General features: G+C 65.4%; 37 protein-coding genes (2 of these 37 cut by a window edge). 17 read left to right on the top strand and 20 right to left on the bottom strand.

The features are described 5' to 3' along the window. The 9 genes from G6N57_RS02205 to echA20 all read right to left on the bottom strand — a co-directional run. Positions 1 to 1,926, bottom strand: partial view of a nitrate reductase subunit alpha gene (locus tag G6N57_RS02205; protein WP_077738806.1) — the 5' portion only. It extends 1,749 nt beyond the left edge of the window; the window shows 1,926 of its 3,675 coding nt (coding positions 1-1,926); the start codon lies at positions 1,924 to 1,926; its stop codon lies beyond the left edge, outside the window. 297 nt (positions 1,927 to 2,223) lie between these two features. Continuing rightward, positions 2,224 to 2,349, bottom strand: coding sequence for a hypothetical protein (locus tag G6N57_RS32195; RefSeq protein ID WP_268950679.1), 126 nt, complete (start codon positions 2,347 to 2,349; stop codon positions 2,224 to 2,226). A 156-nt stretch (positions 2,350 to 2,505) separates the two neighbouring features. Then, positions 2,506 to 3,177 carry a class I SAM-dependent methyltransferase gene (locus G6N57_RS02200; RefSeq protein WP_077738807.1) on the bottom strand — a complete coding sequence of 224 codons (672 nt, stop codon included), beginning with the start codon at positions 3,175 to 3,177 and terminating at the stop codon, positions 2,506 to 2,508. Positions 3,178 to 3,275: 98 nt separating this feature from the next. Further along, positions 3,276 to 4,130, bottom strand: a complete 855-nt coding sequence (locus G6N57_RS31925) for an IS3 family transposase (RefSeq protein ID WP_077738808.1) — start codon at positions 4,128 to 4,130, stop codon at positions 3,276 to 3,278. Then, positions 4,127 to 4,456 carry a helix-turn-helix domain-containing protein gene (locus tag G6N57_RS31920; RefSeq protein ID WP_235652663.1) on the bottom strand — a complete coding sequence of 110 codons (330 nt, stop codon included), beginning with the start codon at positions 4,454 to 4,456 and terminating at the stop codon, positions 4,127 to 4,129. The genes G6N57_RS31925 and G6N57_RS31920 overlap by 4 nt, the downstream gene beginning before the upstream one ends. A 266-nt stretch (positions 4,457 to 4,722) precedes the next feature. Further along, positions 4,723 to 5,793 carry a (3aS,4S,5R,7aS)-5-hydroxy-7a-methyl-1-oxo-octahydro-1H-indene-4-carboxyl-CoA dehydrogenase gene (gene ipdC, locus G6N57_RS02190; protein ID WP_065460361.1) on the bottom strand — a complete coding sequence of 357 codons (1,071 nt, stop codon included), beginning with the start codon at positions 5,791 to 5,793 and terminating at the stop codon, positions 4,723 to 4,725. A gap of 3 nt (positions 5,794 to 5,796) precedes the next feature. Next, a complete protein-coding gene (ipdB, locus tag G6N57_RS02185) occupies positions 5,797 to 6,546 on the bottom strand; it encodes a cholesterol ring-cleaving hydrolase subunit IpdB (protein ID WP_077738810.1) in 750 nt (249 codons plus the stop codon). Further along, positions 6,543 to 7,457, bottom strand: a complete 915-nt coding sequence (gene ipdA, locus G6N57_RS02180; protein ID WP_077738811.1) for a cholesterol ring-cleaving hydrolase subunit IpdA — start codon at positions 7,455 to 7,457, stop codon at positions 6,543 to 6,545. Before ipdA ends, ipdB begins: the two co-directional genes overlap by 4 nt. 1 nt (position 7,458) lies before the next feature. Further along, entirely contained in the window at positions 7,459 to 8,214 is a 756-nt protein-coding gene (gene echA20 / locus G6N57_RS02175) for a (7aS)-7a-methyl-1,5-dioxo-2,3,5,6,7,7a-hexahydro-1H-indene-carboxyl-CoA hydrolase (protein WP_055117843.1), read from the bottom strand. Between the two features lie 59 nt (positions 8,215 to 8,273). On the opposite strand from echA20, the gene G6N57_RS02170 reads away from it, so the two are divergent. Together G6N57_RS02170 and G6N57_RS02165 are read left to right on the top strand one after the other, a co-directional pair. Beyond that, on the top strand, positions 8,274 to 9,056 hold the full coding sequence (locus G6N57_RS02170) for an SDR family oxidoreductase (RefSeq protein ID WP_077738812.1): 783 nt from the start codon (positions 8,274 to 8,276) through the stop codon (positions 9,054 to 9,056). Positions 9,057 to 9,077: 21 nt separating this feature from the next. After that, the gene (locus G6N57_RS02165) at positions 9,078 to 9,983 is read left to right on the top strand and encodes an SDR family oxidoreductase (protein ID WP_077738813.1); all 906 of its coding nucleotides are present in this window, start codon (positions 9,078 to 9,080) and stop codon (positions 9,981 to 9,983) included. Positions 9,984 to 10,055: 72 nt separating this feature from the next. Here the strand turns inward: G6N57_RS02165 and G6N57_RS02160 are convergent, their stop codons facing one another. From G6N57_RS02160 to G6N57_RS02130, 7 genes are all read right to left on the bottom strand, one after another. Continuing rightward, positions 10,056 to 11,207: a histidine phosphatase family protein gene (locus tag G6N57_RS02160; protein ID WP_077738814.1), complete on the bottom strand. Its 1,152-nt coding sequence runs from the start codon at positions 11,205 to 11,207 to the stop codon at positions 10,056 to 10,058. A gap of 180 nt (positions 11,208 to 11,387) precedes the next feature. Further along, positions 11,388 to 12,872: a histidine phosphatase family protein gene (locus G6N57_RS02155; RefSeq protein WP_234815874.1), complete on the bottom strand. Its 1,485-nt coding sequence runs from the start codon at positions 12,870 to 12,872 to the stop codon at positions 11,388 to 11,390. Positions 12,873 to 12,893: 21 nt separating this feature from the next. Continuing rightward, positions 12,894 to 14,219, bottom strand: coding sequence for a histidine phosphatase family protein (locus G6N57_RS02150; protein WP_234815873.1), 1,326 nt, complete (start codon positions 14,217 to 14,219; stop codon positions 12,894 to 12,896). A gap of 295 nt (positions 14,220 to 14,514) precedes the next feature. Beyond that, the gene (locus tag G6N57_RS02145; protein ID WP_077738817.1) at positions 14,515 to 15,963 is read right to left on the bottom strand and encodes a histidine phosphatase family protein; all 1,449 of its coding nucleotides are present in this window, start codon (positions 15,961 to 15,963) and stop codon (positions 14,515 to 14,517) included. 201 nt (positions 15,964 to 16,164) lie between these two features. Next, positions 16,165 to 16,644, bottom strand: coding sequence for a nitroreductase family deazaflavin-dependent oxidoreductase (locus G6N57_RS02140; RefSeq protein ID WP_077738818.1), 480 nt, complete (start codon positions 16,642 to 16,644; stop codon positions 16,165 to 16,167). Positions 16,645 to 16,653: 9 nt separating this feature from the next. Next, positions 16,654 to 17,028: a DUF8021 domain-containing protein gene (locus tag G6N57_RS02135; protein ID WP_077738819.1), complete on the bottom strand. Its 375-nt coding sequence runs from the start codon at positions 17,026 to 17,028 to the stop codon at positions 16,654 to 16,656. After that, positions 17,028 to 18,179: a steroid 3-ketoacyl-CoA thiolase gene (locus G6N57_RS02130; protein ID WP_077738820.1), complete on the bottom strand. Its 1,152-nt coding sequence runs from the start codon at positions 18,177 to 18,179 to the stop codon at positions 17,028 to 17,030. The genes G6N57_RS02135 and G6N57_RS02130 overlap by 1 nt, the downstream gene beginning before the upstream one ends. A gap of 167 nt (positions 18,180 to 18,346) precedes the next feature. Here G6N57_RS02130 and G6N57_RS02125 point away from each other — a divergent pair, with 167 nt between their 5' ends. The 8 genes from G6N57_RS02125 (at position 18,347) to G6N57_RS02090 (ending at position 26,326) form a co-directional block, all read left to right on the top strand. Further along, on the top strand, positions 18,347 to 19,615 hold the full coding sequence (locus tag G6N57_RS02125; RefSeq protein WP_077738821.1) for a cytochrome P450: 1,269 nt from the start codon (positions 18,347 to 18,349) through the stop codon (positions 19,613 to 19,615). A 46-nt stretch (positions 19,616 to 19,661) separates the two neighbouring features. Then, positions 19,662 to 20,666, top strand: coding sequence for an acyl-CoA dehydrogenase family protein (locus tag G6N57_RS02120; protein WP_077738822.1), 1,005 nt, complete (start codon positions 19,662 to 19,664; stop codon positions 20,664 to 20,666). Beyond that, the gene (gene fadE29, locus G6N57_RS02115; protein WP_069426128.1) at positions 20,666 to 21,829 is read left to right on the top strand and encodes an acyl-CoA dehydrogenase FadE29; all 1,164 of its coding nucleotides are present in this window, start codon (positions 20,666 to 20,668) and stop codon (positions 21,827 to 21,829) included. Before G6N57_RS02120 ends, fadE29 begins: the two co-directional genes overlap by 1 nt. Continuing rightward, on the top strand, positions 21,826 to 22,776 hold the full coding sequence (locus G6N57_RS02110) for a bifunctional MaoC family dehydratase N-terminal/OB-fold nucleic acid binding domain-containing protein (protein WP_077738823.1): 951 nt from the start codon (positions 21,826 to 21,828) through the stop codon (positions 22,774 to 22,776). The genes fadE29 and G6N57_RS02110 overlap by 4 nt, the downstream gene beginning before the upstream one ends. Further along, positions 22,773 to 23,174 (top strand): MaoC family dehydratase, encoded by a 402-nt coding sequence (locus G6N57_RS02105; RefSeq protein WP_077738824.1) that lies wholly within the window; start codon positions 22,773 to 22,775, stop codon positions 23,172 to 23,174. Before G6N57_RS02110 ends, G6N57_RS02105 begins: the two co-directional genes overlap by 4 nt. After that, positions 23,174 to 24,331: a 17-hydroxy-3-oxo-4-pregnene-20-carboxyl-CoA lyase gene (locus G6N57_RS02100; RefSeq protein WP_077738825.1), complete on the top strand. Its 1,158-nt coding sequence runs from the start codon at positions 23,174 to 23,176 to the stop codon at positions 24,329 to 24,331. The genes G6N57_RS02105 and G6N57_RS02100 overlap by 1 nt, the downstream gene beginning before the upstream one ends. Positions 24,332 to 24,406: 75 nt before the next feature. Next, positions 24,407 to 25,504, top strand: coding sequence for a hypothetical protein (locus tag G6N57_RS02095; protein WP_077738826.1), 1,098 nt, complete (start codon positions 24,407 to 24,409; stop codon positions 25,502 to 25,504). Positions 25,505 to 25,525: 21 nt separating this feature from the next. Then, positions 25,526 to 26,326, top strand: a complete 801-nt coding sequence (locus G6N57_RS02090) for a hypothetical protein (protein ID WP_077738827.1) — start codon at positions 25,526 to 25,528, stop codon at positions 26,324 to 26,326. A gap of 231 nt (positions 26,327 to 26,557) precedes the next feature. Here G6N57_RS02090 and G6N57_RS02085 read toward each other — a convergent pair whose 3' ends face one another. The 3 genes from G6N57_RS02085 to kstD form a co-directional block, all read right to left on the bottom strand. After that, positions 26,558 to 27,403: a type IV toxin-antitoxin system AbiEi family antitoxin gene (locus G6N57_RS02085; RefSeq protein WP_077738828.1), complete on the bottom strand. Its 846-nt coding sequence runs from the start codon at positions 27,401 to 27,403 to the stop codon at positions 26,558 to 26,560. A 322-nt stretch (positions 27,404 to 27,725) separates the two neighbouring features. After that, complete coding sequence (locus tag G6N57_RS02080; protein ID WP_077738829.1) at positions 27,726 to 28,586, bottom strand: enoyl-CoA hydratase ChsH3; 861 nt, start codon at positions 28,584 to 28,586, stop codon at positions 27,726 to 27,728. Between the two features lies 1 nt (position 28,587). Beyond that, positions 28,588 to 30,270, bottom strand: a complete 1,683-nt coding sequence (kstD, locus tag G6N57_RS02075; RefSeq protein WP_077741655.1) for a 3-oxosteroid 1-dehydrogenase — start codon at positions 30,268 to 30,270, stop codon at positions 28,588 to 28,590. A 73-nt stretch (positions 30,271 to 30,343) separates the two neighbouring features. Between kstD and G6N57_RS02070 the strand changes: the two genes are divergently transcribed. Genes G6N57_RS02070 through dmpG form a run of 3 tightly spaced genes read left to right on the top strand, consistent with a single transcriptional unit; the run spans position 30,344 to position 33,109 of the window. After that, positions 30,344 to 31,129, top strand: a complete 786-nt coding sequence (locus tag G6N57_RS02070; RefSeq protein WP_077738830.1) for a 2-keto-4-pentenoate hydratase — start codon at positions 30,344 to 30,346, stop codon at positions 31,127 to 31,129. A gap of 10 nt (positions 31,130 to 31,139) precedes the next feature. Further along, positions 31,140 to 32,060 carry an acetaldehyde dehydrogenase (acetylating) gene (locus G6N57_RS02065; protein WP_077738831.1) on the top strand — a complete coding sequence of 307 codons (921 nt, stop codon included), beginning with the start codon at positions 31,140 to 31,142 and terminating at the stop codon, positions 32,058 to 32,060. Further along, positions 32,057 to 33,109: a 4-hydroxy-2-oxovalerate aldolase gene (dmpG, locus tag G6N57_RS02060; RefSeq protein WP_077738832.1), complete on the top strand. Its 1,053-nt coding sequence runs from the start codon at positions 32,057 to 32,059 to the stop codon at positions 33,107 to 33,109. The genes G6N57_RS02065 and dmpG overlap by 4 nt, the downstream gene beginning before the upstream one ends. A 53-nt stretch (positions 33,110 to 33,162) precedes the next feature. On the opposite strand, the gene G6N57_RS02055 is transcribed toward dmpG, so the two are convergent. Next, a complete protein-coding gene (locus G6N57_RS02055; RefSeq protein ID WP_077738833.1) occupies positions 33,163 to 33,744 on the bottom strand; it encodes a TetR/AcrR family transcriptional regulator in 582 nt (193 codons plus the stop codon). A gap of 95 nt (positions 33,745 to 33,839) precedes the next feature. On the opposite strand from G6N57_RS02055, the gene G6N57_RS02050 reads away from it, so the two are divergent. The 4 genes from G6N57_RS02050 to G6N57_RS32280 all read left to right on the top strand — a co-directional run. Next, entirely contained in the window at positions 33,840 to 35,162 is a 1,323-nt protein-coding gene (locus tag G6N57_RS02050) for an oxygenase MpaB family protein (RefSeq protein ID WP_097926471.1), read from the top strand. Positions 35,163 to 35,210: 48 nt separating this feature from the next. Beyond that, positions 35,211 to 37,286, top strand: a complete 2,076-nt coding sequence (locus G6N57_RS02045; protein ID WP_077738835.1) for a RecQ family ATP-dependent DNA helicase — start codon at positions 35,211 to 35,213, stop codon at positions 37,284 to 37,286. 1,193 nt (positions 37,287 to 38,479) lie between these two features. Continuing rightward, the gene (locus tag G6N57_RS02040; RefSeq protein WP_077741656.1) at positions 38,480 to 38,710 is read left to right on the top strand and encodes an MbtH family protein; all 231 of its coding nucleotides are present in this window, start codon (positions 38,480 to 38,482) and stop codon (positions 38,708 to 38,710) included. A 43-nt stretch (positions 38,711 to 38,753) separates the two neighbouring features. Continuing rightward, positions 38,754 to 57,671: the 5' portion of a non-ribosomal peptide synthetase gene (locus tag G6N57_RS32280; protein WP_407665959.1), read on the top strand. The gene runs 660 nt beyond the window's last position; the window shows 18,918 of its 19,578 coding nt (coding positions 1-18,918); its start codon is at positions 38,754 to 38,756; its stop codon lies off the right edge, out of view.

The raw sequence follows: 57,671 nt of genomic DNA, 5'->3' as shown, positions 1-57,671 counted from the left end.
CAGGGCGATGTTGTCGGCGGCCGTGCGGCCCTCGAACTTTCCCTCGGCCAGCGGTGACGCCATCACCTCCGAGGTGAACGGGTCATAGCGCCATTGATCGGTCGCCAGGTACCAGAAGACCGTGCCCTGCATCTGCCGTGGCGGCCGCTGCCAGTCCAGGCCGAAGGCCAGAGTCGCCCAACCGGTGACCGGACGGCACTTCTCCTGGCCGACGTAGTGTGCCCAGCCGCCGCCGTTGACGCCCTGGCAGCCGGTGAGCATGACCAGGGTGAGGAACGACCGGTAGATCTGGTCGGAATGGAACCAGTGGTTGGTGCCCGCGCCCATGAGGATCATCGAGCGGCCCTTGGAACGTTCGGCGTTGTCGGCGAATTCGCGGGCGATGCGTTCGGCAGCCTGGGCGGGCACGCCGGTGATCTCTTCCTGCCACGCGGGGGTGTAGGGCTCGGAGGCATCGTCGTAGCCGGACGGCCACTGCCCGTCGAGGCCGTCGCGGGCCACCCCGTACTGCGCCAGCATCAGGTCGAAGACCGTCGTCACGCGTTGTCCGGCAACGATTCTGGTGGGTACGCCGCGTTCCAGGACTCCGGGTTTGTCGCTGTCGAACCGGGGCAGGGCCACGGTCACTGTGTCGTCATGGTTGCCGAGCAGCGTCAGCATCGGGTGGACACCCTGCAGGTCGAGGTTCCAGTGGCCCTCGCCGGACGCGGTGAACCGGTGCCCGAGTGAGCCGTTGGGCACCACGGGCCGACCGGCCTGGTCCAGGAGGACGGTCTTGGATTCGGCTGCTTCGGTTTCGGCATACTCGACGCCCAGATCGGCTGCGGTGAGGAACTTTCCGGGCAGCACGCGTCCGTCGCGCTCGGTGAGGGTGACCAGGAACGGCAGGTCGGTGTACTTCTTGACGTAGTCGGTGAAGTACGGCGTCTGCTTCTCGACGAAGAACTCCTTGAGGATGACGTGACCCATCGCCATGGCGAGTGCGGCGTCGGTACCGGGGCGGGCCGGTAGCCATTCGTCGGCGAACTTGGTGTTGTCGGCATAGTCCGGCGACACGACGACCACCTTCTGGCCGCGGTAGCGGGCCTCGGTCATGTAGTGCGCGTCAGGAGTTCGGGTCACGGGGACGTTGGACCCCCACATGATCAGGTAGCCCGCGTCGAACCAGTCCGCGGATTCGGGCACATCGGTCTGGTCCCCGAACACCTGCGGCGAGGCCACCGGCAGGTCGGCGTACCAGTCGTAGAACGACAGCATCGACCCGCCCAGCAGTGAGATGAACCGGGCGCCCACGGCATGGCTGACCATCGACATCGCCGGGATCGGGGAGAAACCGGCAACCCGGTCCGGCCCGTACTTCTTGACGGTGTGGACGTGGGCGGCGGCGGCGATCTCGGCGGCCTCCCACCACTCTGCGCGAACGAAACCGCCCTTGCCCCGGGCGGTCTTGTACCGCTGCGACTTCTCCGGATCCTCGACGATGTCGGCCCAGGCCAGGACGGGGTCCTTCAGTCGCTCCTTGGCCTCACGGTAGTACTCCAGCAGCACGCCGCGGACGTACGGATAGCGCACGCGCGCAGGCGAATACGTGTACCACGAGAACGACGCACCGCGGGGGCAGCCGCGCGGCTCGTATTCTGGCTTGTCGGCACCGACCGACGGGTAGTCGGTCTGCTGCGACTCCCAGGTGATCACGCCGTCCTTGACGTAGATCTTCCACGAGCACGATCCGGTGCAGTTCACGCCATGGGTCGAGCGCACGACCTTGTCGTGTGCCCAGCGGTCGCGGTAGAAGTCGTCGGCCGAGCGGCCGCCGACCTTGTGCAGGGTTCGCTGATCCGCGGAGATCTCACCGCGGTGGAAGTACTTACCCAGGCGCAGTAACGCATCGGCAGGTGTTGCGCTGCCGGCATGTGAATCGACCACGTTCCCGTCCCTCCAGGCTGTTGCTTGACGAGCGTAAGAGGGTTGCGGAAGCCGTCAAAAGAACGCACTGGAGGGTGCTGAGCGCTGTGAAATCGCGTTAACGCGCAAGTTATTTCGCGGGAACGCGGCAGTCATGTGGCTATTCGGCGATGACGCTGTGATTGTGGTCTTCACCTGCGGCTACTGGCGGATCGCCCGGGGAGTACGGCCTGTAGGCACACCGGCCACCCGTGGTTCACGCCGGCGGCGGAGCCCGATGATTTAGCACCGCGGTAACAATGCCTCGGGCCGGTTCGGTTACTGCGCAGTGGCGCGACGACGACCTCGCCAGCCGTTGATGGCGCGGGCGGTCGACAGCGTCGCGGGCACCAGGACCGGGAACAGGCCGATGAAGAACAGGGAGAAGAAACCGAGGGCGGACATGCGGAACTCACTTTCGTCAGGGGTTTGATGTCATCGCAGCTGGTAGAAGGCTTGATGCTGCGTTGTGATGAACGTTACAAACGCCCTGTGGCTATGCCGATGTGCCAAGCGACCCAAATCGCGTCGCCCTGTTGTATCCGGAGCACAATTTGTCGCTCAGCCGGGTTTCGTCCAGCAGATGGTGTGCCGGAACGCCAGCCGGCGGCGCATCTCGGCGCCCGGCATGACGTGTCGGACGATGACTTGCAGCTCATCGAAGCTGAGCTGGGGATCGCGTACCGGGAACGGAGGAGGTTTCGGACCGCCGGGCACCGGGCGCGGATGTTTGATCAGGCCGATGAGCGGGTTGGTGACCGCAGACGCCAAATCCCATGCGGTGTCACTGATCGAGGCGGGGGCGGCGAGTCCGATGCACAGGAACCGTCCGCCCGGGGCCAGCAGCCGCTTGATGTCGGTCAGCGCCTGCTCGACGTCGAGGTGGTGGAGTACCGCGATCATGGTGACCAGGTCGGCGGGTCCGTCGAGTTGGGCGAGTTGACTGTCGTCGATCGTGACGTTGTCCAGGTTGGCGCAGCGCCGGTCCGCTTCGGTGCGCATGTCCGCATCGAGATCCGTACCGCGGACCTGTGCGAACCGCGTGGCCAGCTGGGCCACCAAAGCGCCCTGACCGCATCCGATGTCGATCGCGGTTCCGCGGTGTTCGGGCAGGTTCGCCAGGATCCAACCGTGGAAATGGTCGTTGTGACTCCAGGGGTGCCTGCTGTTGAACTTGTGCAGACCTTCGACGGCCCGCCGGATCAGTGGATGCTCGACGCCACGGATGTCCATACATCCACTGTGCCCGGCGTCGCCGAACAGCGCGAACAGACGTAAAACTGCCCCTTTTCTGAAGTGGTCCCCAGAAGTTGGACACTGACGTTTGGAGCCTAGGCGGCAAGGGCCTGGGCCCGGTATTGGACCGGGCTCAGGCCCTTGAGCGTTGTTGAGATTCGTTCGGTGTTGTACCAGTGGATGTAGGTGTCAAGGGCAGCGGTGAAGTCCTCGACAGTGTCGAACCGGTTGTGGTGGAACATTTCTGCCTTGAGGTGTCCGAAAAAGTTCTCCATGACCGCGTTGTCATAGCAGTTGCCTTTGCGCGACATCGACTGCAGCGCCTCAGCGTCGTCGAGCAACTTGCGCCAGGACCAATGCCGGTATTGGAAGCCCTGATCGGAATGCACCAGCGGACATTCACCCGGTTGCAAGGTCGCGATCGCCGCGGCCAGTGACGTGTTGGTCAACTCCACATTCGGGCTCATCGACCACGCGTAAGCCAGCACCGACCGATCGAACAAATCGAGCACCGGCGACAGATAGACCTTGCGCTCACCGATGCGGAACTCGGTCACATCGGTGACCCACTTCTGATTCGGCGCGCTCGCGCTGAAGTCGCGGTTGAGAAGATTTTCGGCGATCTGACCGGCTTCGCCGGTGTAGGAGTTGTACCGGCGGCGCCGCCGCACCCGGCAGATCAGCGCCAGTTCACGCATCACCGCCAGCACGGTCTTTTTGGCCACCACAAAACCCCGCTTGATCAGCACGGTGTGGATCCGGCGGTGCCCGTAACGGCCGTGGGTATCCGTGAATGCCTCGGTGATCGCGGACTTGAGGTCCGCCCGCGGGTCGGGGACCTGCGGTTTGGCGTGGTGGTAGTAAAACGTTGAACGGGCCAGCCCCGCCACCTGCAGCAGCACCGGTAACCGATGATCAGCCTTGAGGGCAGCGACAGCAGCGACTTTCACCGCTGTTCGTGCACCATCAAGGCTCGCAATTTTTTTAGGTAGGCGTTCTCCGCCCGCAACCGCTCATTCTCCTGCTCCAACCGCGCCAGGTCTGTCAACTCCTGCGACGAGGAACCAGCGTCTTGAGGTTGGCGCCCTTTAGGTTTGGGTTTCAACCCTTCCTCACCGAGCCGGCGGTAGGCCCGCACCCAGGTCTGCACCAGCGAGGCCGACGACAGCCCGTACTCCTGAGCTACCTGCTGCGCAGTCGCACCCTCGTCGATCACCTTGCGCACCACCTCGAGCTTGAACTCGAACGAGTACTGCGTTTTGGTCGGTTTAGCCACCAGCACCTTCCTGCCATGCAGGACCCAACGGCGATGTATCTCGCGAACCGGCCCCCGGCTCACTCCCAAATACCTCGCCGTGGCGCTAAAGCCCCGACCCTGCTCGAACAACGCTACCGCCGCACCACGTTGGGCCTCACTCAACGAACTAGAAGGATGCAAAAAAGTACTCCCCAGAAGAAGAAACTGAATTTCTCAGTCCAACTTCCGGGGAGCACTTCATTCACGGGAAAAGGGGCAGTTTTACGTCTGTTCGCGGAGGAAAGCTACTGGATGTAGCCCGACGCCGACTGCAGGTGCGCGACGGCGTCGTCGACGATCTTCTCGACCAGCTCAGCGCACGACGGCAGGTCGCTGATGATGCCGGCGACTTGACCCGAGGCCAGCACGCCTGCGTCGGTGTTGCCCTCCACCAGACCGGCTTTGAGCAGCATCGGGGTGTTGGCGGCCATCACGACCTGCGACCAGGTGAGCTCTTTGCCGTGTCGCATCGCAAGGCCGTCCTTGACCATCGACAGCCACGTCATACCCGAGAGCTTCTTGAACTTCTGAGCGTTGCCGACGGCGGCGGCGAAACCACGTGCCCGCGAACCGCTCTCCAGCTTCTCGACCAGCCCGGTGCGCAGCACCCGGTGCGGCATGCCGTCGACGCGTGTCGACACCACGGTGCCGTCCAGCGCGGCCTGCAGGTACCGCTCCTTGACCGCGTCGGGCACGGTGGAATCGGAGGTCAGCAGGAACCGGGTTCCCATGGCAACCCCAGCGGCGCCGTACGACAAGGCGGCGGCCAGGCCGCGGCCGTCGAAGAAGCCGCCCGCGGCGATCACGGGCATTCCGGTGTCCTTGACGGCATCCAGCACCGAGGGCAGCAGCAGCGTCGTGGCGACGGGGCCCGTGTGGCCACCGCCCTCACCACCCTGCACGATCACCGCGTCGGCACCCCAGCCGGCCACCTTCTTGGCGTGCTTGGCCGCACCGACCGACGGGATCACCACGACGCCGGCATCTTTCAGCTTGGCGATCAGCTCGGGCTTGGGAGCTAGAGCGAAGGAGGCGACTTTGACTCCTTCGCGGATCAGGAGGTCGACGCGCGCACCGGCATCACCCGCGTCGGCACGCATGTTGATGCCGAAGGGTTTGTCGGTGGCGGCCTTGACCTTGGTGACGGCGGTCTGCAGCTCCTCGAGCGTCATGGTCGCTGACGCCAGGATGCCGAGCCCGCCGGCATTGGAGGTTGCGGCGACCAGTCGTGCACCGGCCACCCAGCCCATTCCCGTCTGTACGACGGGATGCTCGATGCCGACCAGCTCGGTCAGCGGAGTCTTGAGCTTGCCCATTCTTTAGACCTTGACCTCTTTGTCGCGCAACGACTTCGGATCGATGACCTCGCGCAGGAGTCGGAGTTCTTCATCGGTGGCCAGCCGGGTGGTCTCGGCTTCCTGGAGGCCGTGCACCTCGAAGGAGGTGTTGTCGGCGACCTGCTGTGCCTCGACGCCGGGGTGCAGCGAAACCGCACGCATCTGGTGGTCGGGGCCGTTGAAGTCGAACACGCCAAGGTTGGACACGACGCGGTAGATGTTGGCGAAGCGGTAGGCCGGGTTCTCCGGATCGATCTTGTCCCAACCGATTCCGGAGACGATGTCCACCGACTCGCAGAACACCCGCTTGGAGTGGTTGCCGACGAAGTAGCTCGTGGCGTGATTGATGCTGTTGCCGGGCGCACCGCGGACGCCGAACATCTGCCGGGTCGGGTGCTGGATCGGGCCGAACGCCGACAGGTTCTGGTTGCCGTAGCGGTCGATCTGGTTGGCGCCCATCACCACATGGCGCTTGCCCCAGGCCAGGGTCTCGAAGACCCGGTTGAACGGCATCCAGCCCTCGACAGTGAAGGGGGCGCCGATGGCCGGGGTGTCGGCCAGGATCCGGGCCTCACCGTCGGTCAGCACGATGTCGGGGGAGAAGGTCAGCCGGGCCAGCCGGGCGCCTATCTGGACGACGGTGGTCATCGGGCTGGCCATGATCTCGCCGGCGTCGCGGAACAGTTCGGCGCAGGCGACGGCGCATACCTCGGCACGGGTCACGGCAATCACTTGGCGGCCTCCTTGTTTTCGGTGCTCCTCGCGTCCGCGGCGTCTTCCTTGAACTTGCGGACCGCAGCCTGGTAATCGGCCTCGCTACCCGACAGATACGTCTTGACGAACTCGGCCCAGGTCTCGTCGGAGCCCGCGGCCTCTGCGTAGTGGCGCTGGAACTTCTCGTCGCGCCGGTAATCGGGCTCGTTGGTGGTGAAGTGGGCGCCGTTGGGGGCCTCGACCACCGAGTCGACCATCATGCGGTTGATCAGAAGGGCCTGCGTCGGAACGGCTTTGACCAGCTCCTCGGTGGAGACCACGCGCTCCACCGACAGGAAGCGGCGCTGCGCCGACATCAGGAAGAGGTCGTCGAAGTACGGGTCGATGCCGGTGTAGGCGGCATTGCCCTGGGCGTCACCGAGATTCATGTGCACGAAGGCCGCGTCGAGGTTCAGCGCGGGCATCGCGATCAGTTCCTCGTAAGCGCCGTCGGTCTGATACGGCGACTTCACGGTCTTGAGCTCGTCGCCCCAGAACGCGCGGACGTCGCTGCCGAGGCCGGCCCGGATCGGCAGGAACGGCAGCCGCTGGGCGGCAGCCTGCAGGCCGCAGCGCAGCATGCCCTCGTCCATCTCGCGGGCCTCGATCGCACCGGTGGTGCGGGCCTTGGCGAACCACGGGTCGTAGAACGGCGGTGAGTCCAGCGAGACGAAGCCGTAGTAGACGCGCTTGACCTTGCCGGCCGAGCACAGCAGGCCCAGGTCCGGGCCGCCGTAGGTGACCACGGTCAGGTCCTTGACGTCGGTGCGCAGCAGGGCGCGCACGAAGGCCATCGGCTTGCGCCGTGAACCCCAGCCACCGATGCCGATGGTCATTCCGCTTTCGATCGAGGCGACCGCCTCGTCGAGAGTTGTTCGCTTGTCTGCCATGTTATTTGGATCCCTTGTCAGTGCCGGCGAAGGCGTCGCGGTGCTCGTCGGACACACCGGACAGGTTGAGTTCGAAGGTGAAGCCCTGCTCCATGCGGTACCGCGCGTTGACGGGCTGAACGTCGATGAAGTTCAGCGCCTCCTTGGCCGCTCGGATCACCCGGGTGTCCTTGCTGGCGATATCGCGGGCGACGCGCAGCGCGGCCTCGTCGAGTTCCTCGCGGGGAACGACCTCGTGCACCGAACCGAAGTGGTGCAGCGTCTCTGCGGGAACCGTTGCGGCGGTGAAGAACAGCCGGCGCATCAGGTGCTGGGGGACCAGTCGGGACAGGTGGGTGGCGGCACCGAGCGCGCCGCGTTCCACCTCGGGCAGGCCGAACTTGGCGTCGTCGGAGGCCACGATCACGTCGGCGTTGCCGACGAGGCCGATGCCGCCGCCCACGCAGAAGCCGTTGACGGCGGCGACGACGGGAACCTCGCACTCGTAGACCGATTTGAACGCGTGGTAGCAGCCGCGGTTGGCGTCGATGAGGGCCGTGAAGCCCTCGGTGTTCTGCATTTCCTTGATGTCCACGCCGGCGTTGAACCCGCGGCCCTCGGCTCGCAGGATCACCACGTGGGTGCTGCGGTCGCGGCCTGCCGCGGTGATCGCATCGCCGAGTTCGAACCAGCCGGCCGACGGGATGGCGTTGACGGGCGGGTAGTTGACGGTGACCGAGACGATGCCCGGTTCGACTGTCTTGGTGGTGATCGTCATCAATCCACTTCCTGAAGGGGTCGCTACCTAAGCAAGCACTTGCTTGGTACGCTAGCACAGTGACAGATACGCCAGAAGTCGGCGCCATCAATTTGGGTTTGACCGGCAAGGTGGTCCTGGTGACCGGTGGAGTGCGAGGGGTCGGCGCTGGGATCAGCGCGGTTTTTGCCGGTCAGGGCGCCACCGTGGTGACCTGCGCGCGCCGCCCGGTTGAGGGACTGCCCTACGAATTCCACAGCTGCGACATCCGGGATGACGAATCGGTGGCCGGGCTCATCGAGGCCGTCGTGGCCAAACACGGTCGGCTGGACGTCGTCGTCAACAACGCCGGCGGCTCGCCCTATGTGCTCGCTGCCGATGCGTCGGCGAAGTTCAGTACCAAGATCATCGAACTCAACCTGATCGGCGCACTCTCGGTGTCCACCCACGCCAACGCGGTGATGCAGAAGCAGGAGGCCGGCGGGACGATCGTCAACATCTCCAGCGTCAGCGGCCACCGGCCCACTCCGGGGACCGCCGCGTACGGCGCGGCCAAGGCCGGTATCGACAACCTCACCTCGACGCTGGCCGTGGAATGGGCACCCAAGGTGCGGGTGAACTCGGTGGTGGTCGGCATGGTCGAGACCGAACAGTCCGAGCTGTTCTACGGTGACGCCGAGTCCATCGCCGCCATCTCGAGGAATGTGCCGTTGGGGCGCCTCGCCAAGCCTGCCGATATCGGCTGGGCCACAGCGTTCTTGTCGTCTGCGGCCGCCTCTTATATCAGTGGGGCCACGCTGGAGGTGCACGGTGGCGGCGAGCCACCGCACTACCTGTCCACCACGACCGCTGACATCAAGTAACTCGAAAAAGGAGACATCACAATGGGATTGCTCGACGGCCGCGTGGTCATCGTGACGGGTGCCGGTGGCGGTATCGGACGTGAGCACGCGCTCGCGTTCGCTGCCGAAGGTGCCCGCGTCGTGGTCAACGACATCGGGGTCGGCCTGGACGGGTCGCCGGCCGGTGGTGGCAGCGCCGCGCAGAACGTGGTCGACGAGATCGTCGCCGCCGGTGGCGAGGCCGTTGCCAACGGTTCCAACGTCGCCGACTGGGGCCAGGCCGAAGCCTTGATCCAGCAGGCCGTGGATAGTTTTGGCGACCTTCACGTTCTCGTCAACAATGCCGGAATCGTCCGCGACCGGATGTTCGCCAACGCCACGGAAGAGGAATTCGACGCCGTCACGGCCGTGCACCTCAAGGGGCACTTCGCGACCATGAAGCACGCCGCCGCGTACTGGCGGGCCAAGTCGAAGGCCGGCGAGACGGTCGACGCCCGGATCATCAACACCAGCTCGGGCGCGGGGCTGCAGGGCAGCGTCGGCCAGGCCACCTACAGTGCCTCCAAGGCCGGCATCGCCGCGCTGACGCTGGTGGCCGCGGCCGAGATGGGGCGCTACGGCGTCACCGTCAACGGCATCGCACCCTCGGCCCGCACCCGCATGACCGAGACCGTCTTCGCCGACATGATGGCCACCCAGGACCAGGCCTTCGACGCCATGGCCGCGGAAAACATCTCCCCGCTGGTGGTGTGGCTGGGCAGCGTGGAGTCGAAGGACGTCACGGGCAAGATGTTCGAGCTCGAGGGCGGCAAGATCCGCATCGCCGAGGGCTGGGCCCACGGCCCGCAGATCGACAAGGGCGCGAAGTGGGATCCCGCCGAGCTGGGCCCGGTTGTCAATGACCTGCTGGCCAAGGCCCGCCCCGCGGTTCCGGTCTACGGCGCCTGAGTTTCCTCGCCGAACAGACACAAAACTGCTCCAAATCGCTTGATTTGGAGCAGTTTTGCGTCTACTCGTTGGTTAGGCGGCGTCCTTCTCACTCGGCTTGGTCGTGGCCTTCTTGACCGCGTCCTTGATGCTGCGCACCGAGGACGAGACCTGCTCGCGGGTAGCGCCGACGGCTGCGCGCACCTTGCCGCTCGAGCGGTTCAGTGCCTTGACGACACCCGGGGCCGCCTTGTTGCCGTCGCGGAGATCCGTTGCGCCGCCGGATTTCGGCATTTCGGCGATGCCGGCCACCTCGGTCTTGGCGAACTCGTCACTCATGTCTTCGGCCACGTCCTTGACCAGCTGTACGGGCGCGTTGATGACGTCTTCAACCCCGTCTTGTGCGGCCTTGGCGATGGTCGGGAGGTCCCCGGTCTGTAGCGCCTGGCCCACCCGGTAACCGGCGGTCTGCGGTACGACGACGGCGTCCCGCACGTCGACCAGAAGCTTCGTCGGCAAGGCCGGATCCTTGGCCACCTCGACCCCGTTCCAGTTCACCAGGGTCCAGCCGTCTTCCGGATTACCCTCCACCACAACGGTGTCGGTGTTGCTCAGCGGGTGCTCCAACAACAGCATCGGGTCCGGGTTGTCGACATTCATCAACACCCAGAACATGATCGCGCCACCGTGGGAATACACGACAGCGTTGCGAGCACCACTGTCGTAGACGACCTTGAGGGCACCGTCCATGCGGGCATCGAACTCGTTGCCGTCGATCGACCCCGGGATCTGTGCGGACCGGTTGCCCACCATCCAATTCGCTGCGACGACGAGCATCCCGATCCCGGCCACCCGCTCCGGCAGCCCGGCGAGAACGCCGGCCTCCAACTCACGGAAGCCGTGCTCTACGTGGATCGGAAGGCCCAGCTCGTCAGCCATGGGCCCTGCCGTCTGCTGCGTGCGGATGAGGTCCGACGCGTAGATCGCGTCGTAGTCGTTGCCCGCGAGTCGATCCGCTGAATCTCGGGCCTGCTGTTCGCCCAGTTCGGTGAGCGGTGGATTGTCGTCGGTGGTGTTACCCGTCGCGTTTCCTTCGGATTCGGCATGCCTGACGAAGGTCACGGTCATGTTCTCGGCCGCCCAAGCGGGTATCGCCGCACCCAGCAACAACACTGCTGTGGTCGACGCCGAAACGAGTATCCGTCGTACGCGACGTTGCGGTCGCGGGGACAAAGGCTCTGTCATTGATTCTCCGTTTCGAGAGTTGTTGTGCCAGTGCATGTTTACGCCTGTAACAGCCCAAGCGCAGGCGTTTGCATGAGCGGAGAAACAATCTTGAGTGGAGAGCGAGATCGGCCCCTTCGCACGGCGAAGGGGCCGATCCGGTTGTCCTGATCGGTGTTGAGAATGACGCAGGTTGGGGCGCTAGGCGGCATCCTTCGCGGAGGTGTCATCGCCGCGGGTCTGGTCTCCGGCCCGGTCGGTGGCCTTCTTGACCACTTCCTTGAGGTGGCGCACCGAGGACGAGACCTGATCGCGAGTGTTCTCGACCGTGGCCCGCACGCGTTCGGCCGAGCCGGTCACGGCCTTCTTCAGGCCGGGAACCGACTTGTTCCCGTCGCGGAGATCCGTTGCGCCGGTTCGGGCCTTGACCATCGACTGCACCTCGGTCACGGCCGGCTCGGCGGACGATTCGGCCTGTTCGGCCGCTGTGTCACCCGCGGTCCGGACCTCGGCGGTCACCGTTTCGACGGTGTTGTCCGCTGCGGTCTTTACGTCCTCGATGGTCGACGACACCTTCTCGAGCAGTTCGGTCTCGCTCTTGGGGATTGCCTTGTTCACGCGGTCGATGATCTCGGCGTTGATGGCGCGGTTGAACTTGGTCACCGAGAAGCTGGCGTCGGCGATGCTGCGATTGATCGCGGTGGCGATGGTCGCCGGATCGCGCGTGGCGAAGGCATCTGTCACTTGCGTGACTGCGGCATTGAGCTGCCTCGACAGCGTCCGCACCTGGCGCAGCACGTCGACATGGAACGGGGTCTCGGGCCCGATCTCGGTGCCGTTCCAATTGACGACGCGCCAGCCGTCCTCAGGATTGCCCTCCACCACGACGTATCCGGTATTTCGCAGCGGATTGGTCATCAGCCACATCGGGTCCGCATTTTCTGCATTCAAGAAAACCCAGAACATGATGGCGCCGCCGTGGGAGAATGCCGCCACATTTCGGTCCCCGTTGTCGTACATCGTTTGAATTGCGCCGTCCATGCGGGCATCGAATTCGCGCCCGTTGATCGAACCCGGGATGCGCGCGTCGAGGTCACCTTGAAGCCATTTCAACGGAGCCTGTAGATAGCCCTTGACGGCATCGGACTCCGGAGTTCCCTCGTAGATTCCCGCCTCGATTTCCTGGAGGCCGGGGACGACCTGGATCGGCAGACCGAGGTACTCCGCCATCGGTGCGGCGGTCAGCTGGGTGCGGACCATGGTGGAGGCGTAGATCGCATCGTAGTTGTTGTCGCCCAGCACTTTAACGATGTCACGGGCCTGCTGCTGGCCCTTTTCGGTGAGCACGGGGCCCGGCACCGAGGAGTCGGCAACGTTCGCCGCGTTCGCGGTCGACTCGCCGTGGCGGATGAACGTGATCCGCATGACTTCCGCTGCGTGGGCGACCGGAATGGCCAGAAGGAATGCCAGGAACATCATTCCTATGCCCGCGATCGTCGCCCGTATACCCGAGCGTCTGAAATAACTCATTTCGCTGCGTTCTCCAATCGTTGTGTACAGGTGCGGCGAAATGAACGTATGGCGGAAATTTTTGTCAATGTGCAGATGTCTCGTTGTTTGAGACTGATTGTTGCCATTGCGGATTCGAGTGCAAAAAGGTGCCCCAGACCAATCAGTCTGGGGCACCTTTTTGAAAATGCCGACCGGTTAGGCGGCGTCCTTGCTTCCGGCGGTGTCGTTGTCACCCGCCGACGCGTCGGCTTGACCGGTCACCTTCTTGACAGCGTCGCCGAGCTTCTTGATCGACGACGAGACCTGGTCCTGGGCATCCTTGACGGCGGTCCGGACCTGCTCTCCGGTGTTGCCGAGCGCCGTCTTCACACCCGGTACCGCCTTGTTGCCGTCGGACAGATCGGTGGCACGACGGGGCTTGACGATGCTGCCGAGCGTATCGGCGACCTTCGACTTCACCGCGGCGCCGGTCGACGTCTCGTCGGCCGCCGCGTCCGGTGCCGCAGAAAGGTTGCGCGCGACGACGTTGGTATCCACTTCGGCCTTCACGTTGTCCACCTCGGTGGACACCTTCTGCTGCAGATCCTCGGTGCTGGTCGGGATCGCGTTGGTCGTCCGCTTGATGATCTCGGCGTTGATCGCGCGATTGAACTTGAGTACCGAGAAACCGGCGTCGGCGATGCCACGGTTGATCGCGGTGGCGATGGTGGCGGGGTTACCCGAGGCGAAGGACTGCGCCACACTGTTCGCGGCCTGCTGCAACTGTCGGCTCAGGGTCCGGAACTGCAGGCCGAGCTCGTGCTCGAAGGACGGTTCCGGTGCGAACTTCTGCCCGTTCCAGTCCACGAGGGTCCAGCCGTCTTCCGGATTGCCCTCGATGACCACGTAATCGGTGTTGCCCAGCGTGTGCTGGCTCAGCAGCATGCCCTTCTCGGCCAGGCTGAGATTCTTGGCGTTCATGATCGTCCAGAACATGATCGTGCCGCCGTGTGAGAACACGATCGCGTTCCGATCGCCCTTGTCGTACATGGTCTTCAGGGCATTGTTCACGCCATCGTTGAAATCGTGGCCGTCGAAGTCGGTACCCGGCTGTGTGGCGCCGAGGGGATCTTCACCTGGAGGAGTCGGGACCAGGCCTGCCCACTTCAGTGCCGCGAGGATGTAGGCCGTGCCGTAGGTGTCCTGATCCTTGCCTTCCAGGGAGCCTGCGGGGATCTCCGAGATACCGTCGATCACCTGGATCGGTAGACCGAGGTACTGCGACATGGGCGTCGCGGTCTGCTGGGTCCGCAGCATGGTCGACGCGTAGATGGCGTCGTAGTTGTTGTCACCGAGCTTGTCCACCAACGCTTCTGACTGCTGCCGACCCTTCTCGGTGAGGCCGGGACCGGGAATGGTGGTATCGATGATGTGGTTGGCGTTGGCCTCGGATTCGGCGTGGCGCACGAACGTCACCCGCATGACCTCGGCGGCATGGGCGACGGGCATCGCCAGGAAGAAGGCGAGGAAGGCCAGGGCCACACCCCCTAGTAGACTTCGATATCGTGACGCCGGCGCGTCACCTCTGCGGCGGTTCATGTGTTTCCTCCATTGTGGCTGTACGGATTTCACGTGACCTGCCGGTGACATCGCGCTGGCCGGCCATCTGAATTGTCTGGCAACCTGCTGTCAAAGCGACCAGTTATCCCACTGTACGGGAAGGTATTTGACAAAATTTGGGTGCTGTTCTAACCGGTCCGAATACAGCTCAGTCCCCCCTCCTCGTTCGAGGAAGGGGGACTGACCCGGTTGGTATTACCTTGCGCTACCGCCTATTTCACGCCGCGTCTTTGGCCTTCGTCTTGGCCTTGCTGTCGTCGGACTTGTCCGTCTTGGCGGTGCCGGTCAGCTTCTTGACGGTGTCCCTGGCCTCCTTGGCCGAGGACTCGACCCCGCTGCGTACGTCGTCTGCGGCCTGCCTGACTCGGTCACGCACCGCGGAAACTGCCTTGCCCGGCTCCGCCTTGTTGCCATCGGTCAGCTTCGTGGCGCCGGTGGCCACGCGGGTGGTGCTGACCGTGGCCCGCACCGGCTTGGTCGCCTCATCGACCGTCGCCTTGGCGTCATCGGTGACGTTCTCGACGGTCGCCTTGGCGTCCTCGACGGCGGACTGGGCGCCCGCGGCGAGATCGGTGACAGGCGCAACGTCGCTGCCTGCGGTCTTCTCCGTGCTGAGCTTGGAGACCTGAGTGGTCGACTGGCCGATCGATCCGGGGATGCCGGTGATCGCGTTGACCGTGTCGGTCACCGAATCCTTGACGAACTTGACGCCGGCCTCGGCGACGTCCTGCACGCCTTGCGCGCCGGTGGTGACGATGCCCTCGGCATCGAGCGACAGGACCGGAATCCGCATGTTGTAGACGGCCTTCTGCGGTGCCACGATCAGGTCGCGGAAGTTGACGAACATCTGGGTCGGGTAGTTGGCCGCAGCGACCTCTTCACCGGCCCAGCTCTTGAGGGTCCAGCTACCGTCGGCGTTCTTTTCCACGACGACTTCGTCGGTGTTGTTCAACGGATGCTGCACGATCAACAACAGGTTGGGGTTGTCGACGTTCATCATCGTCCACATCATGATGGTGGCGCCGTGGGAGAACACCGCGGCGTCGATGTTGCCGTCACCGTTGGTGTCTTCGGTGTCCTCTTCGACCTGGGTCAGCGCGTTGGTCACGCGCTCGTTGAACTCCAGGCCGGTCTCGCCGCCGGGGACCGGGACGAACTGCAGGCCCATGGTCCACGCCAGCGGGGCGAGGATGTAGCCGATGCGGCCGATGCCTTCGCTTTCGGGCAGGCCCTCGAAGATGCCCGCGCTGATCTCCTGCACGCCGGAGTTCTGCTGAGGGTGGTCCGGATCGAACGTGCCCAGGACCGTGACCGGCAACCCGCGCTTGGCGGCGAAAGGCGCTGCCGTCTCCTGGGTGCGGATCATGGTCGAGGCGTAGAGCGCGTCGAATTTGGTGCACTCGGCGGTGGGGCACTGGGCATTGGCCCAGTCGATCGCCTGCTGCTCACCGTTCGGGCCGCCGTTCTGATTGATCTCGTCATTGGTCAGGTGCGGCCCCGGGGTGCTGGTGTCGATGTACCCGGAGGCATTGCCCTGTGACTCGGCGTGCCGGATGAACGTCACGGTCATGGCCGCCGCGGGCAGGGTCGCTGCCGCGAACAGAGAACACGCCGTCAGGGTGGTGGCGGCGGCACCGGCAGCCCGGCGTCGGGTGGGTCGTTGCATATGGTCTCCAGGTGGTTCACGAAAACGTGGGCTGCCGCTCACTTGGCGTTAACTGTGTGCGCGCTCACAGAACATAATCAAAGAACTGTTCACTCGTCAATTCAGCTACGAAGAGTTGCGTAATTGGCCAGCTCCGCGACACCTGACAAACAGAAAGTGCCCCCGACCTTGCGGTCGGGGGCACTGCTGGTTATCCGGAGATCAGGCCGGGTCGCAGATCACGATCGGGATCTTGCGGTCGGTGTAGGACCGGTAGTTCACGAAGTCGGCATACATGGCGTCCAGCTTGGGCCAGTACTCGTCGCGCTCGGCGTCGGTGGCGTCGCGCGCGATGAGCTCCAGAGTCTCGCGCTTGGTCTGGAACGTCACCCGGGGGTTGGCCACCAGATTCAGGTACCACATCGGGTTCGTGGCCCGTCCGCCCTGCGAGGCGACCAGCACGATGCGCTTGCCCTCCTGCAGGAACAGCAGCGGGCTGTCTCGCTTCTCGCCCGACTTGCGCCCGATCGTGGTCAGGATGCCCACCTCGGCGCCGCGCAGGAACTTGTCGCCGATGCGCCCGCCGGACTTCTTGAAGATCCACGTCTGGGCGCGCGACATCCACTTGATGGCGGTGCCGGTCGATTTCGCGTTGAGCCGTTCGACCTGTTTGGGGCTGAGCGGGCGAGGGGTGTTGGCCATGCGGGGACCTTAGCGGCTGATGAACGGGGTCAGGGACGCGCGGATGTGGTGAATCTTCCCGTCGGACGCGGGGATCAGAAAGGTCTCGTCGACGTGCGAGCACACCCGCCGCCCGAACAGGCGCGGCTTGGTGAGCACGTCGAAACGAGCGCGAATCTGATCTCCGTCGACGCTGAACTCCGGCGTCGTCGTCTTCTCGATCAACTTGAACTGCGGGCCGTTGTTCAGGCTGCGGCGCAGATGATCTCCGTTGCGACCGGTCTTCAGGCCCATCTCGATGCGGATGCAGTCCGGCGTGAACGGGACCGCATCCGCCTGATGGCTCACCAGCGCATCGATGTAGGCCTGGGCGGCCGCGATGCGCTCGGCTTCGCTGAAAGACACTAGATGCGCTCGATGATCGTGCCGGTCGAGAGCGCGCCGCCGGCACACATGGTGATCAGCGCCGTGCTCTTGTCGGTGCGCTCCAACTCGTGCAGAGCCGTGGTGATCAGGCGGGCGCCCGTCGAACCGACCGGGTGGCCGAGAGCGATGGCACCGCCGTTGACGTTGACCTTGTCCATGTCGGCGCCGTGCACCTGCGCCCAGGACAGCACCACCGAGGCGAAGGCCTCGTTGATCTCGACGAGGTCGATGTCGCCCATCTTCATGCCGGCCTTCTCGAGGACCCTCGCGGTTGACTGCACCGGGCCGTCGAGGTGGTAGTAGGTCTCGGCGCCGACGTTGGCCTGGCTGATGATGCGGGCACGCGGCTTGAGGCCCAGCGCCTTCGCCTTGTCCTCGTCCATCCACAGCACCGCCGCGGCGCCGTCGGAGATCTGCGACGACGTGCCCGCGGTGTGGATGCCGCCCTCCATCACCGGCTTCAGCCCGGCCAGGCCCTCGGCGGTGGTGTCGCGCAGGCCCTGGTCGCGGCTGACCGTGTTCCATTCGGCGGTCGGCTGCTTGTTCTCGTCGATGACGGGAGCCTCGATCGGGGAGATCTCCCGGTCGAACCGGCCCTCGGCCCAGGCCTGCTTGGCCTTGAGCTGTGAGGCCAGGCCCAGTGCGTCCACATCGGCGCGGGTGATGCCGCGGCGCTTGGCGATCCGCTCGGCGGCCTCGAACTGGTTGGGCAGATCGATGTCCCAGGAGGCGGCGCGGGCGCCGCCGCCGTTGGCGCCCAGGCCGACGCGGCTCATCGCCTCGATACCGCAGGCGATGCCGATGTCGATGGCGCCGGTGGCGATCAGCCCGGCGACCAGATGGTTGGCCTGCTGGGCGCTGCCGCACTGGCAGTCGACGCTGGTGGCGCCGACGTGCTCGGGCAGGCCGGCGACGAGCCAGGACTGACGGGTGACGTTGTTGGCCTGCTCGCCGAACTGCGTGACGCAGCCGCCGATGACCTGCTCGACGCTGCCGGGGTCGATTCCGGCCTTCTCGATGAGGGCCTTCTGAACGGCTCCGAGGAGCTCGGTGGCGTGGAGGCCGGACAGCCAGCCGTTGCGCTTGCCGATAGGGCTGCGGGTGGCTTCGACGATGACAGGGTTACCCATGAAGTCAGGCTAGAACACGTTTCATTACTCTGACAAGCGCGGATGCATCACTACCTTTGATCTGCGGTCAAGCCGTGTTTCAATGGTCTCAATTGGTACTAGACCACGTTGTTTCAAGCATTGCTGGCTACGCGCACGGCTTGCTGCAGACACTAGGAGTTAGACACATGGGCTGCCCCAACATCCCCAAGGATTTCGACTTCCTCGATTCCGAGCTGAACCTCAAGGGTCTGCCGGTCGAAGAGCTTGCCGAGCTTCGTAAGGCCGAGCCGGTTCGCTGGGTCGACGTCCCCGGTGGCACCGGAGGTTTCGGCGACAAGGGCTACTGGTTGGTCACCCGGCACGAGGACGTCAAGGACGTCTCGCTGCGTAGCGACGTGTTCTCCAGCTCGATGAACGGCGCCATCCCGGTCTGGCCGCAGGAGATGACCCGCGAGGCCGTCGACCTCCAGCGCGCGGTCCTGCTCAACATGGACGCACCGCACCACACCCGCCTGCGCAAGATCATTTCCCGTGGCTTCACCCCGCGTGCCCTCTCGCGGCTCGAGGACGAGCTGAACTCGCGCGCGCAGCAGATCGCCAAGAACGCCGCTGCGTCGAACACCGGCGACTTCGTCGAGCAGGTGTCCTGCGAGCTGCCGCTGCAGGCCATCGCCGAACTGCTCGGTGTGCCGCAGGACGACCGCGACAAGCTGTTCCGCTGGTCCAACGAGATGACCGCCGGCGACGATCCCGAGTACGCCGACGTCGACCCGGCCATGTCCTCCTTCGAGCTGATCTCCTACGCGATGAAGATGGCCGAGGAGCGGGGCAAGAACCCGACCGACGACATCGTCACCAAGCTGATCCAGGCCGACATCGACGGCGAGAAGCTCAGCGATGACGAGTTCGGCTTCTTCGTCATCATGCTGGCCGTCGCGGGCAACGAGACCAGCCGCAACTCCATCACACACGGCATGATCGCGTTCTCGCAGAATCCCGATCAGTGGGAGCTTTTCAAGAAGGAGCGCCCGAAGACCGCGGTCGATGAGATCATCCGTTGGGCTACACCGGTTTCGGCGTTCCAGCGCACCGCCAGCGAGGACACCGAGATCGCCGGCGTCAAGATCAAGGCCGGCGAGCGTGTGGTGATGTCCTACCGTTCGGCCAACTTCGACGACGCGGTGTTCGAGGATCCGTTCACCTTCAACATCCTTCGCGATCCCAACCCGCACGTCGGCTTCGGCGGCACCGGGGCGCACTACTGCATCGGCGCCAACCTGGCCCGCCTGACGATCAACCTGATCTTCAACGCGGTCGCCGACCACATGCCCGACCTCAAGCCGGTGGGCGATCCGGAGCGGCTAAAGTCCGGATGGCTCAACGGCATCAAGCACTGGCCGGTTGATTACACGGGTGCGTGCCCGGTCGCCGGCGGGCCGGCGCATCAGGCCTGAGCACACTGACCTACTGAGGCCTTCGACGGATTCAAGGAGGATTCGGGTGGATTTCACACCGAACCCGGAACAGCAGGCTGTCGCCGACGTGGTGACCTCTGTTCTGGAACGCGACAACACCTGGGATGCACTGGTTTCCGGTGGAGTCGCGGCGCTGGGAGTGCCGGAACGACTCGGCGGTGACGGACTGGGTCTGCCCGAGCTGTCGACCGCGCTGACCGAGATCGGTCGGCACGGCACCACCGGCCCGGCGCTGGCCACCGTCGGCCTCGGTCTGGTGTCGCTGCTCGACCTGGCCTCCGATGCTCAGCAGGACCGGTACCTCTCCGGTGTGGCGACGGGCGCGGTGCTCTCGGCGGCGCTCAACGAGCCCGGTCAGTCGCTGCCGGAGCAGCCCGCCGTGAACTTCGCGGACGGCAAGCTCAACGGCACCAAAGTCGGTGTGCCCTACGCCGAGTCGGCGAAGTGGCTGGTGGTCACCGCGGACAACGCCGTGGTTGTGGTCTCACCGGCGGCCGACGGCGTGACCGTCACCAAGACCCCGACGTCCAACGGATCCGACGAATACGTGGTCACCTTCGCCGACGTCGCGGTCGACGCCGCGGACGTGCTCGACGGTGCGAGTGCGCACCGGGTCAACCAGCTGGCGCTGGCCGTTACCGGTGCGTTCGCGGCCGGGCTGGTGGCCGGGGCACTGCGGTTGACCGCCGACTACGTCGCCACTCGTGAGCAGTTCGGTCGCCCGCTGTCGACGTTCCAGACCGTGGCCGCACAGCTGTCCGAGGTCTACATCGCCTCGCGGACGATCTCGCTGGTGTCCACGTCGGCACTGTGGCGGCTGTCCGAGGGCCTTGACGCCGACGAGGATCTCAACATCCTGGGCTACTGGCTCACCTCTCAGGCGGCGCCGGCCATGCGGCTGTGCCATCACCTGCACGGCGGTATGGGTATGGACATCACCTACCCGATGGACCGCTACTACTCCTCGATCAAGGATCTGACCCGACTGCTGGGCGGGCAAGCGCATCGCCTCGATTTGGTGGGAGCGTAATGTTCATCGACCTGACCCCGGAGCAGCGCGCGCTGCAAGCCGAACTGCGCGAATACTTCTCGACTCTCATCACGCCCGAAGAGGCTGCGGCGATGGAGTCCGACCGGCACAACGAGGCCTACCGTGCGGTGATCAAGCGCATGGGCAGTGACGGCAAGCTCGGTGTCGGCTGGCCCAAGGAGTACGGCGGCCTGGGCTTCGGTCCGGTCGAGCAGCAGATCTTCATCAACGAGGCGAACCGGGCCGACATCCCGCTGCCGATGGTCACGCTGCAGACGGTCGGCCCGACCCTGCAGGCGCTGGGTACCGAGGAACAGAAGAAGAAGTTCCTGCCCGGAATTCTAGCCGGTGAAGTGCATTTCGCCATCGGCTACTCCGAGCCCGACGCAGGCACCGACCTGGCGTCGCTGCGGACCACCGCGGTGCGGCACGGCGACGAATACATCGTCAACGGCCAGAAGATGTGGACCACCGGTGCACACGACGCCGACTACATCTGGCTGGCCTGCCGTACCGATCCGACCGCGGCCAAGCACAAGGGCATCTCGATCCTGATCGTCGACACGAAGGATCCCGGCTACTCCTGGACCCCGATCATCCTGTCGGACGGGGCGCACCACACCAACGCGACGTACTACAACGATGTGCGGGTGCCCGCCGACATGCTCGTCGGTGAGGAGAACGGCGGCTGGAAGCTCATCACCACCCAGCTCAACCACGAGCGGGTCGGCCTCGGGCCGGCCGGCCGGATCGCCGGCATCTACGACCAGGTGCACACCTGGGCGTCGAAGCCCGGTTCGGACGGTGTCACCCCGATCGAGCTTGATGCCGTGAAACGCCTTCTGGGGCAGATCAAGTCGATCTGGCGGATCAACGAGCTGCTGAACTGGCAGGTCGCGGCCTCCGGCGAGACCATCGCCGTGGCCGACGCCGCTGCCACCAAGGTGTTCTCCACCGAACGGTTGCAGGAAGTCGGCCGGTTGGCCGAAGAGATCGTCGGCGGTTACGGCAATCCGGCCGATCCGGAAACAGCCGAACTGCTGGTGTGGCTCGACAAGATGACCAAGCGCAACCTGGTGATCACCTTCGGCGGTGGCGTCAACGAGGTCATGCGCGAGATGATCGCGGCGTCGGGCCTGCGGGTGCCGAGGGTGACCCGATGAGCGATCTGCAGGCCGGCATCGACCAGATCAAGGCGGCGGGCAAGAGCGAGCCGCGGACCGGTCGGGATCCGGTGAATCAGCCGATGATTCACCACTGGGTCGACGCCATCGGCGACAAGAACCCCATCTACGTTGACCACGAGGCCGCAAAGGCCGCTGGGCATCCGGGCATTGTCGCGCCGCCGGCGATGATCCAGGTGTGGACGATGGGTGGACTCGGGCAAGGCCGCTCGGATGACGATCCACTGTCGAAGATGATGAAGCTCTTCGACGATGCCGGTTTTGTCGGTGTGGTCGCCACCAACTGCGAGCAGACCTATCACCGGTACCTGCAACCGGGTGAAGAGGTCACCATCCACGCCGAGATCACCGACGTGGTGGGTCCCAAGCAGACCGCGCTGGGGGAGAGCTACTTCATCAACCAGCTCATCACCTGGGCCACCGGTGACGATGAGACCGTCGCCGAAATGAACTGGCGCATCATGAAGTTCAAGCCTCGTGAGGACAGCAAACCGGCTGTTCCCGAGGATCTCGACCCGGACAAGTTGATGCGCCCCTCGTCGTCGCGGGACACCCAGTTCTTCTGGGACGGTGTGAACGCACACGAGCTGCGCATCCAGAAGCGTCCGGACGGTTCGCTGCAGCACCCGCCGGTGCCTGCCGTGTGGGCCGACAAAGATGCCCCGGCCGATTACGTCGTCGCCTCCGGCAACGGCACCGTGTTCAGCTACGTCGTGCACCACGCACCGAAGGTGCCCGGGCGTACCCTGCCGTTCGTCATCGCGCTTGTGGAACTCGAAGAAGGCGTGCGCATGCTCGGTGAGCTGCGCAATGTGGACACCGACAAGGTGCAGATCGGAATGCCCGTGCGCGCAACGTTTATCGACTTCCCGGACAGTGATGTCAGCCCGGCGTGGACCCTCTACGCATGGGAGCCGGCCAAGTGAGCGCCCCCGTCGCCACCGTCGGCACCAAGCTGCCCGAGCTGGCCTTCTACGGTGACCCGACGTTCATCGTGTCCACGGCCATCGCGACGCGCGATTACCAGGACGTGCACCACGACCGGGACAAGGCGCAGGCCAAGGGGTCCAAGGACATCTTCGTCAACATCCTGACCGACACCGGTCTGGTGCAGCGGTACCTCACCGACTGGGCCGGGCCGTCGTCGCGGATCCGTTCGATCGGGCTGCGTCTCGGCGTGCCGTGGTATGCGTATGACACCGTCACCTTCCGCGGTGAGGTGACCGCGATCGAAGACGGTGTCGTAACGGTCAAGGTGACCGGTTCCAATAGCCTCGGTGATCACGTCATCGCCACTGCCACACTGACTTTGGGGGACAACTGATGCTCTCCGGCAAGGCTGCCATCGCCGGTATCGGCGCCACCGACTTCTCCAAGAATTCCGGTCGCAGTGAGCTGAGGCTGGCCGCCGAGGCCGTGCTCGACGCGCTGGACGACGCGGGTCTGGCGCCTTCGGACGTCGACGGCCTGGTGACCTTCACGATGGACTCCAACCTGGAGACCGCCGTGGCCCGGTCCACCGGGATCGGGGACCTGAAGTTCTTCAGCCAGATCGGCTACGGCGGCGGCGCCGCGGCCGCGACCGTTCAGCAGGCCGCCCTCGCCGTCGCCACCGGTGTCGCGGAAGTCGTTGTGGCATACCGGGCATTCAATGAGCGCTCGGAGTTCCGGTTCGGTCAGGTGATGACCGGCCTGACCGTCAACGCCGATTCGCGCGGTGTCGAGTACAGCTGGTCCTACCCGCACGGCCTCAGCACCCCGGCCGCGTCGGTGGCGATGATCGCCCAGCGCTATATGCACGAATACGGCGCCACGAGTGCCGATTTCGGTGCGGTCTCGGTGGCCGACCGCAAGCACGCCGCGACCAACCCGAAGGCGTTCTTCTACGGCAAGCCGATCACCATCGAGGATCATCAGAACTCGCGGTGGATCGCCGAACCGCTGCGCCTGCTGGACTGCTGCCAGGAGAGCGACGGCGGCGTGGCCATCGTCGTCACCACGCCCGAGCGGGCCAAGGATCTCAAGCACCGGCCGGCGATCATCGAGGCCGCGGCCCAGGGCGCGGGCACCGACCAGTTCACCATGTACTCGTACTACCGCGACGAGCTCGGCCTGCCCGAGATGGGTCTGGTCGGCCGTCAGCTCTGGGAGCAGAGCGGACTGTCGCCGGACGACATCCAGACCGCGATCCTCTACGACCACTTCACGCCGTACACGCTGATCCAGCTCGAGGAGCTCGGCTTCTGCGGTAAGGGCGAGGCCAAGGACTTCATTGCCGGCGGCGCCATCGAGCTCGGCGGCCGGCTGCCGATCAACACCCACGGTGGTCAGCTGGGCGAGGCCTACATCCATGGCATGAACGGCATTGCCGAGGGCGTGCGCCAGTTGCGGGGCACCTCGGTCAATCAGGTCGACAATGTCGAGCACGTGCTGGTCACCGCGGGAACCGGGGTTCCGACTTCCGGATTGATCCTCGGATAAAGGTGCATCACCACCCTCGATCGGCACGGTAATGTTTGCTCCGGATGTGCATCACGCGTAGAAGGGGGCCGTGGCATGGGGATGCCGCGCGACAGCAGCCCGTACGGGTCGCAGACGTTGCAGGGACCGGCTTGGCCGAATGTCGATGAGGACCAGCTGACCGCGGCCGCGGCGTCGTATACCAAGGTCGGGACCAAGATCAGCGGCTCCGTCGTTCCTCAGCAGACCAGTCAGCTCTCCAAGCTGACCGGCGAATGGCAGGGCGGTGCCTCGGTGGCCGCCTCGGGCGAGGCCACCACGATGATCGCCGGCCACGAGGCGAATGCGGCTCAGGCGCAGGCCATCGCCACCGCGCTGACCACCATGGCGGCTGCCGTGGTGCAGACCAAGACCACACTCAACGCGGCCGCGGAAGAGGTCCAGCAGGAGGTCATGGCCCTGCAGGCGTTGCCGTTCAGCAACAAGCAGGAGCTGATCGAGAGCCGGATCAAGATGGGGCTCTCCCAGAACATCGCGACGGTTTCGGCTGCCAGCAGCGAGATGGCCAGCAGCTTGGGCACCATCGCCAACCTTCCGCAGGTCGGCACTCCTCCCACGGCTCAGGCGACGCAAGCGGCCCAAAAGGGCAGCGAACAGATGCTGCAGATGATCAGCCAGCTCCCCCAGATGCTGGGCCAGATCCCGCAGATGCTCGGGCAGATCCCTCAGCAGCTCTCCCAGCCTCTGCAGCAGCTGTCGCAGCCGCTACAGCAGCTCACCCAGATGCTGGGGTCCGGCGGTAAGGGCACCGGCGGTGGGCCCAGCCCCTTCTCGGCGTTCTCGAATCATCCGCTGGCCGGCGGGTCTGGGCCGAGCAGTGGCGCGGGTCTGGTCAAGGCGGCGGGGTTGCCCGGCGGCTCGGGTGGTGGCAGCCCGCAGACGCCGCTGCTGTCGAAACTTGTCGGCGGCAATACCGCACCGGTCTCGGTCGACCCCGGTGCCAGCGCCGCTGTGGTCGGCGGCGTCGCGCCGGTCGCGGCCGCCAACGCGGCGGGCGGCATGGGCGGTGGCATGGGCATGATGGGCGGCGGGCAGCGCGCCGGTGGCGGTGGCGGGACGACGACCGGACTGGCCGTCCCGGCTCCGTTGGAACACGAGTTGGGCGACGGAGATGATGACTATGACGATTGGTGATCTGACGCGAGGAGGGGACCGATGACTTCACCGATGCAGACGCCTGGCGCGCTCAACTGGAGCGCCGCCGGCATCGAGTTGCCGGACATGCCGACGATCCAGGCCGGCGAAGACGCCATGAGCATGACCATCGCCGGCATCGTGCCGACTCTGGCGGCGTCGCTGACCACGAACGTGACGGCCCTGTCGGCCAAAGAGAACATGTTCAACGCCAAGCTTTCTGACGCTCAGGGCGCCTACGAGAAAGCCGACGAGGCCGGTGGGCAGGGTGTCGGCCAGCTCGGCCAGATGATGGGTCAGCTGGGGCAGATGGGCCAGATGGCCAGTGCGCCGGCCCAGATGGCGGGCCAGATGGGCGGTCAGTTCGGCTCGCTCATGGAGCCGTTGATGAAAGCCATGGAAGGTGCCAAGGGCGGCGGCTCGGAGAACGGCGGTGCGCCCGGCGCCGGCCAGCCCGGTGGCCCGGGTGGTCCCGGCGGCCCGAACCCGCAACAGCAGCAGGAAGAGCGCGAGGCCAAGCTCAACGAGCGGGACAAGCAGCAGGACGATCGGGAGACAGCGCAGAACGACCGCGATGCCGCCCAGGACCGGCGTGAAGCCGGTCTCGACGCCCGCGAGAGCCAGATGACCGACCGCTCCGGTGGAGCTGCGTCGTCGGCTCCGCATTCGGCACCTCCGGTCACGCATTCGGCTCCGCCCGCCGCGGCCGCGCCGCCTGCTGCAGCCGCGCCCAGCCCGAGCCAGCCGGCTCCCGGCCCGATTCCGGTGGCACCCGAGGCCCCGCGTCATTCCGGTGGGGACGATCTCTGGAAGAGGATGTAGCTGTCTTGCGTATGAACGTCCGTCGGTGATCCCGGCGGGCGTTCTTCGTTTGCGGGATGTCCGCGGACTGTTTGTCGCGCTTCGTCACGCTGGGGTGGCTGTAGGCCGCAGTAGGCACTCCAGCGTGGCCGTCGTCGTCCACAGTCACGGCAGAGTGGCTCGGGATGCGGTCCCCGCTGCCGGCGAGCACCCATTGTCACGCCAGAGTGCCTGCCGAGCGCGACAGCCACGCTAGCGTGATGTTCGGGAGGCTCGCGCGGCATTGACGCGGCGCAGAATGTCCGCCCTGCGTTCACCGGCAGCGACTCGTACGTTGATCCACCCCTGCCGCTGGATGCGCTCTGCCCGTCGCAGATCCCAGTTGTATCGCCAGCTGCTGGCTCGGTGTTCTTCGCCGTCGTACTCAGCCGCGACTTTGATGTCCTCCCAACCCATATCGAGATAGGCGAAGGGGTCGTCTGAGCCGTCGAAAACCGGGATCTGTGTTTGCGGACGGGGGAGCCCTCCGTCGATGAGTATCAACCGGAGCCAGGTTTCCCGGGGAGATTGCCCGCCACCGTCCATCAAATCCAATGCCGTGCGGGCGCGTTGAATGCCACGGCGACGGGCGTATCGCGCTACCAGCAGCTCGACGTCGGCAGCTTTGAGGTCGGTGGCGTGTGAGAGTGCGTCGAGCGCTGCGACTCCGTCGGCGCGCGGATACCAACTCCCGATGTCGAGCGCAGTACGTGCCACTGAGGTGATCGGTACTCCGTCGACCCAAACAATCTCATCATCTTCAATTGCCTCAGCCCGAACTCGTAGTCCCGCAAGCGGATTGCGGTTGGAGTGGATCATCTCCAGCGGGGCTTCGAGGTCTACCCACTTGGCACCGTGAACAGCTGCTGCCGAGTTTCCGGCCACGATCCCGCGGCGTCGAGACCATAACCAGCCGGCCTTGGCTCGTATGAGCGGGGTGAGTTCGGTGCCTGGGCTTACGTAGACGTCGCGGAACACTCGCGTGTACCTGGTGCGTAGGGCGCTCTTAGTCAGCTCGCCATTGCACACGGCCTCACTGCCGACGAATGGATCCCCCATGGCGAGAAAGTGTGCAGCGCAATGCCGTATCCGTCACGTCGGTTATCCACAGGCGCCAGCGTGACACTCGTTGTCCACAGCCACGCTGCCGTGACGGATGACTGCGGGACGGGACTGTGCTATCGCGGTTAGCGTCAGCCGACCGAGGCATTCGGTCTGTCACGCCCGAGTGGCTATCGACGTCGGGAGTGGCGCTGGCGTGACGACGGGGATGGCTACCAACTGTGTTCGCCGCCGAATGCAACGCTGGAGTGGCAGTCGGGGTTGACAGCCACTCCAGCGTGACAGAGCCAGGTGAAAGATCAGCAGGTGGAGAAGGTGACTAGGCCGGGACGAGCTCCACGCCCGACAGCACCACGGCGTTGTCCCGCGACGGTGCCGTGAGTACACCGATGAACTTGCCGTCTTGCTTCCAGATGTTGGCCTGCAGGGTCTCGCCGGGGATCACCACGCCGGCGAACCGGGCGCCGTAGGAAGCCACCTGGGAGACGTCACCGTCGAGCAGGTTGTCGACGATGGCCTTGCAGCCGATGCCATAGGTGCACAGCCCGTGCAGGATCGGCCGTTCGAATCCCGCCGCCGCGGCGAAGGCCGGGTCCGAGTGCAGGGGATTGCGGTCACCGCACAGCCGGTACAGCAGCGCCTGCTGCGGCAGCGTCGGCAACGAGATCTCGATATCCGGTGCGCGATCGGGCAATTCGGCTGAGGTCGCGGGTCCGCGCTCGCCGCCGAACCCGCCCTCGCCGCGAGCGAAGATCGACCGTTTGGTGGTCCACAGCACCTTGCCGGATTCATCGGTCACCGTGGATTCGCTGACGATCACGGCGGCCTTGCCCTTGTCCCAGATCTCGGTGAAGCGCTGCACCGACTTGGCGGTTCCGCTGGTCGGGATCGGGCCGGGCACGCTGACGGCCTCGCTGGCGTGCAGCACCTTGGACAGCTCGATGTCGATGCCCGGGAACTGCACCTTGGGCGGCTCGGTCATGTGGAAGCTGGCGGCCACGTTGCCGAACGTCGGCAGCACCTGCGGGGTGTCGTCGATGAGGTAGCGCAGCTCGCGCGAGTCCATCGGGTCCGCGCCGGCACCGAGGCCCAGGTGGTACAGCTGGATGTCGCTGCTGGTCCAGGAGAACTCGATGGGGTCCAGCTCGGCGCCCAGCGCCTTGTCGAGATCGATTGGCATGTCAGCCCTTTCCGGCGATGTCGAGCGCCGCGAGGTATCCGAACGTCATGGCGGGTCCAATGGTGCCGCCGGGGCCGGGGTAGGTGTGACCCATCACCGGTGAGCTGACGTTACCTGCGGCGTAGAGGCCTTCGATCACGGAGTTGTCATCCCGCAGCGCCCGGCCCTTCACGTCGGTACGGATGCCGCCCTTGGTGCCCAGATCGCCCGGCACCATCTTGGCCGCGTAGTACGGGCCGTGCTTGATCTCGCCGAGGTTCGGGTTGGGCTTGTTGGTCGGATCGCCGTAGTAGCGGTCGTAGGCGCTCTCGCCGCGGTGGAAGTCCTCGTCCACTCCGGAGCGGGCGAAGCCGTTGAACCGGTCGATGGTCGCGGCGAACGCGTCGGCGGGAAGGCCGGTCTTGGCGGCCAGTTCCTCGAGGGTGTCGGCCTTGACGATGACGCCGGATTCCAGCCACTTCTTCGGAATGCGCTGTCCGGGCTGCAGACCCGCGAAGATGAAGCGGTCGCGGTACTGCTGGTCGAAGATCAGCCAGGCCGGGATGTTCTCGCCGGGACCCGCGCCCTGGCCGTACTCGCCGCCGTACATGTGGTGGCAGGCCTCGACGTACGGCATCGACTCGTTCATGAACCGCTTGCCGGCCATGTTGACGATGATCGAGCCGGGGGAGTTGCGCTCGGAGAGGGCGAACCACGGCGAGTCGGTCAGCGGGACCGTCGGGCCCCACCACGAGTCCTCCATGAATTCGAGTGCAGCGCCCTGCTTTTCGGCGGCCAGGATGCCGTCGCCGGTGTTGGCCACCGCGCCCACGGTCCACTCGGTGGTGATGGGTGCGCGCTGGTACTTCACCCGCATCTGCTCGTTGTGCTCGAATCCGCCGGAGCCCAGGATCACGCCGCGGCGCGCCCGGATCAGTTGCGGCTCAGCGGTTTCACCCTTGGTGGTGTCACGGACGTAGATGCCGCGGACGACACCGTCCTCGACATAGAGATCGGTCAGGGCGGTGTTCAGCAGGACCGGGACGCCTGCCTTCTGCAGACCGATGCGCAGCGGGGCGATGAGCGCACGGCCCATGCCGACCAGGTTCTTGCCGGTGGCGTTGGCCCAGACGGAGCGGACGCCGACCTTGATGCTGCGCAGCACGCCGCGGGGATGACGCTTGAGCTGGTTGAGCCGGACGTAGTCCTGCTGCATGACCACCATGTTCATCGGCACCTTGCCGTATGGCGGCTCCAGACCCTTCTCGTCAGCCCCGAGCTTCTTGGCGTTGAACGGCTTGGGCTCGACCGAGCGACCGGTGGGCTTGCCGCCCGGGGTCTCGGGGTAGTAGTCGGAGTACCCGGGCACCCAGCACAGCTTCAGCGGGGAGTTCTTGAGGACGAACGACAACATCTCCGGCGAGCGGTCGAGGTAGGTGTCGATCTTCTCCGCGGGCACCACGTCACCGATGATCTTGTGCAGGTAGGTGCGGGCGGCCTCGGGGGTGTCTTTCACCCCGTCACGCTTGAGAATCTCGTTGTTCGGGATCCACACCCCACCACCTGACCGCGCAGTGGAACCTCCATAGTGCGGCGCCTTCTCTACGACTACTGTCGAGAGGCCCTGATGGGCCGCGGTGAGGGCGGCGACCATGCCGGCAGCGCCGCTGCCGACCACGACAACGTCGTACTCCTGTCCAGTCATGTAGAACACGTTATAGAATTGCCGGGCCTGTGGACAACTGCGCCGGTCAAAGAAGCGAGGGGAATTCACCAAAATGCTTAGTGTCGAGGTACGCGACGAGCTCGCGGCCGATCTCGCTCAGGCCGAGCGGAGCCGGGTCCCGATGACGCCGCTGACGGATCGGTATGGCGACATCGACGTGGTGGATGCCTACGAGATCCAGCTGATCAACATCAGGCAGCGGGTCGCCGAGGGGGCGCGCATCATCGGCCACAAGGTCGGGCTGTCCAGCAAGGCCATGCAGGACATGATGGGTGTCGACGAGCCGGATTACGGCCATCTCCTCGACGAGATGGAGGTGTTCGAGAACGTCCCGGTGAAGTCATCGAACTTCCTGTATCCCCGCGTCGAGGTCGAGGTCGGGTTCATCCTGGCCGACGATCTGCCCGGCGCCGGGTGCACCGAGGAGGACGTGCTCGCCGCGACGGCCGCGTTCGCCCCGGCGATCGAGTTGATCGACACCCGCATCACCAACTGGCAGATCAAGTTGTGCGACACCATCGCCGACAACGCCAGCAGCGCCGGCTGGGTGCTCGGGGAGGCGCGGGTCTCGCCCAAGGACATCGATATCTGCAACATCGACGCGGTCCTGACCAACCACGGCGAGGTCGTGGCCGAGGGACGCAGCGATGCGGTGTTGGGAAATCCGGTCACCGCGGTGGCCTGGTTGGCGCGCAAGGTGGAGAGCTTCGGGGTGCGTTTGAAGGCCGGTGACATCGTGTTGCCGGGCTCGTGCACGCGTGCGATAGATGCACCTCCGGGCAGCGATTTCGTCGCTGACTTCGCCGGGTTAGGTTCAGTAAGACTGAGTTTCGAATAAGGGAGCCGATATGGCTGAGAAGGCATCAGTTGCCATTGTCGGGTCGGGCAACATCAGCACCGACCTGCTGTACAAGTTGCTGCGTTCGGAGTGGCTCGAGCCGCGTTGGATGATCGGCATCGATCCGGAATCCGAAGGCCTGGCCCGGGCTCGCAAGCTCGGCCTGGAGACCTCCCACGAGGGTGTGGACTGGCTGCTGGCTCAGAGCGAGAAGCCCGATCTGGTGTTCGAGGCGACCAGCGCCTATGTGCACCGCGATGCGGCGCCGCGCTACGAAGAGGCCGGCATCCGGGCGATCGACCTGACCCCCGCGGCCGTCGGCCCCGGCGTCATCCCGCCGGCCAACCTGCGCGCTCACCTCGACGCCCCCAACGTCAACATGGTCACCTGCGGTGGCCAGGCCACCATCCCGATGGTGTACGCGGTGTCCCGTGTCGTGGACGTGCCCTACGCCGAGATCGTGGCGTCGGTGTCATCGGCCTCGGCCGGCCCGGGCACCCGCGCCAACATCGACGAGTTCACCAAGACCACCAGCGCAGGTGTGCGCGACATCGGTGGGGCCCGCAACGGCAAGGCGATCATCATCCTGAACCCGGCCGAGCCGCCGATGATCATGCGCGACACGATCTTCTGCGCGATCCCCGAGGACGCCGACCACGCCGCGATCACGCAGTCGATCAAGGACGTGGTGGCCGAGGTGCAGACCTACGTGCCGGGCTACCGGCTGCTCAACGAACCGCAGTTCGACGAACCGTCCGTGGTCAATGGTGGAAACCACCTGGTCACCGTGTTCGTGGAAGTGGAGGGTGCCGGTGACTACCTGCCGCCCTACGCTGGAAATCTGGACATCATGACCGCGGCGGCGACCAAGGTCGGCGAGGAAATCGCCAAGGAGCGCCTGGCCGCCCCGGCCGGAGGAGGCCAAGCATGAGTGACATTTTCTTCAACCCCGTGTGGGACGTCCGCATGACCGACACGTCGCTGCGCGACGGGTCGCATCACAAGCGGCACCAGTTCACCAAGGACGAGGTCGGCGCCATCGTCGCGGCCCTGGACACCGCCGGCGTGCCCGTCATCGAGGTCACCCACGGCGACGGCCTGGGCGGGTCCAGCTTCAACTACGGGTTCTCCAAGACGCCCGAGCAGGAGCTGATCAAGCTGGCCGCCGAGACGGCCAAGGAAGCCAAGATCGCCTTCCTGATGCTGCCCGGTGTGGGCACCAAGGAAGACATCAAGGAAGCCCAGAACAACGGTGGCTCGATCTGCCGCATCGCGACCCACTGCACCGAGGCCGACGTGTCGATCCAGCACTTCGGGCTCGCCCGTGAGCTGGGCCTGGAGACCGTCGGGTTCCTGATGATGAGCCACACCATCAGCCCGGAGAAGCTGGCCAAGCAGGCCCGGATCATGGCAGACGCGGGTTGCCAGTGCGTCTACGTCGTGGACTCCGCGGGCGCCCTGGTGCTCGAAGGTGTCGCCGACCGGGTTTCGGCGCTGGTCGCCGAACTCGGTGACGACGCTCAGGTGGGCTTCCACGGACACGAGAATCTCGGTCTGGGCGTGGCCAACTCGGTCGAGGCCGTGCGCGCGGGCGCCAAGCAGATCGATGGCTCCTGCCGCCGGTTCGGCGCGGGCGCGGGCAACGCACCGGTCGAGGCGCTGGTCGGCGTGTTCGACAAGATCGGCGTCAAGACCGGCATCGACTTCTTCGACATCGCCGATGCCGCTGAAGAGGTCGTTGCCCCGGCCATGCCTGCCGAGTGCCTGCTCGATCGCAACGCGCTGGTGATGGGCTACGCGGGCGTGTACTCCAGCTTCCTCAAGCACGCGGTGCGCCAGGGTGAACGCTACGGGGTGCCGGCCCACGAGCTGCTGCTCCGCGTCGGCCAGCGCAAGCTCATCGGCGGTCAGGAAGACCAGTTGATCGACATCGCGCTGGAGATCAAGCGCGAACAGGAAGCTGAGAAGGCGAAGGCCTGACGCTGATCGCCGCGTCGCCGCCCTCGGCGACGATGCCGAGTTGTCGCCCTGTGTCAGCTCGGCGATGGGCGGTGCACGGTGCGAGAGCTGAGCTGTAGTACGAACGTTCGTATCCGATCCGGGGAAGCGTTCTCGGGATCGCTGAGGCGCAACTGCAGTAGTTCGCGGCCGGCGGCATGCGCGACCCGGGCGGTGAGCTCGGGATCGCGTTGTCCCGGATTCGTGCGCAGCAGTTCGCGCTTCAGGAATTCGCGTACCACCGACTGGGCTTTGGTAAGCCGGGCATGCAGTTCCGGTGGGGCGCCCTCGGGCGGGAACAAGAACAGTCGCCAGGTGGCCGGATGGGCGTCGACGGCGGCGAGGATGCCGTCGAAGGCGCGGGCGAGTGGCGGGACGTCGGTGGAGTTTTCGAGCCCGGCGACCGCGGCGGTGAACTGCGTGCCCGCGCGCGCGGCTTCCCGGTCGATCAGCGCTACGAACACGCCTGCGGGATCACCGAACTGCTGATAGATCAGAGACCGGTTGATACCGGCCTCGGCGGCGATACGACTGGGCGTCGCGGCGTGGAATCCTTCGGCGTCGACGATCGCATGGGTGACATCGAGAATCTGCTCACGCCGGGCGTCGGCCGTCATTCGCCGCTTCCGGGTCTCCGTCGTCACGGTTGACAGTCTAACTAACACTTTGTGAGTATTGCTCACAAAGTGTTAGTTATCGAAGGCTGGTGATGGTGACGACGTACTTTCCTGAGCTCGCCCGGCGGGTTCGCAGCCAGGGTGAATCGCAGCCCGACCTCTACGGTGCCTTCGATTTCGACGTGCCGCCGTACCGGCTGGCGACGGAACTCGACGCGACGTCCGCACTGCCCAAGTGGGTCGGCGCCCGCGAACCTTTCCTGTCCGACGAGCGCACCGTCGAACTGATCCGCACGGCCACCATGCTCGGCGACGTCGCGGCAGATCCCTATGCAGCCTTGACCGCCACCCACAGCGTCACGCACCTCATCGACATGCTGGTCACGGCGTGTCGCGAGGGTGTCGATGCGGTGCCGGACGCGCCACCTGAACTAGGGACATTCATCGCGGCCATGGAGGCCACACCTGATTGGATCGACCCGGATCTGGTGCGCGACGGAGCCCGGCAGGCCCGCCTGCCCGCGGCCCTCGTGGCACCGTTCGTCACCCGCGGGGCGTTCGTGGCGACCTTCACCAACACCTACGCGGCGCTTCCGATGGCGCTTACCGGAGCGCTGTCGGGGCGTCGCGCAGCCAGGCGGGTCAACGAGACGGCCAGCTTCTTTGCGGTTACCACCCTGCCCGGTGCGCTCGACCGGTTCGGTCCAGGATTCCACGCTGCTGCGATGGTGCGCCTGATGCACTCGATGGTCCGCTACAACGCCCTCACGCGCTCCGGCAAGTGGGACGTCGAGACCTACGGGATGCCGGTGCCCCAGGTCGACCAGATGCCGGCCGGGCTGATCGGCCAGTACCTTCTGTCGCTGCGAGAGCGTCGCGAGGGGCGTACTGAGTTCACCGAAAGTGAGCGTGCGGTCGTCGAATTCGCTCGTTACCGGTGCTTTCTGCTCGGCCTGCCAGAGGAGCTCCTCCCCGCCGATCCCGGCGGCATCATCGACGTCATGCACGCGCGTGCGGCGCTGCTGCGCGCAGACTTCGACGATGCCACGTGTGGCGCACTCGTTCGCGCCACGATGGACGCCTACCTACGGCCGCGGGACACCTGGTTCGAGCGGATGGCCGACGCGGTGGAGAAGAGCTACAGCAAGGCATCGTTCATCCGCGCCTTCTGCAATGGAAATCGCTCCGCCGCCGAGGGGATGGGAGTCTCGTTCGGTCCGGCGGATGTCGTGCGCATCGCCGTCACGGCACCGTTCGTGATGGGTCGCTTCGTCGCCGTGAGCCGGGCCGCCCGCATGCCGGTATTGCGACGATTCGTCGATCGGTACCTCGTGCGGCTCGTCAAGCGTCGTCTCGTGACCTACGGAAAGCCTGAATTCACCACCGACGCAGCGCATTACACACCTGTCGGCGGCTGATCCGATCCAGGCGGCGGGCGTGTCGGAGTGGCGGGGCAGTATGGAGTCATGGCAACCCGTGAGCAGGCCCAGGCGATCCTCGAACAACTGGCCGGGCCCGCCGCGGTACTGCGCGACGACCAGTGGGCGGCCATCGAGGCCCTCGTGGTCCAGCGCCGCCGCGCGCTGGTGGTGCAACGCACCGGGTGGGGCAAATCCGCGGTCTACTTCATCGCGGCCAAGCTGCTGCGTGTTGCAGGCCGTGGGCCCACGGTCATCGTCTCCCCACTGCTGGCGCTGATGCGCAACCAGGTGGCCGCTGCCGAACGGGCCGGCGTTCGGGCCGCCACGATCAACTCGGGCAACGTCACCGAGTGGGACGCCATCCACCAGCAGGTGGCGGACGGACAACTCGACGTGCTGCTCGTCAGCCCCGAGCGGCTCAACAACCCCGACTTCCGCGACAACGTCCTACCGGCGCTGGCCGCCGATGCCGGTCTGGTGGTGGTCGACGAGGCGCACTGCGTTTCGGACTGGGGCCACGACTTCCGGCCCGACTACCGCCGCATTCGCACCTTGATCGGCGAATTGGGTTCGCAGGTACCCGTTCTCGCCACCACCGCGACGGCGAACGACCGCGTGGTCGGTGACGTCGCGGCCCAGCTGGGCGTCGGCGGTTCGGACACTCTGGTGCTGCGTGGCGGACTCGACCGCGAGTCGCTGCGACTTTCGGTCGTGCAGGTGGGCACCCCCGCGCAACGTGCCGCCTGGATCGCGGCGCACCTGGAGTCTCTGCCCGGCTCCGGCATCATCTACACGCTCACGGTGGCCCAGGCGCACGACGTGGCGGCATTACTGGCCGAGCAGGGGCACAAGGTCGCCGCCTACACCGGGTCCACCGACGCAGGCGAACGCGAACAACTGGAAGCCGATCTGCTCGACAACCGGGTCAAGGCGCTGGTGGCGACCTCCGCGCTGGGAATGGGCTTCGACAAACCCGACCTGGGATTCGTCGTGCATCTGGGCGCGCCGTCGTCCCCGATCGCCTATTACCAGCAGGTCGGGCGTGCTGGGCGTGCGACCGATAGTGCCGAGGTGATCCTGCTGCCCGGCACCGAGGATCAGGACGTCTGGCGGTACTTCGCGTCGGTGGCGTTCCCGTCGGAATCAATGGTGCGCAACGTCATCGGTGCGCTGGAAACCGACCGGGCGCAGTCCACACAGGCGCTGGAGCCGCTGGTGGATCTCAACCGGTCGCGGCTCGAGATGGTGCTCAAGGTGCTCGACGTGGACGGCGCGGTCCGCCGGGTGAAGGGCGGCTGGATCGGCACCGGTGTGCCCTGGAGCTACGACGAGGCCCGCTACCGGGCACTGGACGAGGCGCGGCGCCGGGAGCAGCAGGCGATGCTCGACTATCAGGCCACGGCCGGCTGCCGCATGGTGTTCCTGCGGGGTCAGCTCGACGACCCCGACCTGGTTGCGGGGGCGCAGTGCGGGCGGTGTGACAACTGCACCGGCCGGCGTTACGAGGCCGCCGTGGCGCAGGACATCGTCACCGACACCGCACAGCGGTTGTCCAGGCCCGGAGTCCTGGTGGCCCCACGCAAGCAGTGGCCGTCGGGACTGGCCGCCCTGGGGGTGCCGCTGTCGGGTCGGATATCCGAGGGCGCGGCGCCCGGCCGGGCGATCGGCAGATTGACCGATCTCGGCTGGGGAGCCCGGTTACGGCGCCTGCTGGCCGAGCCCGATGGCGAAGTGCCCGACGACGTCGTGACCGCGGCGGTCGAGGTGCTCAAGGCATGGGATTGGGATAGGCGGCCCGTGGCGGTGATGGGTCTGGACTCCCAGACACATCCGACGCTGATCTCATCGACCGTGCAGCGGTTGGCTCAGATCGGGCGCCTGACGAACCTGGGCACCCTCGCCTACGCGCCGCAGCACCGGCCCGTCACGGCCGCGAATTCGGCCTATCGAGTGGCGGCGTTGGACCGTGCCTGGGGCCGGCCGCAGCTCGATATCGACGGTCCGGTGCTGTTGGTCGACGACATGACGGACACGGGATGGACGCTGACGATGGCGACCCGGCAGCTGCGTGAGGCCGGAGTCCCAGAAGTCCTGCCGTTGGTGCTGGCATCCGTCAGCTGAGGATCCCGGCGAAGTCGGATCGTGGTCCGCGCCGAGCGAACTTCTCAAGGTTCGCCCCGAGTGCCGGACGGCCGATGAAAAATGACGCTGCCAGCAATTAAATGTTAGTTTTATTTCACTAGTCAACTAATAATGTTTACTGGTTCTGCAACTCGGCGCACTTATTGCGCGAACGGCCCTCGGTTCGACGCTGATGGGTGGCGTCCAAGATGCGGCGATGTAGATCAACTCGGTGACGCTCAGGTGCCGTCGATTCCGTGGCAATTGTTCGCTGGTGTTTGCAATCGAAAACTCTGAAAACCCTGATCTTGATAAAGGGGCTATGGATTGCGTGGCTAACTGTCGCTCACGCGTTCCGATCGTGATTCCCGGTGAGTAGCGATCTATGGTTGTCTCGCGCAGATTTTGCTGAAGCCTCACGATGAGTGCCGAACTAGCCATAACCGGTAGTTGGGCGCAGTCCGTGCCTTCGTTCTTTTGCGCTCCACTTCGCTGGATAGAACTACACATGTGTTATTGAATCGGTGGCGATCGCAGAGGCGCCGCCAATGCCGTGTGTGGCGCTGGCCCATCGGGCGTTCCGCACGTACGCCCGGGTCTGTTCCGGAATGACCGAGCTGCCGCGCAGCCCTCCGTGGAACAGCCGGACGGACGGTTCCCGAATACTGCGTCCTTGGTGTATTGCCGCTGGGAATCGCCTGGTTATTGCGTCCGAGAGGCCGCCAAGGCCATCAGGTGGGCGCGCCTCGGCAGGCGCTGCCGACTGCGACGCCTGGGAGGAATTCGGCCACGGATCGAGGCCGTCATCCGGAGTGAAGGCGTTTTGCGCCAGGGGTTGCGGAAGCCATTTGAGTCGAGGATGACGTTTCCGTCTCCGGTGGCTCGTGAAGGTCCCGGGCCGGGCGGGTTCCCGGGGTGTGGCGGTGAATGTTGAGAACTATTTGCTCACCACTGGCCGGCGGGTTGATGAAGAAGGTGAATACGCTCGGCGTAGCAACTGGAAATTCCCGGATCGCTAATTTCTGCACCCCCGTCAAGAAGATGTGGATATGCTGGCGCTCTGCAACTAGACACGTCATAGCTGGAGTGGGCCAAAGAAACAGACATGGTGAGAACAAGGTGCGGGGCTGGACGCCCGGTGTCGGTTTCTCCAGCGTTTTTTACTGGCCCACTCGACGATGGGGAGGACCAGGGTGAGCATCAATCCGTTTGACGACGACAACGGTCGTTTTCTTGTCCTTATCAACGATGAGGAGCAACACAGCCTGTGGCCGACCTTCGCCGATGTTCCGGCCGGCTGGAAGGTGGCGTACGGCGAAGCTGACCGAGCGGCGTGTCTCGACTACATCGAACAGAACTGGCCGGATATCCGGCCGAAGAGCCTGCGCGACAGGTTGGCGCAGAGCCAGGGGTCTGACAGCTGAAGGGCCGGGGGGCTAACAGAAGAATTCGCGGTGGGAGAGTCTGATGCAGCACGTTGAACAGGCGCTGCCGGTAACACGCGCACAGCTCGACATTTGGCTTGCGCAGGACGTCGCCCGCTCGGGTACGGAGTGGCAACTCGGGCTGTTCGTGAAGATCGTGGGTGAGGTAGACCGCGACGCCCTCGAATGGGCGATCTCTCGTGTGATCGGCGAGGCCGAACCGATGCGGGCCACGTTCTTCGAGTCGGACGGGCAGGTGCTCCAGACCGCGGTCGACTACCCGACAATCGCCCTGGATTTCCACGACTTGACCGGCGCCGCCGATCCTGAGCAGGAAGCTCGGGACATGGCGGCGGACATCGAACGTACGCCCCTGCCCCTGACGGGCCCACTGTTCAAATGCGCGCTCTTTCGGACCCGCGTTGACGAGCATTTCCTTCTTGCGTGCTGCCACCACATCGTTCTCGACGGAACCGGTATCGCGCTCGTCGGCTCCCGGCTGGCGTCGGTGTATTCAGCGCTCGTCACGGGCGCGCCGATACCGCCGGCGATCTTCGGTTCGCTGTCGGATCTGATCGCCTGTGAGTCCGAATACGAAGCGTCCGGTGACTACCGCGAGGACGAGGAGTACTGGAACCGACACCTTCCACCGGAAACCGATCGACAGCCGTGGTCCACCGAGAACACCGACGACGAACGGGTGCACTGGCCCACGGCCCCAGTGCAATTGGAATCCAGCTTGCTCCGCAGCCTCGACGGTCTGGCCCGGTCGAAAAACGTTCCTCGCTCGACGGTCGTCACCGCGGCGTGCGCACTCCTCGTGCGCGGATGGTGTGCTGACGGTTCCGATGTCGTACTCGACTTCCCCGTAAGTCGTCGGGTGCTGCCCGAGTCACGGACCCTCCCGGGGATGGTGGCCGGGGTCGTGCCGCTGGTGTTGACGGCTTCACCGGCAGCATCGGTGTCGGATTTCATCGAACACGTCGAGGCGCGCATACAAGAGGCCGTTCAGCATCAACGGTTCCCGGTCCACGCGCTTGAGCGCAAGGTCAATCCCCGGGCTGCGGGACAGATGGCCAATCGGGTGAGCGTGAACTTCCTTCCTTCGACATTCACGTTGGACTTCGGCGGTGCGCAGGCAACGGCATCGTTGACCAACGCAGGCGTGGTCGGGGGCTTCGGCCTGATCTTCTCCAGCGCTGGAGATGATCTGCTGTTCAGCACCATGGGGTCGGGTCAGCCGTTCTCCAATTTCGAGGTCTCCGACCTCGCGGCGCGGTTGGAGAGGGTGTTGGCTGCCATGGCAGCCGATCCGGATGGCTTGCTGTCGTCGATCGACGTGCTCGATGTTGCTGAGCAGATGCATCTGGATGAGCTGGGTCATCGGGCGGTGTTGGCTTCGCCGGTGTCTGAGGTGTCGATTCCGGAGGCGTTCGCGGCGCAGGTGGTTCGGGCTCCTGATGCGGTCGCGATCAGTTTTGATGGTCGGTCGTTGTCTTATCGGGAGTTGGATGAGGCGTCGAATCGGTTGGCGCGTTTGTTGGTTGCCGAGGGTGCCGGCCCTGGTAGCTGCGTGGGGTTGTTGACGGGGCGTTCGGCCGATGCGATTGTCGCGATCCTGGGGGTGCTCAAGTCGGGGGCGGCCTATCTGCCGATGGATCCGGTGGTGCCGGATGCGCGGGTCGAATTCATGCTGGCCGACGCGGCTCCGGTGGCGGTGCTGACGACGGCTGAGTTGAGCGGTCGGCTGGCTGATTGTGGTGTTCCCGTCATCGATGTGGCCGATCCTCGCATTGACGCCGAATCGAGTTCGGCGCTGCCGGGTCCGGCTCCAGATGATGTGGCGCACATCATTTACACCTCGGGGACGACGGGTGTGCCCAAAGGTGTTGCGGTGACTCATCAGAACGTGACCAGGTTGTTCGATGGGATGGACGTCGGTTTCGAGTTGGGCGCGCAGCAGGTGTGGGCGGCATGCTCGTCGTTGGCTTTCGACTACTCGGTGTGGGAGATGTGGGGCGCACTGCTCCACGGCGGGCGTCTGGTGGTGGTGCCGGAGCAGACCACCCGTTCGCCGGAGGATCTGCACGCCCTCCTCGCCGGTGAGCACGTCACGGTGCTGAGCCAAACACCCTCTGCTGTAGGGATGTTGTCGCCGGAGAAGTTGGGATCGGTGTCGGCGTTGATGGTGGCTGCCGAGCCGTGTCCGCAAGATGTGGTGGATCGGTGGGCTCCCGGTCGGGTGATGATCAATGGATACGGGCCGACGGAGACGACGGTGTACGCCACGATCAGCTCGCCCATGCAGACCGGCGCGAAGTCGGTGCCGATCGGTGTGCCGGTGCCGGGTGCGGCGTTGTTCGTTCTTGACCGGTGGTTGCGGGAAGTTCCGGCCGGTGTCGTGGGTGAGCTTTATGTGGCCGGCCGTGGTGTCGGGGTCGGTTATCTGGGCCGGGCAGGCCTGACCGGATCTCGTTTCGTCCCTTGCCCGTTCGGAGCACCCGGCACTCGGATGTATCGCACCGGCGACCTGGTGTCGTGGGGTCCGGACGGGCAATTGCGGTATGCGGGCCGCGCTGATGAGCAGGTCAAGATCCACGGGTACCGCATCGAACTCGGCGAAATCCAAACAGTGCTGGCAGATTTCGACGGCGTGCAGCAAGCGGCGGTGATCGTCCGCGAAGACCGCCCGGGTGACAAGCGTCTGGTCGGCTACATCACCGGCACCGCGGACCCGGCGCGAGTACGGACGGATCTGGCAGACCGGTTGCCCGCGTACATGGTTCCCGCTGCGGTCGTTGTGCTCGATTCGTTGCCGCTCACCGTCAACGGCAAGCTCGACAAGCGTGCATTACCCGCTCCCGAATACACGGGTGATCGGTATCGGGCACCGGCCACTGCCACCGAAGAAGCCCTGGCAGAGATCTTCGCCCAAGCCCTCGGCCTTGATCGGGTCGGGATCGACGACTCCTTCTTCGATCTCGGCGGTGACAGCATCATGGCGATGCGGGTCGTCGCCGCGGTGAACACGAGTTTGGACGCCGGGTTGGCGGTACGCACCTTGTTCGATGCGCCGACGGTGGCGGAGTTGGCGCCACATGTCGGCGAAGATTCGGACCGGCGTGCGCCGCTGGCGGCGGGCGAGCGCCCTCGCCTGATTCCGTTGTCCTACGCGCAACAGCGGCTGTGGTTCCTCAACCGATTCGAGGACGGGGCAGCGACCTACAACATGCCGATCGCGTTCCGGATCAACGGTGCTCTGGATCTCGGTGCACTCGATGCGGCTCTCGATGACGTGATCGCCCGCCACGAATCGCTGCGCACAGTGTTCCGCGTCGTCGACGGTGTGCCGTCACAGAAGGTGCTGCCCGCGCAGCCGGGGCTGTGGCGACGCGGCGGTCCGGCGATGGTGCAGGTGGTAGAAGACGAGCTGGCCGCCGAATTGACTGCCCTGGCGGGCTACACGTTCGACTTGGCCAGTGAGATCCCGATCCGGGCCCAGATCTATGCCGTGGGCCCCGAACAGTTCGTCCTCGGGATCGTCCTGCACCACATCGCCTTCGACGGTTGGTCGATGGCACCGATGGCCCGGGATGTGGGCGAGGCTTATCGGTCGCGCACCCTCGGTCAGGCGCCCGCCTGGTCACCGTTACCGGTGCAGTACGCCGATTACACGCTGTGGCAACAGGGCTGGCTGGGATCCGAGTCCGATCCCGACAGTGTGCTCGCCAGCCAGCTGACGTACTGGCGCCGCGAATTGGCTGACCTCCCCGAGGTGGTGTCGCTTCCTGCGGATCGGCCACGCCCGCCCGCGTCCAGCTATCGCGGCGATGCGGTGGACCTGCGCATCGATCCCGAAGCCTGGGCGGGCATCAAAGCCGTCGCCACCGCACACAACGCAACGGTGTCGATGGTCCTGCAGGCCGCGGTCGCCGTCGCGCTGCACCGAGCCGGCGTCGGCGACGACCTCGCACTGGGGACTCCGATCGCCGGTCGCAATGATCAGGCACTCGAGGATTTGGTCGGGTTCTTCGTCAACACCTGGGTGCTGCGGGTGGGCATCGATCCTGCGCTGCGGTTCAGCGAAGTGTTGGAACGGGTGCGGCAGAAGGCACTGGATGCGTATGCCAATCAGGATGTGCCGTTCGAGCTGTTGGTTGAGCGGCTCAATCCGACGCGATCCACGTCGCACCATCCGCTGTTCCAGGTGGCATTGGCCTTCCAGAACAACGTGCGCCCCGAGATTCAGCTGGACGGCCTTGACGTCGAGCCGGTCACTGCCGATATCCGTACCGCCCGGTTCGACCTCGAATTCGACCTGCGTGAAATGCCCAGCGGGGACGCGAGTGCGCTGTTCGATCTGAAGGCAGCGCCTGGCGAAGGCCGCGGAGCGCTCATGGCGGCCGGCACGGTCGCCTATGCCACAGATCTGTACGACCGATCCAGCGTCGAGCGGTTGGTGGGTTGGTTCGGCCGCGTGGTCGACGCTGTGGTTGCCGATTCGTCGGTGGTTGTGGGCGAGGTCGGCCTGCTGGATCACGATGAGCAGGATCTGGTGCTGCACAAGTGGTCTGGCGCCGAGGTGAGCGCGCTGGTGGGCTTGGCGCCGGACGCGTTGGCAGCAGCGGTTGCCGCTGATCCGGACGCCATCGCGGTAATCGATGGGAAGCGCGAGCTGTCCTACCGGGAGCTGGACGAGGTCTCGAACCGGTTGGCTCGGGCGTTGATCGAGGCGGGCGTGGGCACTGAGCGCGCCGTCGGGGTGGCGATGGGGCGCTGCGCCGAGTTGGTGGTCGCGTGGTGGGCGGTGCTCAAGGCCGGTGGAGTGTACGTACCGGTCGATCCGGCCTACCCGGCCGAGCGGATCGCCACCGTACTGGATACCGCCGAGGCTGTTTGCGTGCTCACGCGCGGCATGGGCGAGCTCGAAGGGACCGGCGGCCACCTCGTCATTCCGCTGGATGTGGTCGATCTGTCCGAACACAGCCCCGATCCCGTGACGGATTCGGATCGACTGGCGCCGTTGAGTGTTGACGATGCGGCGTACGTGATCTTCACTTCGGGTTCCACGGGTACGCCGAAGGGTGTGGCGATCACCCACGCCGGGGTACTGGGTGTGGCAGCCGCGCACCACGATCTGCTCGGCGTGGGTCCGCAATCCCGGGTGTTGATGGTGGCCGCGCCGACGTTCGATGCCTCGGTGTTCGAGTGGCTGTGGGCCGTTGCCGCGAGGGCGGCGCTGGTGGTGGCACCCCCGGATTCCTACGCCGGCGATGCCTTGGCCGAGGTTTTGTCGGGCCATCGCGTCGATGCGGCATTGATCACGCCGACCGTGTTGGCCACGCTGGACCCGGCTCAGATCGACGGGTTGGACACGTTGGTCACCGGTGGTGAGGCGTGCCCGGCGGAGTTGGTGGCCGCGTGGGCGCCCGGTCGGCGGATGTTCAACGCATACGGACCGACCGAGGTGACGATCTGGTCGACCTGGAGTGCGCTCTCGGCAGGGGAACCGGTGCGCATCGGCTCACCGGTTCCGGGGACCCACGCGCTCGTACTCGATGCGCGGCTGAATCCCGCTCCGGTCGGAGTCGTGGGTGAGCTGTACCTGGCCGGCCCAGCGGTGGCCCGGGGCTACGTCGGCCGGCCCGACCTGACGGCGGATCGGTTCGTGGCCAACCCCTTTGGCGCACCGGGGACGCGGCTGTATCGCACCGGCGACCTCGTGCGCTGGACCGCTACGGGTTGCCTGGAATACCTGGGGCGCGCCGATGCCCAGATCAAGCTGCGAGGGCAGCGACTGGAACTGGGCGAGATCGAGAACACCCTGCTTACCTGCCCGAAGGTCACACGCGCGGCCGCGGCCGTGCATCGGGGCAGCACCGGTGTCGATCACCTGGTCGGCTACATCGCCCTCGAGCAGACCAGCAGCACCGACCACGACGCCGACGTTGTCGACCAGTGGCAAGGCATCTACGACGAGCTCTATGACGCCGATCTCGACACGGTCGAGTTCGGCAACGATTTCCGGGGATGGAACAGCAGCTACACCGACGATCCGATCCCGCTCGAGGAGATGGAGGAGTGGCGTTCGACCACCGTGGACCGGATCCTCGCGCTGCGGCCGCAGCGGGTGCTCGAGCTCGGCGTGGGGTCGGGCCTGTTGCTGTCGCAGCTCGCTCCGAAGTGCGTGGAGTACTGGGGCACAGACTTTTCCGCACCGACCATCCAGAAACTGCAGTCGGCGGTGGTCGGCCACCCGTGGGGAGACCGGGTCCATCTGCTGACCCGACCGGCGCACATCACCGAAGAGCTACCGCAGAACCAGTTCGACATGGTGGTGATCAACTCGGTGGTCCAGTACTTCCCGAGCGCTGGGTACCTGGCCGAGGTCATCGACAAGGCAGTGGAACTCCTGGCGCCGGGTGGCACATTGTTCGTCGGCGATGTGCGCAACCACAGCCTGCAGGGCGCGTTCCAGACCGGTATCGCGCTGGCACGCAGCCGGAACGGCACCGATACTGACGAGATCCGCCAGCGGGTGCAACGCGCCATGCTGGGCGAGCCCGAGTTACTCCTCGCCCCGGAGTTCTTCACCACGTGGGCAGCGGACCACCCGTCGGTGGGCGGTATCGGCATCGAGGTCAAACGTGGTGAGGCGGACAATGAGCTGAGCCGGTACCGCTACGACGTCATCATCCACAAGGCGCCCACCCAGGTGTGCTCGCTGACCAGTGCCCCGAACTGGGCGTGGGCCGACTGCGCGGGCCTGAGCGGGCTGCATGCGGAGCTGACGGCGCGGCAACCTTCCACCGTGCGGGTCAGTGGCATTCCCCGCGCCGGGGTGATCACCGACGTGGTGACCGAACAAGCCTTGAGCGCTGGGCTTCCCATCGTGGAGGCGCTCGTTCACGCCGACACCACGGCCGCCGATGATGTCGTCACTCCCGAAATGGTGTACCGGGTCGGCGAGGCAGCCGGGTACCACGTCGCGGTGACCTGGGGCGCGGAACCAGGCACATTGGACGCCGTCTTCATCGCCATCGCCGACGGGCAGAGCCTGCCGGCGCTCACCGATCTCTACCAGCCCGCCACCGACTCTCGGCAGCGCGGCGGCTACGCCAACGACCCGCACACGAACTCGAAGGTCACCGCGGTCCGCCAATGGTTGGCCGATCGGCTGCCCGAGTACATGGTGCCGTCCCAGATCGTGGTCCTCGACGAGTTTCCGCTGACTTCGTCGGGCAAGATCGATCGCAAGGCCCTGCCTGAACCCACGTTTGTCGCCACCTCGTTCCGCGCACCTGAGACCGACATGGAAAAGATCGTCGCCGAGGTGTTCACCGAGGTCCTGGGACTCGGTAGGGCGGGGCTCGATGACGATTTCTTCGTCCTCGGCGGCGATTCGCTGATCGCCATCCGGGTCTGTGCGCGTCTGCAATCCGCCCTCGGCAGGGACGTGCCGGTGCGCTACCTGTTCGACGCGCCCACAGTCGGCGGGCTGGCCGACTATCTGAATCGGCACCAGGACGGCGTAGCCCGGCCTCCGTTGACTGCGCGGCATCGTCCGGCGATGGTGCCGTTGTCGTATGCCCAGCAACGGTTGTGGTTCTTGGAGCAGTTGCAGGGACCGTCGCCGATCTACAACATGGCGGTGGCGCTGCGGCTCAGTGGTCAGCTGGACGAAGAGGCATTGGGCGCTGCGCTGGCAGACGTCGTGGTCCGCCAGGAGAGCCTCCGCACCGTTTTCACCGCGGTCGACGGGATACCTCAGCAAGTGGTCCTCGGCGCTGAGCAAGCTGCTCTGGGATGGCGAATCGTCGACGCCGGCGGATGGCCCGCAGGGCGCCTCGAAGAGGCGATCGGTGAGACGGCCCGTCACAGTTTTGACCTCACGACTGAAATACCGATCAAGGCAACGCTTTTCCGTATCGACGAGAATGAGCACGTGCTGGCGGCAGTGGTCCACCATATCGCTGCCGACGGCTGGTCGGTGACCCCGCTGGTGGTCGATCTCGCGGCCGCGTACGCCAGTCGGTGTGCGGGGCAGCCGCCGGATTGGGACCCACTGCCGGTTCAGTACGCCGATTACACGCTGTGGCAGCAGGAGTGGTTGGGATCCATATCTGACCCCGACAGCGTCATCACCGGCCAGTTGAGCTACTGGGAGGGCGAGCTGGCGGGGTTGCCCGACCAGTTGGAGCTGCCGACCGATCGGCCGTATCCGCCCGTGGCCGACTACCAGGGCTCCAGTGTGACGGTGGATTGGCCTGCCGAATTGCAGCAACAGATCGCCCGCGTGGCCCGCGAACACGGTGCGACGAGCTTCATGGTGGTCCAAGCGGCGTTGGCGACGCTCATGGCGCAGCTGAGCGCGAGCACCGATGTGGCCGTCGGGATCGCGTCTGCCGGACGTGGGGAGCCCGCGCTGGATGAGCTGGTGGGCTTCTTCGTCAACACGTTGGTACTGAGGGTGGATCTGGCCGGCGACCCCACGGTTACCGACTTGTTGGACCAGGTGCGGCGGCGTAGTTTGGCGGCGTTCGAGCATCAGGATGTGCCGTTCGAGGTGCTGGTGGAGCGGCTCAACCCGACCCGCAGTCTCACACATCATCCGCTCGTGCAGGTCATGCTGACTTGGCAGAACCTGCCATGGCAGCAAAGCGACCCCACAGCCGCGCTGAAGTTGGGTGGAGTTGGAGTCACCCGGCTGGAAGCCGAAACGCAAACGGCCCGTATGGATTTGGTGTTCTCGCTCGCTGAACGCTTCAACGACGCGGGCATACCGGCCGGCATCGACGGGTCGGTCGAGTTCCGTACGGACGTGTTCGATGCGGCCACTATCGAGACTTTGATCGAGCGGTTGCAGCGGGTGCTGGTGGCGATGACGGCTGATCCGGCCCAGCGGTTGTCGTCGGTGGATGTGCTTGATGCGGCTGATAGTGCGCGGCTGGATGAGCTGGGTCATCGGGTGGTGTTGACCCGGTCGGTGGTGGAGTCGTCGATTCCGGAATTGTTCGCGGCGCAGGTGGGTCGGGCTCCTGATGCGGTGGCGGTCAGTTTTGATGGTCGGTCGTTGTCGTATCGGGAATTGGATGAGGCGTCGAATCGTTTGGCGCAGTTGCTGGTCGCACAAGGAGCAGGCCCGGGCACCAGTGTCGGTCTGATGATGAGCCGTTGCGCCGATGCGATCGTCGCGATCTTGGGCATACTGAAGTCGGGTTCGGCATATCTGCCGATCGATCCTGTTGTCCCTGACACGCGCGTCGCGTTCATGCTCGGAGATGCCGAGCCGATCGCGGTGATCACCACGGCTGACCTCGCCGAGCGAGTGCGCGGCTGCGGTGTGCCCGTGATCGACATCGAGGATCCTCGGATTGACTCTCAACCCGGCACTCCTCTGGCGGACGGCCCGGCCTCTGATGATGTGGCGCACATTATCTATACGTCGGGGACGACGGGTGTGCCCAAAGGTGTTGTCGTTACGCATCAGAACGTGACGCGGTTGTTCGACGGCATGGATGTTGGTGTTGAGTTCGGGCCGGCGCAGGTGTGGGCGGCGTGTTCGTCGTTGGCGTTCGATTATTCGGTGTGGGAGATCTGGGGCGCGCTGCTGTTTGGTGGTCGTTTGGTGGTGGTGCCCGAGCAGACGACCCGTTCGCCGCGGGATCTGGAGGCGCTGCTTGTCGGCGAGGGTGTGACGGTGTTGAGTCAGACCCCTTCTGCGGTGGGTGTTTTGGATCCGGAGAAGCTGGGGTCGGTGTCGTCGTTGATGGTGGCCGCGGAGGCGTGCCCGCCGGATGTGGTGGATCGGTGGGCGCCGGGTCGGGTGATGATCAATGGTTACGGGCCGACCGAAACCACGGTGTATGCCACGATCAGTGAGCCGTTGCGGGCGGGTTCGTCGGTGGTTCCGATTGGTGTGCCGGTGCCCGGTGCGGGGTTGTTCGTGCTTGATCGGTCGCTTCGTCTGGTGCCCCCGGGGGTGGTGGGGGAGTTGTATGTGGCCGGCCGTGGTGTCGGTGCCGGGTATCTGGGTCGTCCTGGTCTGACCGGGTCGCGGTTTGTGGCGTGCCCGTTTGGGACTCCTGGGATGCGGATGTATCGCACCGGGGATTTGGTGTCGTGGGGTCCGGATGGGCAGTTGCGGTATGCCGGTCGTGCTGATGATCAGGTCAAGATTCGTGGCTACCGCATCGAACTCGGGGAAATCCAAGCGGCGTTGGCTGGTGTGGAGGGTGTGCAGCAGGCGGCGGTGATCGTCCGTGAGGATCAGCCGGGGGACAAGCGTCTGGTCGGCTACCTCACCGGCACCGCGGAGCCGTCGGAGGTTCGGGCGCAGCTCTCGCAGCGGTTGCCGTCGTATATGGTGCCCGCCGCGGTTGTTGTGCTCGATTCGTTGCCGTTGACGGTCAACGGCAAGCTCGACACACGTGCTTTGCCGGCACCCGATTACGCCGATACCGATCATTACCGGGCTCCGAGTACGGCGACCGAGGAGATCCTCGCGGGCATCTACGCCCAGGTCCTGGGTCTGGACCGCGTTGGTGTCGATGATTCCTTCTTCGACCTGGGCGGCGACTCCCTGTCAGCGATGCGGCTACTCGCCGCCGTCAACTCCAGCTTTGACGCTGAGGTGGCCGTCCGGACCTTGTTCGACGCACCCACGATTGCCCAACTCGCGCCGCGCATAAACGTAGGTTCAGGCGGGCGTCCGCGGTTGGTCCCGCAGCATCGCCCCGCCGTCATCCCGCTGTCGTATGCCCAGCAGCGGCTGTGGTTCTTGGAGCAGCTACAGGGCCCTTCGGCGATCTACAACATGGCGGTCGCGTTGCGCTTGGACGGAAGCCTGAACGCCGACGCGTTGGGACAGTCCTTGGCTGACGTCGTGGGCCGCCACGAGAGTCTTCGCACCATGTTCGGGGCGGTCGACGGGGTTCCGCAGCAAATGATCGTGCCGGTCGGGCAAGCAGAGCTGGGTTGGCAGGTCGTCGACGCGACCGGATGGTCGGCGGATCGGCTGGAGGAGGCCGCCGGAGCAGTCGCGCGGCACTCATTTGACCTCACCGCCGAAATCCCCTTGCGTGCAACGCTGTTCCGCGTTGATGAAGATAGACATGTGCTGGTCGCAGTGGTCCATCACATCGCTGCCGACGGCTGGTCGATCACTCCGTTCGTCGCTGATCTGGGATCGGCTTATGGGAGTCGCTGCGCGGGCCAACCCCCCAATTGGTCGCCGCTGCCGGTCCAGTACGCCGATTACACCTTGTGGCAACAGGGGTGGCTGGGGTCTGAATCCGATCCGGACAGTGTCATCGCCACGCAGCTGGCCTACTGGGAACAGGCGCTGGAGGGTCTGCCGGAACGTCTGGAGCTGCCGACTGATCGGACGTATCCGCCCGTGGCCGACTACCAGGGTTCGAGTGTGGTGGTGGATTGGTCCGTCGAGTTGCAGCAGCAGGTGGCCCGCGTGGCCCGCGAGCACAACGCGACCAGTTTCATGGTCGTCCAGGCCGCGCTGGCGGCGCTGCTCGCACAGCTGAGCGCCAGTTCCGATGTGGCGGTGGGAATTGCAACCGCCGGACGCAGCGACCCCAGCCTTGACGAACTGGTGGGGTTCTTCGTCAACACCGTGGTCCTACGGCTCGACCTGGCGGGGGACCCCACGGTTTCCGATCTGTTGGACCAGGTACGGCAACGGGGGCTGGCTGCGCTCGACCATCAGGATGTACCGTTCGAGCTGCTGGTGGAGCGGCTCAACCCGACCCGCAGTCTCACCCATCATCCGCTCGTCCAGGTCATGGTGTCCTGGCAGAACTTCGCTACCGAACAGGCGTCCAGCTTAGATCTGGGCGAAGTCCAGGCCACGCCGCTCGATGCGGAGACCCGAACCGCCCGTATGGATTTGGTGTTCTCCCTCGCTGAGCGTTTCGGCGAGGCCGGCGCCCCGGCCGGCATCGGCGGCGTGGTCGAGTTCCGTACGGATGTGTTCGATGCGGCCACTATCGAGACTTTGATCGAGCGGTTGCAGCGGGTGCTGGTGGCGATGACGGCTGATCCGGCCCGGCGGTTGTCGTCGGTGGATGTGCTTGATGCGGCTGATAGTGCGCGGCTGGATGAGCTGGGTCATCGGGTGGTGTTGACCCGGTCGGTGGTGGAGTCGTCGATTCCGGAATTGTTCGCGGCGCAAGTAGAGCGTGCTCAGGGCGCGACGGCAGTCAGTTTCGAGGGCCGGTCGATGACCTACCGCGAGCTTGATGAAGCGTCGAACCGACTGGCGCACCTGTTGATGGATCAGGGCGCGGGTCCGGGCGAGTGTGTGGCCTTGTTGCTTGAGCGCTCGGCGCAGGCCATCGTCGCGATCTTGGCGGTGCTCAAGTCGGGGGCGGCGTACCTGCCGATCGATCCGGGGCATCCCGACTCCCGCATCGAGTTCATGCTGGCTGATGCCATGCCGGTCGTGGCCGTCACGATGGGTGACCTGGCCGACCGGTTGGGCGGATGTGGCGTACCGGTGGTCGAGGTCGACGATCCTCGTATCGATGCCCAGTCCAGCTCGGCGTTGCCGGTGCCGGCGCCGGATGATGTGGCGCACATTATCTATACGTCGGGGACGACGGGTGTGCCCAAAGGTGTTGTCGTTACGCATCAGAACGTGACGCGGTTGTTCGACGGCATGGATGTTGGTGTTGAGTTCGGGCCGGCGCAGGTGTGGGCGGCGTGTTCGTCGTTGGCGTTCGATTATTCGGTGTGGGAGATCTGGGGCGCGCTGCTGTTTGGTGGTCGTTTGGTGGTGGTGCCCGAGCAGACGACCCGTTCGCCGCGGGATCTGGAGGCGCTGCTTGTCGGCGAGGGTGTGACGGTGTTGAGTCAGACCCCTTCTGCGGTGGGTGTTTTGGATCCGGAGAAGCTGGGGTCGGTGTCGTCGTTGATGGTGGCCGCGGAGGCGTGCCCGCCGGATGTGGTGGATCGGTGGGCGCCGGGTCGGGTGATGATCAATGGTTACGGGCCGACCGAAACCACGGTGTATGCCACGATCAGTGAGCCGTTGCGGGCGGGTTCGTCGGTGGTTCCGATTGGTGTGCCGGTGCCCGGTGCGGGGTTGTTCGTGCTTGATCGGTCGCTTCGTCTGGTGCCCCCGGGGGTGGTGGGGGAGTTGTATGTGGCCGGCCGTGGTGTCGGTGCCGGGTATCTGGGTCGTCCTGGTCTGACCGGGTCGCGGTTTGTGGCGTGCCCGTTTGGGACTCCTGGGATGCGGATGTATCGCACCGGGGATTTGGTGTCGTGGGGTCCGGATGGGCAGTTGCGGTATGCCGGTCGTGCTGATGATCAGGTCAAGATTCGTGGCTACCGCATCGAACTCGGGGAAATCCAAGCGGCGTTGGCTGGTGTGGAGGGTGTGCAGCAGGCGGCGGTGATCGTCCGTGAGGATCAGCCGGGGGACAAGCGTCTGGTCGGCTACCTCACCGGCACCGCGGAGCCGTCGGAGGTTCGGGCGCAGCTCTCGCAGCGGTTGCCGTCGTATATGGTGCCCGCCGCGGTTGTTGTGCTCGATTCGTTGCCGTTGACGGTCAACGGCAAGCTCGACACACGTGCTTTGCCGGCACCCGATTACGCCGATACCGATCATTACCGGGCTCCGAGTACGGCGACCGAGGAGATCCTCGCGGGCATCTACGCCCAGGTCCTGGGTCTGGACCGCGTTGGTGTCGATGATTCCTTCTTCGACCTGGGCGGCGACTCCCTGTCAGCGATGCGGCTACTCGCCGCCGTCAACAGCCACCTCGACGTCGACCTTGCAGTGCGGACCTTGTTCGACGCACCGACCGTCGCCCAACTCGCGTTGCGCATCATTTCGGGCACGAGCGAACGCCGACCCCTGGTCCCACAGCAGCGCCCGGCCGTCATCCCGCTGTCGTATGCCCAGCAGCGGCTGTGGTTCCTCAACCGGTTCGAGGGCGGGGTCGCGACTTACAACATGCCGATCGCATTCCGGATCAACGGAGCAGTGGACCTCGATGCACTCGGGGCGGCGCTTGATGATGTGATCGACCGTCACGAATCGCTGCGCACGGTGTTCCCCGATGTCGACGGTGTGCCCTCGCAGAAGGTGCTTGCTGCGGAGCCGGGGCTGTGGCGGCGCGGCGGTCCCACCCTGGTACGGGTCGCCGAGGACCAAAAAGACGCTGTCATGGCCGAATTGGTGGCGTTGGCGGGATACCGGTTCGATCTGGCGACCGAGATCCCGATTCGGGCCCAGATCTATGAAGTGGGGCCCGAACAGTACGTGCTCGGAATTGTTCTGCACCACATCGCTTTCGACGGCTGGTCGATGGCGCCGATGGTCAAGGATGTCGGGATCGCCTACGCAGCTCGCTGCGCCGGGCAGACCCCGGACTGGTCCCCGTTGCCGGTGCAGTACGCCGACTACTCGCTGTGGCAGCGGGAACATCTGGGAGATCTGGACGATCCGGGTAGCCGCATCGCCGAGCAGCTGTCCTACTGGCGGAAAGAGCTGGCGGGTCTGCCTGAGGTGGTATCGCTACCCACCGACCGTCCTCGCCCACCTGTGCCCAGCTACCGCGGTGACGGGGTCGAGCTACGTATCGATCCCGAATCCTGGGCCGGGATCAAAGCGGTTGCCGCAGAACACAACGTCACCACGTCTATGGTGCTGCAGGCCGTGATGTCCGTCGTGCTGCACCGGGCCGGCGTCGGTGAGGACATCGCGCTGGGGACGCCGATCGCCGGACGCAACGATCAGGCTCTGCAGGAGCTGGTCGGCTTCTTCGTCAACACCTGGGTACTGCGGGTCGGATTGAACTCTCAGCAGCGGTTCAGCGATGTGCTCGACCAGGTACGGCAGAAGGCGCTGGACGGATACACCAATCAGGACGTGCCCTTCGAGTTGCTGGTGGAGCAACTCAACCCGGCACGGTCCACCTCGCATCATCCGTTGTTCCAGGTTGCGTTGGTCTTCCAGAACAACGTGCGTCCCGAGGTGGCATTGGAGGGTGCCGGCATCGAGCCGATGTCGATGGTCACGCGCACTGCCAAGTTCGATCTCGATGTGGACATCAGGGAGGTCCCCGACGAACGCTCGGGTGCCCCGATGGCCGCCGGTGTGCTGACATACGCCACCGACTTGTTCGACCGGTCCACGATCGAGCACCTGGTGGGTTGGTTCGGTCGCGTGGTCGAGGCTGTGGTGGCCGACTCGTCGGTGGTGGTGGGCGAGGTCGGTCTGCTAGGCGACGACGAACGCAATCTGGTGTTGCAGAGGTGGTCTGGTGCCGGCGTCGATGCACGGGTCGGGTTGGCTCCGGAGTTGTTGGCTGCGGCGGTGGCTGCGCAACCTGACGGGTTGGCAGTGCTGGATGGCCCGCGGCAATTCACCTACCGGGAGCTCGATGAGGCCTCCAACCGGTTGGCACGAGTTCTGATCGAAGCGGGGGTCGGCCCCGAACGCGCCGTCGGCGTGGCGATCAGCCGATCCGTCGAGTTGGTGATCGCGTGGTGGGCGGTGCTCAAGGCCGGCGGGGTATACGTGCCCGTGGACCGGACCCACCCGGCCGACCGGATCTCCACGGTGCTGGACACCGTCGAGGCGGCGTGTGTGCTCACTCGAGGTGCTGACCCGGTGGCCGGCGCCGGGACACGGCCGGTCCTGGACACCGAGGCACTGGACCTTTCGAGACGCTCCGCGGAACCGATCACCGACGAGGACCGGTTGGCTCCATTGACCACCGACGACGCTGCGTACGCGATCTTCACGTCGGGATCGACGGGCACACCGAAGGGCGTGGCGATCAGCCATGCCGGTCTGCTCGGTGTGGCTGCGGCTACGCGTGAGTTGTTGGGCGTGGGTGCCGGCGCGCGCGTGCTGATGGTCGCCGCGCCGACATTCGATGCCTCGGTCTTCGAGTGGTTGTGGGCGACAGCCTCCCAGGCGGCGTTGGTGGTGGCATCACCGGATTCCTATGCGGGTGACGCGCTGACGGCGGTGATTGAAGATCAGCAGGTCGAGGCGGCGATCATCACCCCGACCGTGGTGGCGACGCTCGACCGAAGCCGGCTGGGCGGATTGACGACGTTGGCCACGGGCGGTGAGGCGTGTCCGGCGGAGTTGGCGGCCGCGTGGGCGCCTGGGCGTCGAATGTTCAATTTGTACGGACCGACCGAGGTGACGATCTGGGCTACCTGGAGTGCGGTGGCGGCCGGGGAGCCCGTGCGGATCGGAGCCCCGGTCCCGGGGACGCGTGCGTTGGTGTTGGACGGGCGGCTGAACCCGGTTCCGGTTGGGGTGGTGGGCGAGTTGTACCTGACGGGTCCGGTGTTGGCTCGTGGCTATGTGGGCCGGTCCGATCTGACGGCAGATCGCTTCGTGGCCAACCCCTTTGGGGCTCCGGGCACGCGGCTGTACCGCACCGGCGATCTGGTGCGCTGGAACGAGACGGGCAGCCTGGAGTACCTCGGCCGGGCCGATGCCCAGGTGAAGCTGCGTGGGCAGCGCCTGGAGCTGGGCGAGATCGAGAACACGCTGCTGGCGTGCCCGCAAGTCAACCGCGCTGCTGCCGCGGTCTACCACGACGACACCGCCGACCACCTGGTCGCGTATGTCGCTCTGGAGCGGGCCAGCAATGCCGACCACGACGCGGAAGTCGTGGACCAGTGGCAAACCGTCTACGACGAGCTCTATGACGCTGACCTCGAGGTGTCGGATTTCGGTAGTGATTTCCGCGGCTGGAACAGCAGCTACACCTCGGACCCGATTCCACTCGAGCAGATGGAGGAATGGCGCTCGGGTGCTGTGGATCGGATTCTGGCACTCCGACCGCAGCGGGTACTCGAGCTCGGCGTCGGTTCGGGTCTTGTCCTCTCCCAGGTTGCCCCGAAGTGCGTGGAGTACTGGGGCACGGACTTCTCAGCGCCGACCATCCGGACGCTGGAGTCAGCGGTGGCCGGACAACCGTGGGGCGACCGGATCCGCTTGCGGGTACAGCCGGCGGATGTCGTCGACGGGCTGCCGGACGGATACTTCGACACGATCATCATCAACTCGGTCATTCAGTACTTCCCGAACGCGGCGTATCTCACCGAGGTCATGGACCAGGCCGTAACTCTGTTGGCCCCCGGCGGAACGTTGTTCGTCGGCGATGTGCGCAACCACAGCCTGCAGGGTGCCTTCCAGACCGGTATTGCGTTGGTGCGCAGCGGATCCGACGCAGATACCGACGAGATCCGCCAACGCGTGCAACGAGCGATCATCGGCGAGCCTGAGCTGCTGCTGGCCCCTGAGTTCTTCACCACGTGGGCGGCCGACCACCCGTCGGTTGGCGGCATCGGCATCCAGGTCAAGCGCGGTGAAGCCGACAACGAGCTGACCCGTTACCGCTACGACGTCGCTGTTCACAAATCAGCGGCCGGAATCCGGTCGCTCGCAGGCGCACCCGTCTGGAATTGGTCTGATTGCGCAGGCCTCGCCGGACTGCGGGCCGAGTTGACAGCTCAGCGGCCGTCGACCGTGCGAGTCAGTGCGATTCCGCGCGCGGGTGTGATCGCCGACGTGATCACCGAACAGGCCCTTGCCGATGGACAGCCGTTGGCCGACGCGTTGGCAGAGGCTGCGGCCCCGTCCGCCAATGGAGTTACGCCCGAGCTCCTGTACCGGCTCGGCGAAGCCGCCGGATATCTTGTTGCGGTCACGTGGGGGCCTCAGCCGGGCACGCTCGACGCGCTGTTCGTCGACGGCGCCGACCACGCTGAGGTCCCGGTGTTGACCGATCTATACCTGTCACAGGGGGGATCACAGGAGCGCAGCGCCTACGCCAATGACCCTGACACCAACAGCAAGGTCAGCGAAGTCCGCCAGTGGCTGGCCGGGCGCCTGCCGGAATACATGGTGCCGAGCCAGATCGTGGTGCTCGAAGAATTCCCGTTGACCTCCTCGGGCAAGATCGACCGGAAAGCCCTGCCCGAGCCGGTGTTCACGGCCGCCACCTTCCGGCCACCCCAGACGCCGACGGAAAAGACCGTCGCCGAGGTGTTCGCCGAGGTACTCGGGCTCGATCGGGTCGGACTCGACGACGACTTCTTCGCCCTGGGTGGGGATTCGTTGATCGCCATCCGGGTCAGCGCGCGCCTTCAGTCCGCCTTGGGGAAGGACGTCCCGGTCCGTTATCTGTTCGATGCGCCCACCGTCGGACGACTGGCGGTCTGCCTGGACCGCCAGCAGGCCGACGCGGTACGCCCGCCACTGCAGGTGATGCCGCGACCACAGACCATCCCGTTGTCCTATGCCCAGCAGCGGTTGTGGTTCTTCGATCAATTGAACGGCCCCTCACCGGTTTACAACCTGGCGGTGGGATTGCGCCTGACCGGTGACCTCGATCCCGTTGCGCTCGGGCAGGCGTTGGGTGATGTGGTGGGTCGTCACGAGAGCCTGCGCACGATGTTCACCCTGGCCGGTGAGGTGCCCCAGCAATTGGTCGTGTCGGCCGAGAACGCCCGGATGCAATGGCAGGTGGTCGATGCAGTCGGCTGGCCGGCGGACCGGCTGGTCGAGGCCGCCAGCGCCGTCGCGCGCCATCCGTTCGACCTGTCCGCCGAATTGCCTTTGAAGGCAACACTGTTCCGTGTCGCACCGGACGAGCATGTGCTCGTGGCGGTGGTACACCACATCGCTGCCGACGGCTGGTCGGTCACCCCCTTGGTGGCGGATCTCGGCGCCGCGTACGCCAGTCGGTGTGCTGGCCAGATGCCTGATTGGTCACCGTTGCCGGTGCAGTACGCGGATTACACGTTGTGGCAACGCTCGTATCTGGGTGACCTGGCCGATCCCGACAGTCGGATATCCGGGCAGCTGGCGTACTGGGAGCAGGCGTTAGCCGGGATGCCGGAGCGGCTGGAGTTGCCGACAGATCGGCCATACCCGCCGGTGGCGGACTACGAGGGTGGCAGTTTG

The organism is Mycolicibacterium boenickei (assembly GCF_010731295.1).
Lineage (GTDB): Bacteria > Actinomycetota > Actinomycetes > Mycobacteriales > Mycobacteriaceae > Mycobacterium > Mycobacterium boenickei.
This window is presented reverse-complemented; position numbering and strand designations above follow the sequence as displayed.

Coding starts and splice junctions, on each gene's coding strand:
- kstD (WP_077741655.1), bottom strand. CDS start 30,270: ATGACTGGACAGGAGTACGACGTTGTCGTGGTCGGCAGCGGCGCTGCC.
- G6N57_RS02090 (WP_077738827.1), top strand. CDS start 25,526: ATGACTTCACCGATGCAGACGCCTGGCGCGCTCAACTGGAGCGCCGCC.
- G6N57_RS02070 (WP_077738830.1), top strand. CDS start 30,344: ATGCTTAGTGTCGAGGTACGCGACGAGCTCGCGGCCGATCTCGCTCAG.
- G6N57_RS02165 (WP_077738813.1), top strand. CDS start 9,078: ATGGGATTGCTCGACGGCCGCGTGGTCATCGTGACGGGTGCCGGTGGC.
- G6N57_RS02085 (WP_077738828.1), bottom strand. CDS start 27,403: ATGGGGGATCCATTCGTCGGCAGTGAGGCCGTGTGCAATGGCGAGCTG.
- G6N57_RS02095 (WP_077738826.1), top strand. CDS start 24,407: ATGGGGATGCCGCGCGACAGCAGCCCGTACGGGTCGCAGACGTTGCAG.
- G6N57_RS02065 (WP_077738831.1), top strand. CDS start 31,140: ATGGCTGAGAAGGCATCAGTTGCCATTGTCGGGTCGGGCAACATCAGC.
- dmpG (WP_077738832.1), top strand. CDS start 32,057: ATGAGTGACATTTTCTTCAACCCCGTGTGGGACGTCCGCATGACCGAC.
- G6N57_RS02145 (WP_077738817.1), bottom strand. CDS start 15,963: ATGCAACGACCCACCCGACGCCGGGCTGCCGGTGCCGCCGCCACCACC.
- G6N57_RS02110 (WP_077738823.1), top strand. CDS start 21,826: ATGAGCGATCTGCAGGCCGGCATCGACCAGATCAAGGCGGCGGGCAAG.
- G6N57_RS02080 (WP_077738829.1), bottom strand. CDS start 28,586: ATGCCAATCGATCTCGACAAGGCGCTGGGCGCCGAGCTGGACCCCATC.
- G6N57_RS02045 (WP_077738835.1), top strand. CDS start 35,211: ATGGCAACCCGTGAGCAGGCCCAGGCGATCCTCGAACAACTGGCCGGG.
- G6N57_RS02140 (WP_077738818.1), bottom strand. CDS start 16,644: ATGGCCAACACCCCTCGCCCGCTCAGCCCCAAACAGGTCGAACGGCTC.
- G6N57_RS02200 (WP_077738807.1), bottom strand. CDS start 3,177: ATGGACATCCGTGGCGTCGAGCATCCACTGATCCGGCGGGCCGTCGAA.
- G6N57_RS02160 (WP_077738814.1), bottom strand. CDS start 11,207: ATGACAGAGCCTTTGTCCCCGCGACCGCAACGTCGCGTACGACGGATA.
- G6N57_RS02125 (WP_077738821.1), top strand. CDS start 18,347: ATGGGCTGCCCCAACATCCCCAAGGATTTCGACTTCCTCGATTCCGAG.
- ipdA (WP_077738811.1), bottom strand. CDS start 7,457: ATGGCAGACAAGCGAACAACTCTCGACGAGGCGGTCGCCTCGATCGAA.
- fadE29 (WP_069426128.1), top strand. CDS start 20,666: ATGTTCATCGACCTGACCCCGGAGCAGCGCGCGCTGCAAGCCGAACTG.
- G6N57_RS02100 (WP_077738825.1), top strand. CDS start 23,174: ATGCTCTCCGGCAAGGCTGCCATCGCCGGTATCGGCGCCACCGACTTC.
- G6N57_RS32195 (WP_268950679.1), bottom strand. CDS start 2,349: ATGTCCGCCCTCGGTTTCTTCTCCCTGTTCTTCATCGGCCTGTTCCCG.
- echA20 (WP_055117843.1), bottom strand. CDS start 8,214: ATGACGATCACCACCAAGACAGTCGAACCGGGCATCGTCTCGGTCACC.
- G6N57_RS02055 (WP_077738833.1), bottom strand. CDS start 33,744: ATGACGGCCGACGCCCGGCGTGAGCAGATTCTCGATGTCACCCATGCG.
- ipdC (WP_065460361.1), bottom strand. CDS start 5,793: ATGGGCAAGCTCAAGACTCCGCTGACCGAGCTGGTCGGCATCGAGCAT.
- G6N57_RS02130 (WP_077738820.1), bottom strand. CDS start 18,179: ATGGGTAACCCTGTCATCGTCGAAGCCACCCGCAGCCCTATCGGCAAG.